This is a genomic window from Kribbella monticola (assembly GCF_003261635.1).
Lineage (GTDB): Bacteria > Actinomycetota > Actinomycetes > Propionibacteriales > Kribbellaceae > Kribbella > Kribbella monticola.
The window spans coordinates 54,770-112,440 of record NZ_QFXK01000010.1 but is presented as its reverse complement, the minus strand read 5'-3'; the positions used below and the strand labels follow the sequence as shown (position 1 = coordinate 112,440).

The following is a 57,671-nucleotide window of genomic DNA, read 5'->3' as shown; positions in this document are numbered from 1 at the left end:
GTGATCGCCGAGCTGGCACAGCGACAGGTCGGAACCTCGGTGCATTTCATCCCGGTCCACCAGCTCACCTATTTCGCCCGGATCGCGTCAGTTCCCCCGACCGGGATGGCAGGGGCCGACACGCTGTTCGGCCAGCTGCTGTCGCTACCGATCCACCCCCGGCTGACCGACGCCCAGATCGATGCCGTCTGCGCGGCGCTGGCAGACGCGACCCACCAACGGTTCACCAGAAAGGGAGCGTCATGAGTCAGCCTGTGCTGCAACGGCGGGACCAGACGAACCTGTTGCGGACGATCGTGGTCGGTGCCGGCGAGGCCGGCCTCGCCCTGGCCCGCGACCTGCACCGGGTCAGCTCGTTCGGCCTCGAGCCGGTGGGGTTCCTGGACGACGACGCGGCCAAGCAGGGCCGGCGCTTCGGCGGACGCCGGGTGCTGGGCACGCTGGCAGACCTCGAAGAGGTCCTGGACCGCAACCGCGTCGACGTCGTCGTGGTGGCCATCCCGTCGATGCCGACCCACGAGGTGAAGCAGCTCGGTCTGCGGGCCGCGGCGCAGGGCGTCACCGTGCTGCACCTGCCGCCGTTCCTGTCCGCATTGCAGCGCCAGATCGCGGGCACCGACATGCGCGCACTCCAGGTCGGGCCGTTGATCGGCAGGCCGGAGATGCATGTGGTCAGCCGCGGCGCGGCCGAGGCCATCGCCGGCAAGCGGGTCCTGGTGACCGGCGCGGGTGGCTCGATCGGCAGCGAACTGTGCCGTCAGGTCTACGGCTTCGGACCGGCCGAGCTGGTCATGCTCGACCACGACGAGTCGAACCTGCACCGCACCCAGCTCGACCTGTGGGGCGAGGCGCTGCTGGACACCGAAAGCACCGTGGTGGCCGACATCCGCGATGTCGAGCGGATCCATCAGCTGTTCCGCGACCATCGCCCGCAGATCGTCTTCCACGCGGCGGCACTGAAACACCTGCCCGTACTGGAGCGGCATCCGTGTGAGGGCGTGAAGTCGAACGTCCGCGGCACCGAGAACCTGGTCGAGGCGGCGATCGCCTACGACGTCGAGCGGTTCGTGCTGATCTCCACCGACAAGGCTGCCAACCCGGCTTCGGTGCTAGGGGCAACCAAACGGCTCGCCGAACTCGTGCTGGAGAGCCATCACGGCTCCGACACCGGGCTGACGGCCGTCCGTTTCGGCAACGTGCTCGGCAGCCGCGGCTCGCTCCTGCACGTGGTCCGCGACCAGCTCGCCAGCGGCAGCCCGGTCACGGTCACCCACCCAGACGTGAACAGGTTCTTCATGACCATCGAGGAGGCTGTCGGGCTGGTCCTCGAAGCGGCCAGGATGGCCGACTGCTCCTCGACGTACGTGCTCGACATGGGCGAACCGGTCCGGATCGTCGACCTGGTCCGCAACTTCGCGAACCTGCTGAACATCCGCGACGTGCAGTTCCGCTACACCGGCCTGCGGCCCGGCGAGAAGCTCACCGAGGAGCTGTTCGGCCGCGAGGAGGAAGCGCTGCCGACCGATCACCCGCGGATCTCGATGACCCGGCCGCCGCACGCGATCCAGGGCTTCCGGGCCGGCCTGCGCGAGCTGTACGACGCCGCCTCGCACAACCGTCCCGACGAGGTGTTCCGCCATCTCCGCACCCTCGTTCCGGAGTACACACCGGCCCCGGGCCTGGTGTCCGCGGTCACCGCCGGCGCGCCGTACCCCGATGACTTCTGAGCCCGAGCTCCCACCCGACGACAGCGAGTAGAGATGACCACTGAAGCCAGGCCACCACTGAACGTCCGCGTCCTCGATGCGACCGTCACCAGCCCCCCGACGGTCTTCGATGACCCCAGCCTCCTGCCGGCCGATCACTCCACCGTCGCAGCGCTGCGTCACCGGGTCGAGGGCGCGGACCTGGCCGCGCCGCCGGTCGTGCTGCCCGACTTCCACCACAAGTCCAAGATGGAGCTGCCGTCCAGTGTCGCGGTCGCCACCATCGGCACGATCCGGCCCGACCTGACCAGCTCGTCGGTGAACTGCGGGATGGCCCTGATCGCCGTCGACTCCGAGGTTCCGGACGACCGGGCCGTCGACGCCTTCATGCGAGCCGTCCGGAGCCGCTACCCCTATCCCACCCAGGGCACCCGTGAGCTGTCCCGCTCGGAAGTGGTCAGGGCGGTCAGGGACGGGTCGGAGTTCAGTGTCGAGCGCTGGGGCGCACCCGCCGAGGACCTCGAGCGGATCGAGGAAGGCGGCCGGCTCGAACTGCAACGCTACGGCGGCATCGAGCGGCTGGAGTCCGAGCTGCCCGGCGTCGCCTTCCAGCTGGCCCGGTACCGCTTCGGCACCGTCGGCCCGTCGAACCACTTCGTCGAACTCCAGCGAGTGGAGGAGATTCTGGACCCGGAGCGCGCGGCGAAGCTCGGCGTGACCGAGGGCCAGTTGACGATCCAGTACCACGGCGGCGGTGGCGTCTTCACCGGTGAGATCGGCCGGCTGTTCTTCCGGCGCAAGGACTACCCGCGCCAGCTCAAGGCGGTCAACGCGGCCCTGAAACCGTGGTTCCACCTGCGCTCGGCCAGATCCTTCGCCCAGCTGAAGGCCCGGCTGAGCCTCTACTTCACCGACGGATGCGCTCCGCTCGAGCTCGCCGGCGACGAGGGCCAGCGCCTGATGCTCGCCACCGCGGCCGCGATGAACTACGGGTTCGCCTTCCGTACCGCGACGTACGCCGCGCTGCGCAAGATCGCCGCGGAGTCGTTCGGCGGCGCGATCGGGCGGCTCGTGGTCGATTCACCGCACAACAGCATCTACGAGGAGCCCGTCGGCGGCGCGACGGCGGTCGTGCACCGCCACAACTCCTGCCGCGCCTTCCCGGCCAGCATGATGACGCCGGGCACCACGTTCGCCGACACCGGTCAGGCCGTTCTCCTGCCCGGTACGCATCGCACCTCCAGCTACCTCGCGGTCGCCGGTGACAACGCCGCGACCAGCCTGTACTCCGCGTGCCACGGCGCCGGCACGGTCGTCAAGGACCTCGTCACGCGGGGCGTCTCCGACAACGACCCGCTCGGGCGCAAGACGCGCCGCTACCGCTACGACGACGTCGCTCCGACCGACGCCTACCACTTCGACGACCGCGGCGTCGATGCCGCGCTCGACGTCCTCGTCCGGAACCGGCTGGTCAAGCCGGTCGCCCGGATGCGGCCGGTCGCTGTTCTCCACTAAGCACCGTCAGACCCAGGAGGGGATCATGAACCAACGGCTCAAGTACCTGGCGGCCGGAACCGCCACGATCCTCGCCACGTCCGGGCTGGCAGTGGTCACCAGCAGTACGGCAGCCGCGGCAGGCACGGGCTACTGGGTGAACAACACAGCGGCCAACTGCAGCGACACCCTGGCAACAGCGGGCACCCAGGCTCAGCCCTTCTGCACGATCTCGCAGGGAACCAAGAAGGCGATCGTGCCGGGCGACACGGTGCACGTCGCGCCCGGTACCTATCGCGAGCAGGTAACCGTCAACGCCTCCGGCACCGCCGCGGACCCGATCACCGTGACCGGCGACGGCCCGGGCGTCGTCATCCTCGGAACGCGCGCCCTGAGCGGCGCGGCCCTCTGGACCGCGACGAGCACGACGGCGTGGAGTACGCCGTACGCGCCGCCTTCGCCGCCACGGCAGGTGTTCCTGGACGGTCAGCGTCTCGCAGCTGCGGGCTCCGCGACCACCACCACCGCGAACAGCTGGTTCTACGACGCGGCTGCCAAGCTCCTGTACGTCGATGCCGGCGGCACCAATCCGGGCGACGGCCACGCGATCGAGGCGGGCGCCCAGTCCTTCGGGGTCACCGCGAGCAGCCGCTCGAACGTTGCCATCAGCAACCTCGAGGTGATCCGGCCGAACCTGGCCGGCGTCCGGTTGCTGTCCGCGACGGCGACGACGATCGATCACGTCACCGCCTCGCAGTCCGCGAGCAACGGCATCCTGATCGACACCTCGCCCGGTGGCGGGATCACTGTCCGGGCCGCAGCGGTCGACGGTTCGCTGTCGACCGGCATCCGGATCGCCGGCTCCAGCGGCGTCACCGTGACCGGGTCGACCAGCCATCACAACGGCCTGCACGGGATCGGCCTGTCCACCTCGCCGAACAACCTGATCGTCGGCAACACCGCCTACGCCAACACGTCCGTCAACCCGGCCGCCACCTCGGCCGGTATCGACGTGAACACCAGCTCGCCGGACAACACGGTCAGCAACAACGTCACGTACCAGAACCAGGACACCGGGATCCAGGTCTACAACGGCTCGCACCGTGCCTTGGTGGTCCGCAACATCTCCTACGCCAACGGCGACCATGGGTTCGACACCCTTGCCTCCACCGGAGTTCGCTACCTCAACAACACCTCCTACGCCAACCGCCGCGACGGTATCTCCGTCGAGGGCAATGCCACCGGCGCGACCCTGGCCAACAACCTCTTGATCGACAACGGCGTCAGCGCGACGGAGTACGACCTGTACGTCGATGCCGGGTCGGTGTCCGGTTTCACCGCCGACTACGACAGCGCCTTCAACCACACGGCAGCCCCGACCACGAAGGTCGGTGGCACGATCTATCCGAAGCTGTCCGGCTACGCCGCCGCCAGTGGCCAGGAGACGCACGGCTCGTCGACCGATCCGGGCCTGGTCGCCCCCGCCTCGGGTGACTTCCGGCTGAGCGCGGGATCGACGGCCGTCGACTCGGCCACCTCGGTGCCGGCCGGCTTCCAGCCAACCGATGCCGCAGGCAACCAACTCGCCGACGACCCGATCATCGCCGACACCGGCGCGGGCAGTCCGGCGTACGCCGATCGCGGCGCGCTGGAGTTCCAGCCGGTGGCGGGTGTGACCAACTACCCGCCGCACGCCGCGCTGGTGCTGAATCCCACCGCGATGAGCACTCCGCCTTCGGTCCCGGTGACGGCGGACGCGAGCGGCTCGAGCGACAACGACTCCAACGGCATCGCGTCGTACACCTTCGACTTCGGCGACGGCACCGTCGTCGGGCCGCAGCCTGCGCCGACCGCCACCCACACGTACGCCGGTGCCGGCAGCTACGCGGTCACCGTGACCGTCACGGATGCCGCCGGCCTCACCAACTCGGCGAGCGCGCAGGAAGTCGTCAGCTCTCGTCCGATCCAGACCTACTCGGTCGAACAGACCAACCCGGCCTGCACCGACACCGGCCCCGGCACCGTCGCCGCACCCTTCTGCAGCATCGGGGCGGCCACGAGGAAGCTTCTCGCCGGTGACACCGCTCTGGTCGGGCCAGGCCAGTACCGCGAGCAGGTGACGATCACGACCAGCGGAGATCAGGCCAACCCGATCACTCTGAAAGCGACCTCACCGAGCGCAGTCATCGTCGGAACCGACGACGTCTCGGACGCGGCGGGCTGGACCGCGACCGGGACCACCGCCTGGAAGCACACCTTCACCGCCGCACCCAGCCAGGTCTTCCTCGACGGCCAGGCGTTGCCCAAGGCAACCAGTGCCACCAGCACCACACCGAACAGCTGGTACTACGACGCCGCCACCACCAGCCTGTACGTCGACACGGGTGGCACCAACCCGGCGACGGGACACACCGTCGCCGCGGGCGCGCGCAGCTTCGGCATCCTGCTCCGCCAGGTCAGCGACATCGCCGTCTCCGGGTTCGCCCTGCGTCAGCAGAACTTCAACGCCGTCGACCTGGACCGGACCCAACGCGTCACCCTCGGCAACCTCGACATCGCCCAGGCCGGTGCGCCCGGTATCACCGTCGACGCCTCCAGCAACGCGAGCCTGACCGGCATCCAGTCGGCCTTCAACCTCTCGATCGGCGTCCGGTTCTTCAACTCCACCGACAGCGAACTCCGCAACTCGGTCACCCACCACAACCAGCACCACGGCGTCAGCGTCCAGGGCAGCACCCGGGTCACCGTGGCCGGCGTCAGCAGCTACAGCAACAAGCGGCTGTCCGCCCGGCTCGCCACCGGTATCGACGTCAGCTCCTCGTCCCAGCAGACCCTCGTCGAGGCAAACCTTGCCTACGGCAACGACGACTCCGGTGTCGAGGCCTACAGCGGCTCGACCGGGACCACGATCCGCCGCAACGTGGTCTACGACAACGGCGACCACGGCATCGACACCTCGTTCGCGCCGGCCACCACGGTGCTGTCGAACACGGTGGTCCGCAACGCGACCGCCGGGATCAACTTCGAAGGCGGCTCCACCAACTCCGTCAGCCGGAACAACGTGGCGATGGACAACGCCGTCGGCAGCACCCGGACGATCGGCGACATCCGGGTGGACGAGGCGTCCAGCCCTGGTACCACCCTCGATCGCGACCTGGTCTTCCAGACATCGGCCACCGGGAATCTGTTCGAGTGGGCGTCGACGGGCTACACGACGATCGCTGCCTACCGGACCGCGAGTGGCCAGGAGCCGGCCGGCACCGCCGCCGACCCGCGCTTCGCCGACCTCACCGGCCGCGACCTGCACCTCACCAGCCGGTCCCCCGCCATCGACGCGGCCGACACCGCTGTGACCGGCTGGACCGCGACCAACCGCGACGGTACGGCGCCCGTCGACCACCCGGCGATCGCGAACACCGGCGTCGGACCGATCCTCTTCGCCGACCGCGGTGCCTTCGAGTACGTCGGTCCGGCGGCCAGTGCGACCGTCACACCCGCGACCGGGTTCGCTCCTGTGGACGTGACCGTCAACGGGTCGGCCAGTGCGGCTCTCGGCGCGCCGATCACGACGTACCGGATCGTCTGTGGCAACGGGACGGTGCTGACCACCGCGAGCGGCATCTGCCAGTACGTCGCGGCCGGCACCTTCACTCCGACGCTCACGGTGACGGACTCGTCCGGTCTCAGCGACACCTGGACCAGCGCGCCGATCGTGGTCAAGCCCAACGGCCTGCCGACAGCGCGAATCACCGCGACGCCAAGCCAGGCCTACCGGCCGCAGGCGGTCGTCCTGAACGCCGGCGCCTCTTCCGACGCCGACGGCAGGCCATTGGTCAGCTACACGTTCGACTGCGGCAACGGCCAGACCTCGGCCGCCCTGACGACCTCGTCGTACACGTGCAGCTACCCGAACGCGGGCAGCTTCACCGCACGGGTGACGGTGCGCGACACGGCCGGCGCGACGAGTACGGCGACGACGGCGGTCAAGATCCTGGCCGACGTCGCACCGACCGCGGACCTCAGGCTGAACAAGTCCTCGGTCAAGTTGAAGCAGTCCGTCACCGCCGACGCGTCCGGCTCGACCAGCGTCGACAAGTCGCCCATCGCGACCTACCAGTTCAGCTGCGGCAACGGATCGGTCCTGCCGGTCCAGACCACGCCGACCGCCACCTGCAGCTACACCTCGATCGGGTTGTTCGTCGTCAAGGTGACGGTGACCGACACGGTCGGGTTGTCCAGCTCCGCCACCAAGACAGTGCTGGTGCTGCTGTGAGGCACACCAACGGACGAAGGGCACAACGATGACCATCGAAGAGATGTTCCGTCGGATCGTGCGGGCCCACCTGGGGATCATCCTGGTGTGTGTGCTGCTGCCGGTCGCCGCGGCATTCGCGCTCCAGTCGAGCAAGCCGCCCACCGCGCTGGCCTCGATCCGGCTCCAGGTCGTCTCGGGCGCACCGCGTTCGGCGACCGAGGCGGAAGGGATCAGCAGCCGGGTGCTCGCGCTGGCGACGACGCCCGGCCTGCTGGAGGCGTCGCTGAAGAAGGCCGGCGCGCAACGCGATCTCGCCGACTTCGCCGCCACCCACGTCGCGGCGCAGCGCCTCGGTGAGTCGTCGATCGTCGAACTGAGCGTCACCGACCGCGACCCGATCGCGGCCGGACAGATCGTCGCCGCGCTGGCCGAGCGGGTCGCGCTGTTCATGAACAGCGGCGACCGTTCCGCGTTCAACGCCGCGATGTCCAAGCTGGACAAGCAGGTCGACGACGCCACCGCGCACCGGAACAAGCTGACCCAGCAACTCGCCGGTATCGCCGACATCAACGCGCGGGCCAATCTGCAGACGCAGATCCAGTCGGCTGACCAGTTGCTGTCCCAGCTCACCACCCAACGCGCCTCGCTGACGATCGCCGACGCCACCCGCGACCTCGTCGTACCGGTCGGCGACAAGCCGGACATCACCCAGGTGCGGTCGTCGATGCTGCCCCAGGCGGCGCTGGCGTTGCTGCTCGGCCTGATCCTCGGCCTGACCGCGGCGGCGGTGCTGGAGACGATCCGGCCACGGGTAGCCAGCGTCCGCGCACTGGCTCATCTGCTCGAGGCACCTGTGCTCGGCAAGTCGTCCGAGGAGATCACCTCGCTGCGCAACACGATGGCTCTGGCCGCCCGCCGGCAAGGCGTCGACGCGGTCGTCCTGATGGGCGCGGACGACTCCGACGCCGACACGGTCAGCCACCTGCTGTTCGCACTGGCGAGCTTCGCCTCCGCTCCCCATCGGGCGAAGAGCACGACGCCCGGCGGAGCCGAGGACGCCGCGGAATCCACACTGCTCGGGCTCGATGCTCCGTTCGCCGATGTCCGGTTCACCGGATTGTCGGCAGTCACACCGCAGGACGAGATGACGGCCGGTGTGGTGGTCGTGTCCGGCGGCAGCCTGCTCCTGCGCCGGCTCGACGACCTCGACGACGTTCTCAAGGCCGTCCGCTGGCCGGTGCTAGGCATCGTCAACGGTCCCGCCAAGCGTCGCTTCGGCGGGCTGCTGTGACCGCCGAACCGATCACCCGCACGCTCCTGCACACCGCCGGCCAACGGGTCGCCGTCGAAGAGTCCGCGGTCGCCACGGTTCTCGCGGCAACGGGCGGCGCCGAGCGCGGCTGCGACGACGTGGCCAACCTCGTTCTCTCGCTGGAGCGATCCAAGCAGCGGTTCGCTACCTCGGGCTGTGAACCGGTCACCCGCGGCGTGTGGGCGACGGGCCGGCACGAGGCGATCATCGCGAGCGCGGGCGGTTCTGGATTCAGCCAGCTCTGGTCGATCGACGAGGACGGGCTCCGGGTCATCAGCCGCTGGACGCCGTCGGTCAAAGAGGCGGCCGCGGCACGGCTGCTTCCGGCCAGGCATCACGCGCTGACCGGGCAGGTGCTCGTGCACTACCCCGCGCTCTGGCTGGCCATGCAGCAAGGCCTCGCACCGCTGCACGTTTCGGTCGTCCGGATCGACGGGGTTGCTGTGCTGCTGGCCGGTCCGGGCGGTGTCGGCAAGTCCAGCCTGGTCGCCCGGGAACTGGCAGCAGGCGGCCGCGCCACCTGCGACAACCTCGCTGTCTCCGACGGCACCATCGCTTATGGGCTGGCCGAACCGATCCGGCTGCCGGCCGAGCTGACCGAGGCGGGCGGCCGCAAGACCTACCACGGCCGCCGCGAGCAGGGCTGGGAAACGCGGCTGCGATCGCTGCGGCCGGACCTGATCGTGGTCCTGCGCCGCGGGCTCCAACCGGATCCCCGGTTGCGGGTCGTCAGCGAGTCCCAGGCCGCCCGGGCCATCGTCGCGGGCACCTATGCCGCCGGTGAACTGCGCCGGTTCTGGCCGACCGCCGCAGCCCTCGCGATGGCGACCGGTTGCGGACCCGCCCACCCACCGGTCGAGCAGGTCGCCGCCACCCTCGCCTCCCGGCTGCCTTGTCTGGAACTCCAACTGGGTCAGCAGCCCGGAGCCCGCCTGGCCGAGCTCCTGCACCCGTACCTCGATGCTGTCCGCACCAAAAGCGTGTCCTGATGACGGCACGGATCGAGGTCGCCCAGATCGTCACCCGCTTCATCGCCGGAGCCGGTGGAGTCGCCCTGCGCGGCGTGCTGCCGCTGGACCCGGCCCGGTACGCCGTCACGATCGTCACCGGTCAGGGCGGTCCCTTGACCGAGCGGGCCCAGGCCGCCGGCTTCCACGTCGTGATCGAACCGTCCCTGGTCGCACCCCTTTCGCCGCGCGACGACCGGACCGCGCTGCGCCGTCTCACCAGGCTCTGCGAGACCGATGGGTACGACGTGGTGCACACCCACAGCGCCAAGGCCGGAGCACTGGGGCGCCTCGCGGCACACCGTGCCGGGGTTCCACTGATCGTCCACACCTACCACGGCTTTCCCTTCCATGAGTTCCAGAACCCGGTACGCAAGGCGGCGTACATCGCCATCGAGCGCAGGCTGGCCGCGATCACCGATGCGGTCCTCGCGATCGGCAGTGGTGTTGCGACGGAGGCGCTGCGCCGAGGGCTCGCCAAGCCGTCGACCCTGCGAACGATCGCGCCGGTCGTCGAGGCGATCACTGTGCCGAAGACCACCGAGACTCGTGCTGCCGCGCGGGCCGCACTGGGCCTTGATGACGTCACTCCGGTGGTCGGCACGGTCGGGCGGATCGACTACCAGAAGGCACCGGAGCACCTGATCGCGGCAATCGCCAAACTGCAGCATCGCGACGTGATGGCCGTCTGGATCGGCTCCGGGCCAGGTCTCGCGCGAGCGCGGGAACTTGTCGGCCAGCAAGGGCTCCTGGATCGTTTCGTGTTCGCCGGCGAGCGATCCGACGTCGCTGGTCTGCTGCCCGCCTTCGACGTGTTCGCGATGGCCAGCAGGTACGAAGGGCTTCCCTGTGCCGTGGTCGAAGCGATGCGCTGCGGAGTGCCCGTGGTGGCGACCGCCGTGAACTCCGTGCCCGACCTGGTCATCCCGGGTGAGAGCGGAGTACTCGTCCCGCCGGGCCGGCCGGAGCTGCTCGCCGACGCCATCGACGGCGTACTGGATGATCCGTGTACCGCGGAGCGGATGGTCCAGCAGGGCCGGCTGCTGGCGGGAGCGACGTTCGATGCCGAGCGGCTGGCCGCAGTACTCGACCAGGTCTACTCCGGCGGGCTGACAGCAGGTCTGGTGGCGCGGTGAGCCTCGCGAAGCCGGCCGGCCGGTCCCCGCTCGTCACGTCACCCTGGATGACGCTGTGCCCACTCGGCACCGTCGAGATCGACGTCCGGAGCGGCGACGTCGTCCTGGCCGCGCTCGAGCCGGACCGGCCGGTGGTGCTGGTCGACCAGCGCCCGTTCAGCCGCCGCCGGTTGCGCCGGCTGGCGCGGCGGCTGGCGCTGGAGATCGAGCACGAGTTCATCGTGCTGCCGACCCTGCGCCGGCCGATCGTCCTCGTCGACGACACCGAGCCGTCGGTCCGGCATTTCTGGACCACGATCGCCACCGTCCCGCCGGGACTGGCGTTCAGCGTTCTGCCGGCGTCGGCACTGATCGGTCTGGCCCGGCGGCTGCCGTGGAGCTGGACCGGGGCGGCCGCACCCGGCCGCGCTCTCTTGGGGAGACGACCATGACCGAAGCACCTCGCCCGATCAACCCCCGGCCACGGTCGGTGCACGAAGTCCTGTTCGCACCGGACACCCGGGGCATCCTGATCGCTGCCTCGCGCGATCCCGACGCCAAGCTGACCTTCATCGTCACCCCGGCACCGACCGCCTATCCCGGCCGGCCGGCCGGCGCGATCGCGGTCAAGATTCCGGCCACCGCGGCCGCCGCGGCGGCGATCCGGCACGAGACCGAGATGCTGTTCGACCTGCGCGATGCCGACCTCGGCGGTCTGGCCGGCATGGTTCCGCAGTACCTCGAGACGCTGGACAGCGACGGCCTGCCGGTGCTGGTGTCGACTGCCTTGCGGGGCAGGCCGATGAGCGTGACATATCACCACTGGCTGCACACCGCGCGGCCTCGCTCCGTCGCTGCGGACTTCGCCCTGGCCGGTGGCTGGCTGCGCCGGTTCCAGCGGGCGACCTCGGGTGAGGGGAGCCGGATCCACTGGGCCGAAGAGGTCGCCGACCAACTGCGCGACCGCTGGGCCGGCCATCAACAACTCGAAGCCGCTCTGCTCAGGCTGGCCTCGGCCGACCGCCTGTTGAGAGCCGAACGGGTGTTCCGCTCGATGGTTCACGGCGACTACTGGTTCGGCAATCTGCTGGTACGCGACGGCGTGATCACCGGTGTCGTGGATTGGGAGTGCGGTGCTCGCAGCGGCTGGCCCCTGCGAGACCTGGTCCGGTTCGCGGTCAGCTATTGCCTCTACCTGGACCGCCACACCCGCCCCGGACGCCGGGTCCTGCGGCACCGGGGACTGCGGCGTACCGGCTTCGGCGCGGGGATCAGCTACGGACTGCTCGGGGACGGCTGGCTGCCCGAGCTGGTCCGCTCCTACCTTCGCGAAGGACTCGCCACTCTCGGTCTGCCCACCGAGCTCTGGTACGCCGCGGCGCTGACCGGCCTCGGTGAAGTGGCCGCGCTGGCGAACGACGACGAGTTCGGCAGCAACCATCTCGAGCTGCTCGCTGGTCTGCCGTCGTCGGCGCCGGGCCAGCAGGAACCAGAGGTGAGTTAGATGACCGTCACCGCTTCGCCCCGAGCTTCCGGCCGGATCGGCCGCACCGGCCGGCCGCGCGGCGACGTACTCGCCACGATGATGGGCCTGACCGTCTGCCTGCTGCCGTTCCTGGTCCCGGCCGGACCTGGCAACAGCGCTCTGGCCGACGTCGGTATGACGTTGTGCATCGGGCTCGCCCTGCTCTGGTCGGTTCGCGAGCAGATGCCGGTCAAGGTGCCCTATCTGCTGGGGACAGCGGGGTTGCTGCTCGGCGGCGCATTCGCGGCCTACGTCGCGCAGGCGCCTGTCGGTGTCGGCCTCGTACTGGCCCAGGACGTGCTGCTGCTGGCCTGGGGTGCGGCACTGGCTTTGGGTCGCCACAACCCGGCGATCGTGTCGGCCGTGACGCGCGCCTGGTGCCGGACCGCGCCCGTGTACTCCGGCGTGATGGCCGTGGCCTACCTGCTCGGCATCAACGCGCTCAGCGGGGTCTCGGCCAAGGACGGCGTTCGCGCGTCCTACACCTTCGGCGATCCGAACCTGGCCGGCAACTACCTGGTCGTGTCCTTGTTCGTGATGGCGGCGTGCAAATGCCCGCGAGCCCGTGGCGTACGGCGAATCGCCTACGTCCTCGTCCTGGCAGCCATCGGCTTCACCGGATCGAACGGCGCCATGCTCACCCTGCTGGTCGGACTCGTGCTCGCAGGCACCGTGTCCAGATACCGGCGCAGTGGCGCAGTCGCCGGCCTCAGCGCACTCGCCGTGTCGATGCTGCTGGCCGGAGTGGTGTTCACGTTCGTCATGCCGCGGGTCGACCTGGGTCAGATCCGCGAGGCGGCAGCCGGCAGCGTCCCACTGCTCCGCGATTCCTTCGGCCGTAGTGCCAGCTCCACCGGTGAACGCGCCACGATCGTGCACGAGGGAACCCAGCTGTACTTGCACGGGGACGTCACCGGGTACGGCCCGTCCCGGACGAAGGCCGCGCTGGCCGCGCACCAGGCGCCCTACGTGAAGGAGGCGCACAACGACTACCTCGCGACACTGCTCGAACGTGGCCTGATCGGTGCGCTCGGGCTGCTGGCGCTCGGCCTGGCCATCGGTGTCCGGTGCTTCCGGCTGGTGGTCGGCACCTTGCCGGATTCCTATGCCGCGCTGGTGCCTAGACCCTGGCTGCTCGCCGTCATCGGGCCGATCATGGCGACAGCGGCGGGATTCTACGAGGTACTGCACTTCCGGCATCTATGGACCTGGCTCGGTCTGGTCGCCGCGCTGGTACTCGTCCTGCAGGACCAGCAGAAGAAGCGGGTCCCATGAGCCGCCCGCTGCGTTTGCCCCTCAGCGGCGAGGTGTTCCGGACCGTTGTGGCGAACACGTCTGCCCGGGCCCTGGCGATCACCGGGCTCACGCTGGCGACCGTGCTCGTCGCGCGCACCGGCGGCCCTTCGGCTGTTGGTGAATACGCGTTGCTGCGGATGTTGCCCGGTCTGGTCGGGGTGCTCTGTGTCCTGGGGCTTCCAGGAGCACTTGCCTACTTCCTCGCAGTACCCCGTCGGGACCTGCCGCGACTGTGGCCGACTCTGATTGCCATCGGCTTCGGCGGAGCCTTGCTGGGCACCGTGGCATGGCTGGCGGCTTCACCCGCGATCGCGCACGTGTTCTTCCCACAGGAGTCCACGCTGATGATCGCGGCGGCCGGCCTGACAGTGCCCACGCAACTGGTACTCACCGTGGGGAAGACGACCCTGCAAGGGCTCGAAGACCGCCGCGGCGGCGATGTGGTCATCGCAGCCGAAGAGCTGGCCTTCCTGCCCTGCTACCTGTTGCCGCTGGTGACCGGGATTCACGGTGTCGCGGCGATCGTGATCGGTCTCGGGCTCGCCGACCTGGTCGTCGCGGTCGAGGCGTGGCGCCGGGTGAGCCGTTTGCTCGGCTGGCGGCGGTTCGGACTGGCGGCCGGCGGCCAGGGCTGGTTCGGCCGGCCCGATCGCGCGCTCGGCGGCCGGATCGCGTCTTACGGCTTGCGGGGGCAGGTCGGCGGGCTCATCACGTTGCTCAATCTCCGGCTGGACTTCGCGATTCTCGGGGCGATGGCCGGCCCGGCCGTACTGGGCAGCTACGCCGTCGCCTCGAAGTACGCCGAACTGCTCAGGCTGCCCGGCAACGCGTTGACCTGGGTGTTCTATCCCCGTCTTGCGAAACTCGGGCAGCGCGAGGCGGCCGCGTCCGCGCGGCGGATGATCCGGCCCACCTTGATCGGGATCCTGCTGGCGGCGATCCCGGTCGCGCTGCTGACGTCGCCGGTGATGCGGCTCCTGTACGGCGCGTCCTTCGGGCCGGCCGTGACGCCGGCACGAGTCCTGCTCGCCGGCATGCTGCTCGCGGGAGCGTCCGGGGTCGCGAGCGCCTACCTGTACGGGCGGGGAACGCCCGGGCTCAACTCGCTCGTCCTCGGCTTCGGCCTTCTGGTCACCGTTGTCCTCGATGTGCTTCTGATTCCCTCGCACGGTGCGCTGGGCGCAGCCATCGCCTCCACGGCTGCCTACCTGTCCACCGACGCCCTCCTGATCGGCGTCCTGCTCCGGCTGAGCGCCGCGTCAAGGACAGGCCACGCCAGCGCAGTACAGGTGACCGAGGTGTCGGCATGAAACTCGCCGTCCTGGCACTGCCTGTGCTCATCTTCGTCGCCGGGTGCTCCGGCGGGCCACCGGACGCCCATCCCACCAGCGCATCGTCCGGCATGACCAGCACCGCCTTGCCGCCGCGGCCGACCGGCGGACCGACCGGCGTGTCCTTGCCGTCCACGGCACCCGGACCCAACTTCACTTCAGACCGCTACGTCGAGCTCGCGAACGCGCTGCACAAGCGTGGTGTCGACATCTGGTGGGAGACCGACCTGGTGGCCCGCTGGCTGGAGGGGCCGGCCTCGTTCGACCAGGCCATCGACCGGCTCGGCGCGCTGGGGAAGGTGCCGGGGGTGGTCGGGTTCAAGGTGTCCGACGAGATCGGGTACCACGACGGCCTGCAGACCGTGGCGGAGGCGGCACAGTTCCTGCGGACGGCCAAGACGCGGCTCGCACAGGTTGCCCCAGGCAAGCAGTTGCTGGTGGACGCGATCGTGCCGGAGCTCGGTTGCCTGCCGTGGCGCGGGGGCAACCAGCAGGGCTGCGCACAACGCGTCCGGCTGAAGTATCCGGCGGCCACCGCGGCGGCCGTCGAGGGCTACCTACGGGCGAAGCTGATCGACCGGCTCGACCTCAGCACCGGTCTGCTCGAGGACGCGACCTATGCCAAATGGGGCCTGACCAAGCGGGAGGCCCAGGTGGATGTGTGGAACCGGGTGAAAGCCCAAGGGTGGCCGCAGCTGACGATCCTCCAGGCCCGCAAGGCACTCGCCGAACCGGACGGCTACCAAGGCGACCCGGGACAGGCGAACGACGACGCGGTCACCTACATCGACGTACCGGTCGCGGCCGGAGCGCGTGCGGTCGACATCTGGACCTGGCGCCAGGTGTACCAGGGCAACGTCGTGAGCCTGCTCGGGCCGGGCCTGTCCGGGAACCCGCTGTGGACCGAACTGCTCCGCCGGCGCGCTGACGGCCGGCAACTCATCACCCATATGACGCCGTCCCAGATGCCGGCCGACAGCGCCGGCTTCGGTCGCGAGTGCGACCTGGCCGCGGCCGCCTTCAGTGCGGTCTTCGTTGCCGCCGGCACCGGTTGAGGAAGAGGAGTCCACCATGTCCCAGCTCGTTCGCACCCGCAACAAGTCGTCGGCCGGCCGATCGGAGTACGGCGTCGGCCGCACCCGCCGGGTAGTCGACGTCGTGGTCGTCGTCCTGCTGTCGGTCGTGGTCGTACCGATCGTCGCACTGGTTGCCGTTGGCATCCTTCTGACCGATGGCCGCCCGGTGTTCTTCCGACAGTCCAGGGTCGGTGAGAACGGAGTGCGCTTCACGCTCTACAAGCTGCGAACGATGCGAGTGGTTGCCTCGGGCCCCGAAGTGACCGCCGCGGCGGACGTCCGGATCACCCGGCTCGGCGCCGTACTGCGCCGTACCGCCATCGACGAACTCCCCCAACTGTGGCACGTACTCCGAGGCCAGATGACGCTGGTCGGACCGCGCCCGGAAAGCGATGCGCTCGCCAGCCGTTACCCTGAGTCCTGCCGGCCGATCCTGCTCGCGCGCCCCGGACTCACCGGCCCGGCCCAGCTCTACTACCGGGAGAAGTCCGCGGTGGCTCCGCCGAACTGGTCCGACGTCGAGGCCTACTACCTGCAGGTGCTGGTCCCGCTCAGAGTCACCGCGGACCAGGAGTATCTGCGCCGCCCGACGCTCGGGCGAACGCTGCACTACCTCCTGCTGACGGCGTTGTTCGTGACCGGCCTGGCCGACGTCCAGCGATCGGTCGGGAGTCAGACCGCTTCGGAGTAGGGCTCGTCGCGCTTGATGTGCAGCGAGTCCGCGCGGGCGTTCAGGCAGTCGCCGGTGCGGAGATCGAACTCGAAATTGTGGCCGAGACAGCGCAGTACGCCGTTGACGACGACACCTGTCTCGGCCAGATCCTCCCCGGCGTGCGGGCAGAACCGGCTGACCTGGATCGTCTCGCCGTTCACGGTCAGCTCGATCGTCTCCTCGGGATCGCGCGCCGCCTCGAATTCTTCCACCGCCCGCAACGCGGCCCGATCGGCGTGCTTGAGCAGCCCGACCAGGTAGTCGTTGTACTGGTCGGGCTGACGGCGTGCGGTGAAGCGGAGCGACAGCAACAGCTCCTCCCACCGCGTGCGCCCCGACACGACACCGTCGAGCCAGCGCCCGTCCAGGATCAGCCGGTAGTCCGCATGGCAATCGCCACCGTCCAGATCGACCCGTACCCGGTCCGGCCCGATGTGGGCGTCCCACACGCCACCGTTGGGCCCCTCGACCTCGAAGCGGACGGTCATGCCGATCCGGGCCAGGAAGTACTCCGACAAGGTGCCCAGCGACTCGAAGTGGGCCTTGAACCTCTCGGCCAGGCCGGGCGCCGGCGGCGGGTTGGCCGCCCAGACAGCATCGATCGCCGCGCGCCGGCGTACGGCGTACTCGGCGAGGTAGTGCCGCCTCGCCTCCGGGCCGGCGTCGAGCGAGAAACCCTGCCACTGTGGGTCTCTGGTGACCGCGAGACTGCCGAGGTCCACCTGGTCGCCGGGGAGAAGGCAGACGCCCGGTTGCTCGGGCAGCCGGTCCGCGAGCCAGGCGAGCGCCTCGCCCTGGTCGGGGAAGATCCCGCCGGGCCGGAGTCCACTGTTGAGGTCGAACAGGTCGTCGTCGAGAAAGCAGGGCGGGCCGGCGTACGGCATGACGAGTCGTGGCTGGACCTGACGGACCAGTCGGGTGACGGCCTTGAACTTGCCGACCCTTTTGATCGTGGCGATCCGCTCGCGCTCGACCTCGTCGTACTCGTACCGCACCGGGTGCCAGCTCGCGCCCGACATCTGCGCGCCCATCAGGTCGAACTGGCCGCCGACCTCGGTCATCGCCCGTCGCGTCTGGGCGAGTGAGATCCGGGCGTCGTTGGTGTGCAGCACACTCCGGCCGGCGAGCTTGATCAGTACCGCGGAGTCGTGGCTCATCGGGCACTGCTCGGGGATCACCGTCAGCCAGTCGTCCGGGCCCAGCGGATGTCGCTGCCAGGCATCCAGTACGACGACGCGGGTGCGGCCGATCGCCCGGAGCCGGCGTTGCATGATCGTCGACGGGTAGCGCGGAATCACCACCGGAATCTCTGCCGGAAGCCCGGCGATCAGGTCCAGGTCGAGGTGGTCGAGGTGCTCGTGCGAGACGACGACCAGGTCCACGTCGAGCAGGTCGGGGGTGAGCAGGTGCGAGTTGTCCGGGAATGGGAACCACGCGCCGAGGAACGCGCCGCTCATCGACAGCCAGGGATCGGCCAGGAGACGGATGCCGGGTGCGTCGAGGCGCAGACCGGCATGACCCAGCGCGGTGACCGTCGGCTCACTCATGTTCCCAAGGCTCCCGGGCGAACCGGGGCGGATCATCACCCGCCCGGACGAGAACCCCTACGCCGTCTGGCCCAGGCCCTGCCGCGGCTACTGTCGGGGAATGAGCGAACTTGTGCTGGATGCGCCGATCGTCGCTGTCGTCGTCTATCCCGATCGGGCCCGGGTGACCCGCAGGGGCCGGATCACCGTGCCGACGGGCGATCAGACCGTGTACGTCGAACCGCTGCCGCTCGCCTTGCAGGAAGACTCGGTGCGGGTCGCCGGTCGCGGGCCGGCCACCGTGGTCGGGGTCGACGTGGCGATGCGGCATCACTCGCAGGCGCCGGACGAGACGGTGGCCGACCTGGAACGCCGACGCCGCGAGGCCGAGGCCGAGGTCGCCGAACTGGTCGATGCGGATGACGTCCAGGCCCAGCTCGACACCTTCCTCGCACAGCTCGGGCGGCGCGCCGGTGGCAGCTTCGCGCGGACGCTGGCCGCCGGCGAGGCAGGCTCGCAGCTCGGCGAGTTCACCGAGTCACTGGCTGCCCGCCTGTCCGCCGTCCGGTCGAAGCGTCGCGAACTGGCCGGCCGGCGGCAGGAAGCCGAGGAACGCCTCGCCGCCGCCGATCGCCGGCTGGCCGAGGTCGCGCAGCAACGCGTGCCCGATCGCCGCTCGGCTGCAGTCGCGTTGGCGCTGGAATCCGAAGCAGACGTGGAGATCGAGCTCTCGTACGTCGTACCGGGCGCCGGCTGGACCAGTTCGTACGACGTCCGTCTCACCGGCGACGATCTGACCCTGAACTGGTACGGACTGATCACCCAGCACACCGGCGAGGACTGGCCCGAGTGCGACCTGACGCTTTCGACGGCCCGGCCGATGGTGACCGCGAAGGTGCCCGAGCTCGACCCCTGGTACCTCGACCGCTATCACCCACCGGTACCGGTCTCGGCCCCGCCCGCGCCGGGTGGACGCCGGATGAGTCGCGACGCCATGCCGACCGCGTTCGCCGCCGCCGAGAGCGTTCAGGCCGCGGCACCTGCCTTCGCCGACCTCACGGCAACTGTCGAACAGGGCGTCACCGCAGCGACCTACACTCCCCCGCGACCGGTCGCCGTGCCAGCGGACGGTGCTTCCCACCGAGCGACGATCGCCTCCGTCGACCTCGACGCCGAGCTGGACTACATCACCGCACCGGTCCGGTCCACCGACGTCCATCTGCGGGCCACGGTGGTGAACTCGTCGGCGCACACGTTGCCCGCCGGGAAGGCGGCGGTCTTCCACGAAGCGGACTTCGTCGGCTCGGCGGCCCTGCCCCTGTGGGCTCCTGGCGAAGAAGTCGAACTCGCGCTCGGCCTGGACGACCGGATCCGCGTCGAGCGAAAGCTGGTACGCCGTACGGCGAGCAAGGCGACGCTCGGCTCGACCCGCCGCCGCGAGGTCGAGTACGAGACCAAGATCGAGAACCACACCCCGCGCACGGCCCGGATCACGGTGCTGGACCAACTACCGGTCGCGCGCGACCACGAGATCGCCGTCAAGCCGATCAGCACCGAACCCGAGCCGGCCGAAGTGACCGATCTCGGCGTCGTCACCTGGAAGCTGGACCTCGCCGCCGAGGGCGAGGTCCGCATCAAACTCGGCTTCCGCGTCGACACCGCCAAGTCCGTCGACCTGACCGGCTGGCGTGAATGAGGGTTATGCGGCGGGAGGAGTATCGAAGGGAGCGCTCCAGGTCTGGTTGGGTTGGTGGGTGCCGCAGGCGTAGGTGGCGACAGTCGAGTTGGGGTTGGTGAAGTCGCTGCCTGCGATGTCGACGCAGACGCCGCTCGCCTGGCGTAGCTGGCCCGAGCGGCTGTAGGTCCACTTCTGCGAGCTGTCGCCTGCGTTGCAGGTCGCCAGCCGCAGGCCGGTCGAGTCACCGGAGATGCAGAGCGTGCTGTTCTGCAGGGACGAGATCACGCCGGTCGGCTGGCGCTGCCATTGCTGGTTGCTGTTGCCGGTGCAGGAGTACAAGGCGACCTTGTGACCGGCCGCTGCGCCCGTGTAGGCGTCCAGGCACAGGGCGGAGGCCTGGAACGCGCTCTGCGGAGCCTGGATCTGGCCGACGGCGATAGGCGCTCCACAGCTTCCCGGATCAACGGTGAACATCGCGGTGTCGTGGCTCGCGATGGTCGTGCTGATCGTCGATTGGACCGAGAGATTCGTGTGCGTCCAGAGATTCCGCGCCGTCCGGGTGCAGCTCGTGTTGCCGAAGCCGAGACGGGCAAGGTCCAGGCTGTAGTTGATCGAGGCCGCGTTCTTGTTCAGTACTGCGACGGCGCGGCGGCCCCCGGCGAGCGGCTTGACCACGACGTCGACGCCGGCGCTCACCGAGGAGTTGTCGCGGGAGGCGAGATAGCCGCCCGCGCCGAGCGAATCCTGGTCGACGGCGATGATGTCGCTGTTCTTCAGGATGGCCAGCTGAGCGGCGTACGTCGTGGGGTCGGCGGCCAGCTTGCGGATGTCGGAGCTGATCATCAACGGGGAACCCATCGCCGACCAGAGCGCGAACTGGCTGCGCTGCTCGGCCAGGGTCAGTTGGTTGTTGTCACCGATCAGCAGCATGTCCGCGTCGTTGTGGTTCCCCGGACCGTCGTACCGGGCCAAAGCCACGGTGTCGTTCAGGTTCTGTAGCACGCCGCCCTCGTAGTAGTCGCCGCCGTGCGGCCAGTTCCAGGCGGAGGCGTTGTCGCCGTGCCAGACGGCGATGTCCGGGCTGACCCGCCACATCTGGCCGAGTGTGCGCACCCAGTCCAGCGAGTTGTACTTCTCGGAACTGGTCGGGCCGTAGCCGGCCGGAGCGGACTCGTTGAAGAGGATCTTCCTGCTGGTGTTGGCCGTAGCCGTCTTCAGCGCGTTGGCCATCGTGGTGAAGATCTGCTGCCGGTTGCTGGTCGTCGTCCCGCAGTTGTCCAGCTTGAGGGAGTCGATTCCCCAATAGGCAAGGGAGTTCGCATCGGCTTGTTCGTGTCCCAGCACTCCGCCCGGCACGCCCTGACAGGTGTTGACGCCCGACGTGCTGTAGAGACCGGTCTCCATCCCCTGGCTGTGCACGTAGTTGGAGTAGTCGGTCAGCTCCCAGTCGAAGCCCGGCTGACTGCTACCACCCCAGGTGGCCGCTCCGTGCAGGTAGCCGGCGCTGGTGCGCTGCATCCAGCAGTCGTCGACGGTGAGGTTGGTGTAGCCGGCGGCCACCAGCCCGGTGTCCTTCATGGCCTTGGCCTGGTCCTGCATGAACTGCTGGAACGAATAGCCGGTACGGGTGCCGTCGAGGCGGGCCTGTGCGGCGCAGGTGAACCGCGCCCAGTTGTTGAAGCCCATCATCGGTTTCACGCCGATCGGCGTACTGGTGTTCGCGGCCACGCTGTCGGCAGCGGCGGGCCCCGCGGCGGCCACGCCGAGCCCAGTTCCGGCCAGTACGACGGCGGCGGCCAGTGCAGCCAATCTGTGGCGGTGGACAGCGATCATGCTCATCTCCTGGGGTGGGGGCGGCCTACGGGCTTGAGCAGCTTGCGCACACTGTCTGCACATTGTTGAATGAAGACTGCAGTTATGCGCAGTTATCAGCACCAAGTGCAAGCATCATGGAACCGCCCCTGATCACTGTCAAGGCGCCGGACCCACGTTTTCGCCAAACGGCGGTGCCCCCGTTAAGGTCTCCCGCGTGTCCCTTCTTGATGTCGCCGCACCAGACCAGGAATCGCCGGAACCAGTGGAGCGCGACGTCGCCGATGTCGGCGTTGCGACCGCGCGGATCGAGTGGGCGGCCGCGGCGCGGGAGTTGCTGCTCGCCGCGGCGAAGAAGTACCACGGGCTCGTGCAGCACAAGGACCTCGCCAACGGCGTACAGGACCTGACCGGTATCCGCACCAAGCAGGCGACCCGGTTCTGGATCGGTGGCGTGCTCGCAGAGGTGTCGGCCGAAAGCCTGCGGCGCGGGGAGCCGATGTTGTCGGCGCTGTGCGTCAACCCCGACGAGAGCGTCTTCGACGGGTACGCCGCGATCGTCGGCGCGGCCACCGGCACCACTCCCCCGGACCCCGATACCCACGCCTCCCACGAGCGGCTCGCGATCTACCGCCACTTCAAGGCAGCGGGTCTGCCGGCCGATGGCGGCAGCGCGATGATCCCGCCGAAGCTCGGCGCCGCCCGGGCGCGCGCCCGCAAGGCCGCGATCGCCGAGCGCCCGATCAACAAGTGTCCCCAGTGCAACCTGCAGACCCCGGCCACTGGGGTCTGCGACACCTGCGACTGAGTCGGGCATCTCGAACTCTGGCTGTGACCGGAGTTTGGGCTTAGCCTCGGCTGCAGGCAGGCACCGTGGGGGTGCCGGCCGGTACGCCGGAACCCGGGGGGGTTCGGTCACGGGACCGATGGGCTGACAGCGGCGACCTGGGGGGTCACCTTGACGTTCGACGTGGCCTCCTGCGGTGACGGCGTCATTCGCCTTCACGGGAGGCCCGCGCATGCGATCCACGCTCCACCGAGCAAGTCCCCGACGTACCGTCATGGCCGGTTTGTCCGCCGGTCTGCTGCTCGCCGCCACGCTGCCTACGACGGGGGCGGTCGCGGCAGACCCGTCGCCCCCGGGCGGCCGGAAGTTCACGGCGACGCCACTCAGCCTGGCCAGTGTCGTCAACGGCGCCAAGTCGCCCAGTGGTCAGCTCGCCAAGAGCGATCCCGCACTGATCAACAGCACGTCGGCCAACCAGGTCCGCGTGGTCGTCAAGCTCGACTACGACTCGCTCGCGGCCTACCGCGGCGGCCTCAAAGGCCTGCCCGGCACCAGCCCGTCCGTCACCGGCAAACGCCTGGATCCCAAGGGCACGAACGCCACCAAGTACTTGAAGCACGTGACCGCGATGGAGAACGACTTCCTCGCCGCGTTGCGGACCAGAGTCCCGAGTGCCCGGGCCGGACAGACCCTGCGCACCGTGTACGGCGGTGTCGCACTGAGCGTCCCGGCGAACAAGGCCCGCGATCTGCTGAAGTTGCCGGGTGTCGCGGCGGTGCAGCAGGACAACCCACAGCAGTTGCTGACCGACTCCAGCGGCGACTTCATCGGCGCCCCGACGATCTACAACCAGCTCGGGGGCCCGGCGTCCGCGGGGAAGGGCGTGATCGTCGGCATCCTCGACAGCGGCGCGTGGCCCGAGCATCCGTCGTACGCCGATCCGGGCACGCTGCCGGCGCCACCGGCTACCGCTGACGGCGCGCCCCGCGTGTGCGACTTCGGCGACAACCCGCTGACACCGGCGAGCGACCCGTTCGTGTGCAACCACAAGCTGATCGGCGGACGGCCGTTCCTCGACACCTACAACGCGGTGATCGGTGGCGAGGTCTACCCCGACTCCGCCCGTGACTCCAATGGTCACGGCACGCATACCTCGACGACGTCGGCCGGTGGTCCGGTCGCGGACGCGAACCCGCTGGGCATCAGCCGCGGGCCGATCCGTGGCATCGCCCCCGCGGCGGCGGTCTCGGTGTACAAGGTCTGCGGCGCGGGCGGCTGCTTCCCGTCCGACTCGGCGGCGGCGGTCGCCCGGGCCATCCTCGACGGAGTCCGGGTGATCAACTTCTCGATCTCCGGCGGCAGCGACCCGTACAGCGATCCGGTCGAACTCGCCTTCCTGGACGCGTACGCCGCGGGCGTGTTCGTCTCCACCTCGGCCGGCAACTCCGGTCCGGGTGCGAACACGACCGATCACCGCAGCCCGTGGGTCACCACGGTCGCGGCCTCCACCCAGAGCCGGACCTTCCGTTCGACGGTCACCCTGTCCGGTGACGGCGCGACCGCCACCGTCTCCGGTGCGTCGATCACCGCGGGCATCAGCACGCCGGCGCCCGTCGTACTGGCTGGTTCCACACCGGGTTACAGCGACGCGACCTGCAACACGCCTGCTCCTCCAGGCGTCTTCGCCGGCAAGATCGTCGCCTGTCAGTTCACGTCGGGCCGAGTGATGAAGGGCTTCAACGTCAGGCAGGGCGGCGCGATCGGCATGCTGATGTACAACTCCGCGCCGTTCGACGTCTTCACCGACAACCACTGGCTGCCGGCCGTCCAGCTCGAGAAGCCCGACGCCGACATCCTGCTGTCCTTCCTCGCGGCGCACCCGGGCACCACCGCGTCGTTCACGCAGGGCTCGAAGACCACCTGGCAGGGCGACGTGATGACGTACTTCTCCTCACGCGGCCCAGGCGGCGACTTCCTCAAGCCGGACGTCACCGCTCCCGGTCTGCACATCCTGGCCGGCCAGACGCCGACACCCGAGTCGCCGGCCGAAGGCCCGCCCGGCAACCTCTACCAGGTGATCGCCGGTACGTCGATGTCCTCACCACACGTGGCCGGCGCGGCGGCACTGATCTTCGCGCTGCATCCCTCCTGGACGCCTGGCCAGGTCAAGTCCGCATTGGAGACCACCGCCAAGACCACGGTTACCAAGCCCGACCGGGTCACCAAGGCCGACCCCTTCGACGACGGTGGCGGCCGGATCGACCTGACCAAGGCCGGCGACCCAGGGCTGACCATGGACGAGACCGCCGCGAACTATGCGGCCTCGGCCACCGACGCGCTGAACCGGATCGATCTGAACCTGCCGTCGGTGAACGCGCCGACCATGCCGGGCCTGATCACGGCGACCAGGACCGTCAAGAACGTCACCAACCAGACGCTCACCTTCACCGGTTCCGGCACGACGGTCGCCGGAGCGAACATCACCGTGCTGCCGCCGGTGTTCTCCGTGAAGCCCGGTAAGACGCAGAAGCTGACGATCGCGATCACAGCCCCCGCGCTGGCCGACGGTCAGTACTTCGGCCAGGTCGACCTCAAGCAGGCCGGCGGAAGTAGGGCACTGCACCTACCGGTCGCCTTCTTCCGCCAAGAGGGCATCGTGCCGATCGACCAGACCTGTACGCCGTCGAGCATCGCGCGGAACACCGGGCAGTCGACCTGCACCGTGACCGTGCAGAACAACAGCTTGCAGACCACCGACGTCACGGCGGCCAGCACGCTGAGCTCGCAGCTCCAACTCACCAGCGTCACGGGCGCCACCAAGGTCGGCACCCAACTGGCGACCAAGACCGCCACGCTGGCCGGCCGGCAGCCTGACCGGCCGGTCATCGCGCCGGGTACGAGCCCCGCGGGGTATCTCCCGCTGGATCTCTTCGGCATCACGCCGACACCGATCGGCGACGAGCAGGCGCTGAACTTCAACGTCGCGCCCTTCGTCTTCGCCGGGCAGACGTACACCAAGCTCGGTGTCGTCTCCGACGGCTACTCGGTCGTCGGTGGTACCTCCGCGGCCGAAGACGTTCAGTTCGCGCCGCAGAACCTGCCCGATCCCGCGCGACCGAACAACGTGCTCGCCTCGTACTGGACCGACCTCGACGGCACCGGAGCTCCGGGCGTGCTGGCCGGCAACCTGACCGACGGTGTCAACAACTGGCTGGTCATCGAATGGCGGGTGCATCTGTTCGGAACCACCAACCTGAAGGTGTTCCAGCAATGGATCGGCACCAACGGGGCCGAGGACATCTCCTACACCTACGACCCCGGCAACCTGCCGGGTGACCCGGGACCGGCGTACGGCCTCACGGTCGGCGCCGAGAACTTCGAGGGAACCGGCGGCAGCCAGATCACCGGTCCGCCGGTCGAGGACTACCGGGTGCAGAGCACACCGGGTGCCCCGGGCGGATCGATGACGTACTCGATGAACATCAAGGGTGTGCAGAAGGGCACCGGCACGGTCACCACCGGCACCTCAACGCCACTCGTCAAGGGCGTCACCATCGAGGTCGACAAGATCACCGTCAACTAACCCCACCCGTTCACCTGCTTGACCAGTTCGGGCCGGATCCTCCAGGATCCGGCCCGAACTGCTGCCTGCGACTGTTGCGCGAGCCGCGTGCCGCTCGGTACAGTCAGTCATCTGTTAAGAAGGTTTACAAATAGCTCTGCTTCCCCTGACCCCGCCCCGTTAGGCCGAAGGAGCACGACGTGTCCTTGTTCCGCCGTACCGCCTCGTCCGCCGCAGTTGTGGCGTTGTTGCTCTCATCCGTGACGATTGCTCCGGCCCGGGCTGCTGAGATCGTGCCCTCGCAGCAAAAACCTCTCACGACGTCGAGCTGGCCCGGTGGCGGCGCGGTGACCGTTGCCGATGGCACCGATGTGTTCGGCGACAACCTCAGCGGGCTCTCCTTCGAGAGTCCGGGCGTCTTGTGGGCGGTGAAGAACGGACCCGGCACCTTGTACCGGCTCGTCCGTGACGGCGCGCTCTGGCGGCCGGACGCGATCGGCGGGCGAGCGGTGAACTACCGCGACGGCAGCGGCGATCCGGACGCCGAGGGCGTGGTCCGTACGCCGGACGGGTTGCTCGTGGCAACCGAACGCGACGGCGACGACAGCGGCACCAGCCTGGCCAAGATCCTCCGGTTCGATCCGTTGTCCACGGCGAAGTCGGTCAACGCGACGGCGGAGTGGGATCTCACCGACGACCTGCCGGCGGTGGACGACAACAGTGGTCCCGAGGCGATCTCATGGATCCCGGACTCGTTCCTCACCGCGCGCGGCTTCCGCGACCAGCGCACGAGCACCGCCTACACCCCAGGTTCGTATCCCAACCACGGCACCGGCCTGTACTTCGTCGGCCTCGAGGACAACGGCATGGTCTACGCGTACGCGCTGAACCAGTCCGGCGGGACCTTCACCCGCGTCGCCTCCTTCGCAGGCGGCTTCGCGACGATCATGGACCTGGAGTTCGAGCCGGAAACCGGTCTGCTCTGGTCGATCTGCGACGACACCTGCCATGGACGCAGTGCGACGCTGTCGATCACCAGCGGCAAGTTCACCGTCTCGCACACCTACGCTCGGCCGGCGCAGTTGCCCGACTACAACAACGAGGGATTCGCGATCGCGCCGCAATCCACCTGTACTGCGGGGCGCAAACAGGTCCTGTGGGCCGACGACGGCAACGACGGCGGCCACGCGCTCCGCGCCGGGACACTGCCTTGCAACACCCCGGCGCTGCCGAACTGAGCCTAGGATGCGCTCATGGAGCGACTCGAAGTCGATGGTGGCCGGGTGGTCGAATACGTGGTCGAGGGACCGGCCGGCGGCCGGCCCTTGGTGATGCATCACGGCACGCCAGGCGTTGCGATGACGCTGGCGCCGATCGCCGAAGCGGCCGCCCGGCACGGTCTGCGCTTCGTGACGCACAGTCGGCCGGGCTACCGCGACAGCACCCCGCAGCCGGGGCGCCGGGTAGCCGACGTGGCCGGCGACGTCGCCGTACTGCTCGATGCTCTCGGTGCCGACGAGTTCGTCACCCTCGGCTGGTCGGGTGGCGGCCCTCATGCGCTCGCCTGCGCAGCTCTACTGCCGGAGAGGTGTCGCGCCGCGGCGACCGTCGCGGGCGTAGCGCCGTACGACGCCGACGGGCTCGACTGGCTGGCCGGTATGGGCGAAGACAACGTCGTGGAGTTCGGAGCAGCGGCCAACGGCAAGGACGCGCTGGAGGCCTTCCTCGCCGAAGCGGGTGCCGGACTGAAGGATGTCCAGGCCGACGATATCGTCGCGGCCTTCGGAGACCTGTTGTCCGAAGTCGATCAGGCCGCCCTGCGCGGTGGGCTCGCCGATTTCCTGGCCGCCTCCTGTCGGGCCGCGGTGTCCCGCGGGTACGACGGCTGGCGCGACGACGATCTCGCGTTCCTCAGCCCGTGGGGTATCGACCTGGCCGGCATCGGTGTGCCGGTGTCCATCTGGCAGGGCGACCAGGACCGAATGGTCCCGGGCGGCCACGGGCGCTGGCTCGGCGACCACGTCGCGGGCGCGACCATCCAGCTGGTGCCCGGCGAAGGCCATCTGTCCTTGATACACAACGTCGACGACATCGTGGCGCGGCTCGCTGGAGCCTGACCTGAGCAACGGCGTACGGAACGTCGGTGGACTGCGGGCAGGCTTAGCATGGCGAGGTGCTGATGCTCCTGCCGTCGATCCTCATCACCTTGCTGTCCGCACGCTGGGTCTGGCGGAGCGCCCGTGAGACGCTGCGCCTGCGCGCACTCCGGCGTACCGGCATCCGGGTCACCGGCGAAGTGATCGACAACGACGCCCAGAGCAGGCCGTACTACGGCGGCGCTCTGCTCTACCCGGTCGTCCGCTACCAGCTCAACGGCACCATGCACCAGGGCACCATCCGGAACTGGATCGGCAAACTGGAACTCGGCAGCGGCGTCCCCCTGCTGATCGACCCGGCCGACCCCTACTCCCCCGCCGCAGCCGACCGAGACACCGTCACCCGCGGCCTGATCGCCGCCACCATCACCCTCCTCCTCTGTGCCCTCCTGACCTGGTGGGCCTACACCATCCGCTTCCACTGATCATCGTCAGTTGAGGGCAGCCGGCGACTCGGCGTGGGGAATCAGGAGTCGCGGGCTCCCCGTGCCGTTGGCCGGGACGCTCCAGACGTCGGAGTCGCTGCTACCTCGTGGAACGGCGTAGCCGATGGTGTCCTCGTCCAGCCACGATGGCTGGTCGTCAACGCTGCGCGTCTCGGCCAGCGGAGTCCGTACGCCGGTGGCCAACTCGAGGACGGACAGGCGCCAGCCCTTTGGCGGCTCGCCGTCGATGGCCGACTTGAACGCGATGCGCTTGCCGTCGGGCGACAGTGACGGGCATTCCACATTCCGTGCGATGGTGCGGACCGTCTTGGCGGCGATGTCACCTTGCACCAGATACCGATGGCCCGCGGTGGACATGGTGGCGTAGAAGTGATCGTCGTCGGCAGTGAACGTGATGCCCCAGAAGTTGAGGTCGGCGGCCCGATAGGGATGGTCGTCGAGGGTCACCGAGAGGAACTCGAGCGAGTCGATCATGTCCTCGCTGCCGAGATCGATCAGTCCGGCTCGGGTGGAGAAGCGTCCATGGTTGTACGAATCGCCGGCCACGAACACGGTCCAGGCGACCAGCCGCCCGTCTGCGGAGACCCTGGTGCGATTGGGCACGCCGACCAGCGGGATCGCCTTCCGTACTGCGAGGTTCTTGTCCAGGATCGCGATTTGGAAGGTGCTGAGCGCGCCGTCCTGCCGCAGACAGGTTCCGGTGCCACCCGCGGCGTACACCCGCAGACAGGTCAGCGATGACACCGAGCGTGGTCCATCAGGGCGGTCCTTGGCGACCTGCGCCAGGTGTCCCCTGCTGTCGGCCGCCGTACTGCGGAACAGGATCCGCGGGCTGCTGCCCGCCAAGCTCAGCTCCTCGGTCTCCGCGGCCACCGGCCTGTGCTCACGCCTCATTGCGAATGCGCCGTAGCCGACACCGATCACCGTCAGCAAGAGGGCCCCGAGGAGAGCGACCAGAACCCGGCGCGTCACTGCTGGTCCCCCTTGCCTGCGTTCGTGGCTGGAAGACCGCGGAGCAGCAGCGCCACGACGAGCACTGCCAAGACGACCAGGGCCGCCGCGATGCGGGTCGCTCCGGCCGGCCCCCACACGGTCCAGGCCAGCCCGAACAGTATCGACGAGATCAGGTAGGACAGCGCCTGTGCAGTCTGGATCAGCGCGATTCCCGTAGTACGCACCGCGGTCGGCAACACGGGACCAGCGAGTGCGATCAGTACGCCGTCCGTCGCTGCGTAGAAGAGACCGTAGAGCACGAGGACCACCGCGAGCAGCGAAATTCCGTCGAGCGGGCCGAACAGTAGAAGGTAGACCAGCACAAGAGTGGTGTAGCCGCCGAGGACGACCTTGAGTCGGCCGATCTTGTCGGCCAGCACGCCCAACGGCACGGCGAACACCAGGTAGGACAAATTGGTGCCTACGGCAAGTAAAGGGAACCAGCCGATGCTCAGCTGTTCGCGTCGCTGCAGCAGCAGATAGACGAAGCCGTCGCCGATGGTCGCTAGGCCGGCCAGGGCCGCCGCCAGCACCAGCCGGCGTACCGGCGCCGCGCGCAGCAGGGCACTCGCCGCGGACAACGTGACGACACCCTTGGACGGCTGCGCGCCACGCCGGTCCCGGACGAACAGGACCAGCACCAGTACGCCGAACGCGGCGATGCAGAAGCTCGCGACGAACACCGCGTCGTACGCCTGCGCGGTGGCGGCCAGGATGCCCAGCGCCACCAGCGGCCCGGCGAACGCGCCGATCGTGTCCATCATCCGGTGGACTCCGAACGCCCGGCCGTAAAGGCGAGGCGGGGTGGACAAGGTGATCAGCGCGTCCCGTGGCGCTGTCCGCAGACCCTTCCCGGTCCTGTCGACGGCGATCACCGCACCGATCGCGCCGACACTGTTGCCTACAGCAAGCAACCCGAGTTTTGCCAGCGCGGACAGCGCGTAGCCGAATCCTGCGACGGACTTGCGGCGGCTGGTCCGATCGGCGAGATAGCCACCGACCAGCCGCAGTACGGCGGTCGCACCGGTGTACATGCCATCGATCACGCCGTACGCCGCTGGGCTCAGATGCAGACCGAGCACCAGGTAGACCGGCAGTACGGCGGTCACCATCTCGGAGGAGATGTCAGTGACCAGGCTGACCGTGCCGAGTGCGAAGACGTTACCGCTCAGCATCAGCAGTGCACGCCTGCGGAGCGGCTTCGAGGTTTCGTCGCCGGCGTGCGGCTGGTCGATCGTGGACAGGTACACGGTGCGACCTCCGATGGGCGAGGGCGGTCAGTTCCAGACGTTGGTGACGGCCGGCGCCGAGTTCAGTTGCGAGAGCCCGTAGGCGCTTTCGATCGTGCTCAGGACGTTGTAGTGGTTGATCTGGTTCGAGAAGGAACCGACCTGCGTGTGCGCACCGACGAACGTGGTGAAGATGTGGTTCGACGAACTGCCGTTGTCCTCGTCGAAGGTGACGATGAGCAGACTGTTGTGCGTCTTGGCCCATTGCGCGTACGCGTCCAGGTTGTTCTTCAGCCAGGTGTCACCGGTGCCGATCGAGCAGTCGTGCATGTCGTTGCACATGTTCGGGCTGACGAACGCCACGGTGGGCAGGCTCGCGTAGTTGCCGGAGCCCGGGAAGTCGCCGTACGTGAGGTTGCTGGTCGAGGGCACGGTGGTGAAGTTCACCCAGCCGTTGTGCTTGCGCCGGTACTCGCCACTCGAGCAGCCGGTGTAACCGTCGGAGGGCAGACCTTCGGAGTACCCCTTGAAGGTCCGGCCCGCGCTGATCAACTGGCTGCCGAGGTTGCTGCCGCTGTAGGTGTGCGGACAGCTGTCGTCGGTGAGGCCCTGGGTCTTCCCGGAGAAGATCGCCAGGTAGTTGGGCTCGCTGGGATGGGTGACACCGTAGGACTGGGTGAACTTCGCCCCCTGGCCGGCCAGGCTGTTGAAGTACGGGGCGCTGGAGCTGCCGTTGAGCTGCGAGTACGCGTGGTTCTCGAACATCACCAGCACGATGTGGTCGAAGACCGGCACGCTGGTCGCTGCTTGCGCGGTGGGCGGGGTGGCGGCGACGGCCGTCGCCGAACCGACCAGAGCCGCCACCGTCACGATCGCGGTCGCAATGCGCTGTCGAATCACGGATCCTCCTCCTCCGATGAGCTGACCCCGACCGCACGGTCAGGGCAGCGACCAATCCTCGGAGCCGACGGCCGCCCCGGACGGAATGCCGCAAGCACCGCAGATGTGCGGGAGATGAACACTGCGCGATCGCTCATCCGAGTCGGGCAATCGCACCGTGTGACACCAACCGGGTGGCGGCATTGCTGAGCCGTATTCGCCGATCGATGCCTTGGCCAACAGCCACTGGCCGAAGGTCGTCGGGATGGTTACCCTCGGGCTTGGGGGGAAGACCAGATGAGCAAACCCACCATCCTGACCGTCGACGACGATCCCATGGTGTCCGCCGCGATCTCGCGGGATCTGCGGAACCGCTACGGCGACGACTATCTGATCGTCCGGGCGAGCTCGGGCGCGCAAGCCCTTGCAGTGCTGGCGAAACTCGCGCTGCGCAACCAGCCGGTCGCGCTGATCGCCGCCGACCAGCGGATGCCGGAGATGACCGGGATCGAGCTGCTCGAGCAGGCGCGCGTGCACGCACCCGGCGCGAAGTACCTGTTACTCACCGCGTACGCCGACACCGACGTGGCGATCAAGGCGATCAACGACATCGGCCTGGACTACTACCTGCTGAAGCCCTGGGATCCGCCCGAGGAGCGGCTGTTCCCGGTGGTCGAGGACCTGCTCGACGACTGGCGCCAGGCCAATCCGGACCACACTTCCGACGTACGGGTGATCGGCAATCGGTGGTCCGATCGCAGCCACGAACTGAAGACGTTCCTCGCCCGCAACTACGTCCCCTACCGCTGGTACGACGTGGAGCGGGATCCCGAGGCTCAGCGGCTCGCACAGTTGGCCGAAGCGGTTCCGGCGGAGTTGCCGCTGGTGTTGATCCCCGACGGCGACACCCTTCGCTCGCCGTCGACCCTCGATCTCGCCGGTGCACTGGGCCTGCGAACCACTGCGCAGCAGCCCTTGTACGACGTGTGCATCGTCGGCGGTGGACCCGCGGGTCTGGCCGCCGCGGTGTATGCGGCATCCGAGGGCTTGAGCACGGTCATCGTCGAGCGCGAGGCGCCGGGTGGGCAGGCCGGGCAGAGCGCGGCGATCGAGAACTATCTCGGATTCCCCAAAGGCCTGACCGGCTCGGATCTGGCTCAGCGCGCGGTCGCGCAGGTCTCGCGGTTCGGCGCCGAGATGGTGCTCGCCCGCCCGGTCACCGGGTTCGAGACCAGAGGGCCGGTGCACGCCGTACAGGTCGAGGGCGCGGGCGAGATCGAGGCCCGCGCGGTGATCGTGGCCACCGGGGTCTCCTACCGCCGGCTGGACGCGGCCGGGCTCGCCGAGCTCACCGGCCGCGGCGTGTACTACGGCGTGAGTGCGAGCGATGCGAGCCAGTGCCAGGGCGACGACGTGTACCTCGTCGGCGGCGCCAACTCGGCAGGTCAGGCCGCGCTCAACCTGGCGCGCTACGCGAAGAACGTCGTACTGATCGTGCGGGGCGATTCGCTCGAGGCCACGATGTCGCGGTATCTCATCGACAAGATCGCCGCCACTCCCAACGTGCACGTGCGATGCCGCAGCGAGGTGGCGTCCTGCCGCGGGAACGGGCACCTCGAAGCGATCACCATCGCCAACCGCGACACCGGCCGCGTCGAAGAGGTGCCGGCGAGCTGGTTGTTCGTCTTCGTCGGCGCCTCGCCGCGGACCGAGTGGCTCGGTCCTGACGTACTGCGCGACGCCAAGGGATTCGTGGTGACCGGCCAGGAACTGCTGGCCCACGACAAGGTCTGGCGGTTGCCCAGGGCCCCCTTCGCGCTCGAGTCGAGTGTGCCCGGCGTCTTCGCGGCCGGCGACGTACGACTCGACTCGATGAAGCGAGTCGCCTCGGCGGTCGGCGAGGGCGCCATGTCGGTCTATCTCGTACACCGCTATCTGGCGACGGTGTAGGCCATGCGAGTCGACGATCTTCGCGGGCTCGGGCTCTTCGCCGGGCTGACCGACGAGCAACTGCAGGAGCTGATCGACGGAGGTTCCGAAGTACTGATCGAGCCCGGGGCGAAGCTGTTCACCGAAGGCGACCACGCCGATCACTGGTGGGTGCTGATCGACGGCGCGATCGAGTTGTCGCGACACGTCGGCCGCGAGGACTCGGTGGTCGGGCGGCTCGACGTACCGGGTCGCTGGGCCGGTGGCTTCAGGGCGTGGGACGAGCGTGGCGTCTATCTCGCGTCCGGGCGGGGCGTGCAGGAAGGCCGCGTACTACGGGTGCCGGCTCCGGTACTGCGTACGCTCACCGACGCCTGGTTTCCCTTGGGGAGTCACCTGATCAACGGGGTTTACGGAACCGCCCGTTCCATCGAGGCGACTGCGCGGCAACGCCAATCGCTGGTCACGCTGGGAACTCTCGCCGCGGGCCTTGCGCACGAGCTCAACAATCCCGCGGCCGCCGCGACGCGTGCCGCCGACGCGCTCGAAGCGGTCTGCCAGACACTGATCACCTCGCTCGATCGCCTGGCCCAAGGAGAGATCTCCGCGCCGCAACTGACAGCGCTCGACAAGCTGCGCCGCGAAATTCAGCCGGCCGCGGTCGGCCTGGATCCGCTCGACATCGCCGATCAGGAGAACGCCCTGGCCACCTGGCTCGGGCGGCACGGCGTGGAACGCGACTGGGTGATCGCACAGCCACTGGCCGCGGCCGGGGTCGACGTCGCCTGGTGCGAGCGCGCGGCCGCCGTACTGGATGCGGACAACCTCGAACCAGGGTTGGAGTGGGTGGCGAGCACCTTCGCCGCGACGACGTTGCTGTCCGAGGTGAGGATGTCGACCCGGCGCATCTCCGACCTGGTCGCGGCCGTCCGGTCGTACTCGCAGATGGACCGCGCTTCGTTGCAGCCCACCGACGTGACACAAGGCCTCGAGAACACCCTGGTGATCCTCGGACACAAACTCCGCGACGGGATCGAGGTGGTCCGCGAGTACGGCGACCTGCCCCGGATCGACGCCTATACCGGCGAGCTCAACCAGGTCTGGACCAACCTGATCGACAACGCCGTCGACGCGATGAACGGCAGTGGCACGTTGCGCCTCCACACGCATGCCGAGGGCAACGAGATCGTCGTCGAGATCACCGACACCGGCGAGGGCATGTCACCCGAGGTCGCAGCCCGCGCCTTCGAACCCTTCTACACCACCAAGGACGTCGGCAAAGGAACCGGCCTCGGCCTCGACATCGCCCAACGCATCATCACCGAACACCACAACGGCTCCATCACCGTCACCTCCACCCCCGGCAACACCACCCTCCACGTCCACCTCCCCACCCACCAAAAACCCACCCCCTGACGCGCTCAGGTTGATGGGTGGGATTTGTTCATTATTTAGGATATAAAACTGGCACCGAGTGCGACAGGAACCGAATCCCGGAGGTAGTGATGGCGCAGGACGGTAAGCCCACGATCGTGTTGGTGCATGGGGCGTTTGCGGAGTCGGGTGGGTGGGGGCCGGTTGTCGACCGGCTGCAGGGTGCGGGGCACCGGGTGGTCGCGGCTGCGAATCCGTTGCGGTCGGTGGCGTACGACGCGGCGCAGGTGCGGGCGCTGGTCGACACGATCGACGGGCCCGTCGTGCTGGTCGGGCACTCCTACGGTGGAATGGTGATCAGTAAGGCCGGCGCGGCTGCGGAGAACGTCAAGGCGCTGGTGTTCGTCGCCGCGTTCGCACCCGAGGCCGGCGAATCCGCGGCCGCACTGTCGAGCCAGTTCCCGGGCAGCACACTCGCCGAGACGTTGCGGCCGGTGCCGCTCCCGGACGGCAATCAGGACATGTACGTCGCGCAGGAGCTGTACCGCCAGCAGTTCGCGGCCGACGTACCGGAGGAGACCACCCGGCTGATGGCCGCTACTCAGCGGCCGATCACCGTCGCCGCGCTCAACGATCCGGCCGAGGGACCGCAGGCCTGGGCGTCGGTCCCGAGCTTCTTCCTGATCGCCGAGGCGGACAAGAACATCCCGCTCGCCGCGCATCGCTTCATGGCCGAGCGCGCCAAGGGCGAGGTCGTCAGCATCGAGGGCGCATCGCACGCGGTGTTCGCCTCTCAGCCGGCCGAGGTTGCGGACCTGATCCTCCGCGCGGCCCGGACCGGCGTGCAGTAGGGCGCAACGGGGTACCACTGGCCTCGACAGGAGTTGACTGGCTGGTCGGGAGGGCGAATGACCGGGATGCGGGTGCTGACCTACAACATCTTGTCCCGGGATCACGCGGACGGGCCTGGGCGGGAGAAGGTGCTTCGAGCCGAACTCTCGGAGTTGCGGCCGGATGTCGTTGCGCTGCAGGAGGTCACCCGGACCGAGGAGCTCGACCAGGCCCGTGAGCTTCTGGGTCCGGACTTCACGATCATCGATCACCCGTCGGAGCCGTCCGACCCGGTCGGGGCATGCTTGGCAACTCGGTGGCCTGTGGGCGACGTCCACAGCCTCGATCTGCAGGTCGCACCCGGCTCGGTCGGCTTGCCGTGGGCGGGTGCGATCGCGGTCGAAGTACGAGCTCCCGAGCCGCTCGGAACCCTGGTGGTCGTTCACCACAAACCGAACTGGCAGCTGACCGGCGAGTATGTGCGGGAGCGTCAGGCCGTCACCGCCGCACGCTGGATCGAGGACCTGGTCGGCGGCCGGGACGATCTGCCGGTCGTGCTGCTCGGCGATTTCGACGCGGACACCCAAGCCGCCAGTATCCGGTTCTGGACGGGTCGCCAGTCGCTCGACGAGCTGAGTGTGCGCTACGAGGACGCGTGGGAAAGTCTGCACGGCGACGAACCGGGCCATACCTTCAGTCCGAGGAATCCACTCGTACTGGAAGGGGAAATGAAACGCGAGCGCGGGCGCCGGATCGACTACATCATGGTCCGCTCCGGCATCCACGGACCGCTGCTCGACGTTCGCGCCTGCCGCATCGTGTTCGACGAACCCGTGGACGGTGTCTGGGTCAGCGACCACTTCGGGCTGTTCGCCGAGCTGGTGCGTCCGGCCCGTCAGGTCGGCGCCTGGGACCGACCCTGAGGAAGTCGTACTTCGCGTCAGGCCGCTTTGGCAGCGGTTTGGGTGACGATGGCGGCGGCGACCTCGCGGAGTTTGACGTTCTCGGTCTGGGAAGAGCGCACCAGGAACGCGAACGCGCGGTGCTGATCGAGCCGGTACCGCTCCATCAGGATCCCGACCGCCGTCCCGATCTGGCCTCTGCTCTCGAGAGCGCGGGACAAACTGACGCCCTGCCTGTTCCAGCCGAGCAGCACCGCCACGCAGTTGGCGAACATCGCGCCGATGTAGCGGTCCTCCGGTCCGAAGGCGGCCGGCTCGTCGGCGTACAGGTTCAGCGCGCCGCGGACATTCGGCTCGGCGCGGAACTGGAACGACAGCTGGGACCGCAGCCCGAGTTCGGCGGCCCTCGGCCCGTACTGCGGCCACCGCGAGTCGCTCCCCAGCTCGTCGACCTGCACGAGCTCGGCGTTCAGCGCGGCCTCGACACACGGGCCTTCATGTAGTTCGTACTGCGTCTGGTCGGCGAGGTGAGCCACCTCGTCCGTGGGAGCCAGGGTCTGGATCGTGCCGTTCTTGCTCGTCACCGAGATGCTGGCGTGGGTCACCCCGGCGATGGTCTCCACCACGCTGGCGGTGATCAGCGCAAGAGTGCCGTCGAGGTCGTCCGACTGACGCAACGACTCGGCGACCGTCGTCATCAGATCAGCAAACTCAGGTAGTTCCATCTCGCTGCTCCCCTCGGGAGGACCAGCGGTGATGCGGCGGCTCGCGCGTTGAGGTGTCCTAGGAAGGACGAGCGGCGCACGGAGGTGGTGGTCGCCGCTGTTCGAGGGTGTGTCCAGCGAGCGGCCGCATCACCTGGTCAAAGGCATCGAAGTTGTCGGATCTCCTCACCTCCTCCGATTCGGTCAATCCAGGTGCGCGCGCGGAGGACCGCGCTGCCGGCCCTGCGGCGGACGCGTCGGGGACGTGCCCGCCGGCCGGAAACCGTCATGCTCCGAGCGGGTGCCCGGTGGTGGCGCACCCCAGCCGCCGGCCGGAGGACAGAGCTTGCGCCGGGGCGGCTGGCACGGTGTCTCCCAGCTGGCGGTGATCAAGGCGTCGAACTCGGCGCGCAGCAGGTCGCTGTCGTCGAGCACGAGGTCGAGGAAGACCTCGTCGACGGGCGTCCGCCGCTGCACTGCCGTCATCGATCTCACCCACCAACAAGATGGCTCTGTCCCGCGGCCGGGGACGGCTCGTCAGGCGTTGATCTGCTTGCGGTCACCGCTGTCGTTCGCGGTGATCGAGATCTTGCGCGGTTTGGCCTGCTCGGCGACCGGGATCTTCAAGGTCAGCACGCCGGCCTCGTAGTTGGCCTGGATGTTGTCGGCGTCGAGGGAGTCACCGAGGAACAGTTGCCGCGAGAACGCCCCCAGCGGCCGTTCGGCGACCTGGACCTCGACTTCGTCGCCGAGTTCGAGCGGCCGGCGTTCGGCCTTCACCGTGAGGACGTTGCGTTCGACATCGAGCTCGATGGCATCCGGCGAGATACCGGGCAGATCGAAGGAGACGACGTATTCGTCGCCCTGACGGTAGGCGTCCATCGGCATCGGGGTCGGCCTCGACCACGTGCCCGTAGCCTGACCGCCGAGGAACTGCTGGGCCAGCCGGTCGAACTCACGGAACGGGTCAGTGCGCATCAACATCGTCCTTACACCTCCTGAAGTCGATTCCACGGTGGTGTCAACACGCACTTCCCTTATAGCAAGTCATCCGAACGATGACAAGTATCTCCGTCATCCAATCGCTGACAACTGTGCTTGCCGCCGTTCAGCCGCGGGCGACCATCAGCCAGCTGACCTGGATGTCCGGTGAGCGGGTCGGGGCGATCGTGACGGTGATCTTGCCGTCTGCGCCGACCGGTACGTTGCTGTAGGCCGCAGCGTCGTTGCTCCCGGTGAAGAGGCGTTGCTGGTCGACGACCGAGCCGTCGATCGTCACCTGGGCAGCACGGTTCGCCCACGGCCACGGATCGAAATAGCCGGCGTGCACGGTGTAGGTCCCCGGCTCGAGTCCTTCGAAGGTGTAGACGAGTGGCTCGTGGTTCTTGGCGTACCGCAGCGTGCTGTAGAGATCGCCGTTCGCCGGACCGGCAGGCGCACTCGCGCCGGTGTAGCCCCAGGTCTTCCCAGTGGCCGGATCCAGCCCGAGCGGCTGCTCAGGGTTCGAGTTCAACAGCGGCCCGGCCGCCTTGGTCAAGGTCTGCCAGTCGGTGGTCGCCACGCCACCGGCATTGACGGCGTACCGCAACCCCTGCGGTACTACGACGATCGGGCGGGTGAACGTCCGTCCGTCCGCCAGCGTCCCGCGGACGTTCGCCGGTCCTGGACGGGCAACGGTCGAAGCGTCCCAGGTCACGGCCAACTGCTTCGACAGCGAGCCCGTCTTCACGCTCACGCTGGTCGGCAGCGTGCTCGTGTCGCCGAGCGCCACGTGGTCCGGGAGGTGCGTGTCGACCGTCCACCGCCGGTACGCCGGGAGGTCGCCGAGCCGCCACTCCTGGTCGGGACCGATCGACAGACTGCCGCCCTCGCCGAACTTCATCGGCATCCAGACGTACGGCGCGGTCGCCAGCGAGTCCGGCGTCCACCGGTCCCCCATGAACACGAACTTGTTCTGCTGCTGGTCGTAGGGAATCACGGCCGTGCTCTGCGAGCTGAACGTGTTCGCCGCGCCGGGTCCGCTGATCGGACTGCCCTGATCGGTGAACTGGCCGAGGATGTTGTCGGATGTCGCGTACTTCGCCGGGTTCGCGTCCCAGCCGGTAGCGCCCGAGGTGATCAGGTAGTAGCGGCCCTCGGACTTGAACATCGCCGGCGCCTCCCGCTGGTTGCAGGCCAGCGTTCGGACGAAGTCCTTGCCCTGCACGGCATTCTCGGGCCGCGCGGACAGATAGGTGTAGTCGTGGTTGAGCTTGGAGATGTACATCGTCCGGTTCTCTTCGGACGCGTAGATGATGTACGCCGTACCGTCGTCGTCCACGAACAGGTTCATGTCCCGGGCCATCCCGCCGGCCGGGTCGAACGAGGAGCCGGTGCCGCACCAGGGCACGGAGTCTGTGGGCACATGGTTCAGCCGATACGAGTCGACCCAGCGGAACGGGCCTTTCGGCGAGTTCGCGATCGCCACGCCCGCCTCGCCTCGCGCGTACGTCGACGCGCTGGTCGGCGACGAGGGTCCGTCGGAGTGCACCCACATGATCCACTTGCCGGTCGCCTTGTTGTAGATCACCTTCGGCCGCTCGAGGATCGACGGTTTCGCCCAGCCGTCGGTCCGGACGCTGTTGGTCGACAGGTCCCGCCAGACGACCTCCTTCTGCGCGGCGGTGTAGTTCTTGTAGAGCTTGCCGAAGTACTTGTCGTCGAACTGTTCCGGCGAGCTCATCGTGCGCAGCGCGAGCCCGTCGTTCTTCCAGTTGTAGAGGTCGTACGAGGAGTAGACGTGCACCCCCGGGCTGTCGTAGTACCCGTTGCTGCGGTCCTCGCCGTACCAGTACCAGATCCGCCGGCCGTTCTCGTCGGTCGCCGGTACGACCTGTCCGCCATGGGCCTGGATGATCTGGCCGTCGGTGTCGCGCCATTCGAGGCCAGGGCGGAACGAACTGTATTTCTCCGAAGCGGAACTGGCCGGCGCCGTGACCAGGCCGAGCACTGCGAGGGCAGCGCTCACCAAGGCCACGCCGCGAAGCGATCTGGACAGATTCATCGTTCTCCTAACTGGGCGGTGCGGAGATGTGGCGAAGCTGAAAAGAACTGTTCGTGGCGACGACCCACAAGGCGCAACCAGGCACGACAGCGAGGCCGGCCAACGGGACCTGACTGACGATGACGAGGGCCAGTGCCAGGACGCCGAGCGACAATAGACTGAGGGGCCAGCCCCGTACGCCGGTGTAGACGGCGAGGCGCAGCAGTGCGCCGAGCCTCAGGTCTGGCCTGGCGGCCACAAGCACCAACGCAGTAAGGGAAGTGGTGAGGACAAGCACCAGCAGTACCACCAGCAGCGGTACTACGGCTGCACCTGGCAGGCGGCCGTTCAGCATCTTCAGATCCGAAAGCAACACGCCCGTCAGACCCGCCGTGATGGAGGTGACGGCGAGCGCGCGCCGGCTGAACGACAAGACGAGGCGGAGCAGCGCACTCACAGGAGGACGCGGGTCGTCGAGGGCGAAGTACGCGAAGGCCCCTGCCGCGGCCGGGCCGAGCGGAAGGGCGAGCAGACCGAAGAACAAGGGGTATCGCAACGGTGCGTCGACAGCACCGAGCGCCAGCATCAACGGCAACCCGGCCACGGCCAGCACGAGATTGACTGCCAGCACCCGATGCGCGAACGACCAGAGCAACTCCCACGCGTCCGCGCGGACGTTCACCCGCGACAACGGCGAGGCCATCACTTCATCCCGCTCGTCGCGATGCCCTGCACGAAGTACTTTTGGCCGAGCAGGAAGATCACCAGGATCGGCAGCACGGACAGCACCGAGCCGGTCATGATCATCGCGTACTCCGCGTCGTACAGCCCGACGAACGAGCGCAGTCCCAGCTGGATCGTCCACAGGTTGTTGTCGGTCAGGTAGATGAACGGTCCCATGTAGTCGTTCCACGTGTTGACGAACGTGAGCAGCGCGAGGCTCGCCAGCGCCGGCTTCGACAACGGCAGGATGATCCGGGCCCAGATGCCGTACTCGCTCAGCCCGTCCAGCCGCGCCGCCTCGCTCAGCTCGTCGGGAATGGTCAGGTAGTACTGCCGCATCAGGAACACACCGAAGGCGCTGAACGCCTGCAGCAGGATCAACGACAGGTGCGTGTTCACCAGCCCGGCCTTCTGCATGATCACGTACTGCGGAACCATGTACGCCTGCCACGGCACCGCGATCGTCGCGATGTAGGCGAGGAACAACGCGTCCCGGCCGGGGAACCGCACCTTCGCGAACCCGTACGCCGCGAAGCTGCCCGTCAGTACCTGCAACGCGGTGATCGTGAGACTGAGGAACACCGAGTTACGCAGATACGTGAGCAGCGGGATCCGCGACCAGATCGAGGTGAAGTTCTGCCAGTGGAACTCGGTGGGGATCCACCGGACCGGCACGCTGAAGACGTCCGCGTCGAGCTTCAGCGACGACGAGACCATCCAGGCGAACGGCACCAGGACCGCCACCGAGAGCAGCCCGAGCAGCAGGTAGGCGAGCGTACGGCGTACCGAGAACCCCTGCCGGCGAAGGGGGCGCGGTGGCTCGGTGACCGGAGTCTCCGGCCTCGCCGGGGGTGAGATCGTCAAGGTCATCGCTCGCTCCTTCGCTGCAACCGGAACTGGATCACGGTGATCGTCAGCACGATGACGAACAGCACCATCGACACCGCCGACGAGTAGCCGAACCGGCCCTGGACGATGCCCTCGCGGTAGATCACCTGCGAGAGCACCAGCGTCGCGCGGCCGGGGCCGCCCTCGGTCATCACCTGAATCAGATCGAACACCTTGAAACTGGAGATGGTCAGCATGATCAGCACGAAGAAGGTGGTCGGCCGCAGCGACGGCACAGTGATGTACCGGAACCGCTGCCAGCCGCTCGCCCCGTCCACCTCGGCCGCCTCGTACAGCTCGGCCGGGATCGTCTGCAGCCCGGCGAGGTACAGGATCATGTAGTAGCCGAGGTCCCGCCACACGCTGGCCACGATCACCGCGGGCATCGCCCAGGTGGTCGAGGTGGTCCAGCCCGGCGGGTGGTCGATGCCGACCGCCCGCAGGAACTGGTTCACCGGGCCCTGGTCCGGGCTGAGCAACATGTTCCACACCACCGCCACCGCGACCAGCGAAGTGATGTAGGGAAAGAACAACGCGGTCCGGAAGAACCGCACCGCCTTCAGCTTCTGATTGAGCAGTACTGCGAAGCCGAGGGCGGCGCACAACGTCAGGGGCACGTGCCCGACGGCGTAGTACGCGGTGTTCTTCAGTGCGGTCCAGAAAGTGTCGTTGTGGATCATCCGCTGGAAGTTGGCCAGCCCGACCCAGCGGGGCGTGCTGTAGGAATCCCAGTCCAGGAAGGACAACGCAAGCGAGGCGATCACCGGCACCAGCGTCAGTGCGGCGAAGCCGATGAAGTTCGGCAGGATGAAGCTCCAGCCGACCCAGGTCCGGCTGCGGCGCCGGGGCCGCCGCGGCGCGGACACGGCGGCCGCTACCGGCCCGGACGCAGGGGCGGACACGGGGGTGGTCATTGCTCAGCCGACCTCGTTCTTGACCCGCTTGGACATCTCGCCCAGGCCGTCGTCCAGCGACTTCTGCCCGGTCATGATCAGTTCGTGCTCCTCGGTCAGGATCTGGTCGACGTCGGAGGACTTGTCACCGACCGGCATCTCCAGCACCACGGTGTCGGGCTTGAACGCCTTCTTGGCCAGCGCGTCGCCGGGCACGCCCGGCAGGCCGAAGTAGGTGTCCAGGATCGCCTGGGTCTGCAGCGACGGCGTCACGCCCGCCTTCGCGACCGCGGTCGCGCCGGCCTCGCCGGAGGCCCATTCGACGAACTTCTTCGCGGCGTCGGCGTGCTTGGAGTTCTTGTTCACCGCGAACGCGGTCGGCGAACCGAAGGTGGTCGTCTTGCCGTCCGCGGCCCGCTGCGGCAGCGGCGCCATCCCCCAGTCGACCTTGGTCTTGCCCGCCTTCGTGTCGGCCAGCAGCGTCGCGGCATACCAGGTCCCCATCGGCATCAGGGCGGCTTTGCCGGTGGAGAACATCGTGTTGTAGCTGACCTTCTGGCTCTTGGCAGTTGCCCACGGCAACAGCGCGCCGCTCTTCTGCAGGTCCAGTGTCATCGCGTACTGGTCCTTGAAGAAGCCGTAGTTCCCGCCGAGCAGATCACCGCCGCTCTGAGCTGCCGCGGTGGCCTGGACGACCGAGCGCCAGGTGTGCTGGTACGTGCCGTACACCTTGGCCTGGCCGTCGCCCTTGGTGAGACTCTTCGCCAACGTGGCATAGTCGGCCCAGGTCAGATTCTGCAGCTTGGACTCCGGTACGCCGGCCTGCTTGAGCAGGGTCTTGTTGTAGTAGAGCACCCAGAAGTCCTGGCGATAGGGCAGCGCGAAGTACTTGCCCTCGAGCTCGTAGGACTTCAGTCCGGAGTACTTCGCCGGGTCCAGCGCCTTGGCCTGATCCGTCATCGGCAGCAGCTGACCGCGGGTACCGTAACGGGCGTAGTCGATGACGTTCTTCATCGTCAGTACGTCGGTGGTGTCGCCACCGGCCAGCATCGTGGTCACCTTCTGCTGGTAGTCGTCGGCCAGGATGTCGACCGGCTCGACCTTGATCTGCGGGTTGGCCTGCTGGAAGCCGTCGATGATCGCCTTGAACTCCGGGGTGGTGGCGTAGTTCCAGAGCGCGACCTTGATGGTCTGCGGCCCGTCGGCGGCGGCCTGCCCGGAGGAGCCACCTCCGCAGGCGGTGAGCAGGGCCAGCGCGGCGGCGCCGGCGATGGTGGTGACGAGGTGTCGCTTCACGACGTTCTCCTTGGACTTCGGTACGGCGTAGGTGGCGGTCAGGCGGTTCGAACGGTTCAAGCAGTGAGGGGGAAGATGTCGGCGGTGATCCGGCTCCGGAGCGGTTCGCCGGCCAGCCAGCGGGTGAGCTCGGCGAGCACGTGGTCGGTCAGCCGATGGATCTCGGTGCCGAGGGAGCCGGCGATGTGCGGGGTCACCATGACGTTGTGGACCGAGCGCAGCGGCGAGTCGGCCGGCAGCGGTTCGGGATCGGTGACGTCGAGGATCGCGAACAGCCGCCCAGTCCGGCACTCGGCTGCCAGGGCGGCTGAGTCGATCAGGCTCCCCCGCGCCGTGTTGATCACCGTGGCGTGGTCGGGCAGCTGAGCAAGCTCGGCCGCGCCGATCATGTGGTGCGTGCTCGGCAGAGCGGGCGCGTGCAGGGACAGCACGTCGACCCGGGGTAGCAGCTCGTCGAGCTCGACCAGCTCGGCACCAGCCGCTTGCACCTCGACCGGATCGGCGTACGGATCGGCGACCAGCACGGTGGAGCCGTCGAGGGTCCGGAGCAGGTCGACGACCCGGCGGCCGATCCGGGAGAAGCCGACGACACCGATCGTGCGACGGAAGTTCGACAGGTCCCCGAAGCCTTGCAGCTGGCTCCAGCCCCGGTACGCCGTACCGGCATCGGCTGCCAGGAACGGTGCCTTCTTGCCGGCGAAGATGATCGCCGCCAGCGTGTACTCCGCGACCGGGACGGCGTTGGCGTCGGCGCCGCTGGTCACGACGATGTCGCGCGACCAGAGCACGCTGTCCGCGAGGGAACGGACGCTGCCCGCCGCGTGGAAGACGGCCTTGAGCCGCGGCGCCGAGGCGAGCCGGTCCGCCGTCAGCCGGGGTACGCCCCACGAGGTGACGAGCAGGTCGGCCGTCTCGAGCCGGGCGCGCGCTGCCGCCGAGTCGAGCTCGTCCGTCCAGATCGGTTCGGGCAGCGCTACCAGCGACGCGAGCTGGTCGAGCCTGGCCTGGTCGAAGTGGGCGTCGAACGCCTCGCGGTTCATCACCAGCAGCGCTTCACTGCGGCAAGCGGTTACCGTTGCGGTCATGTGAACATGAGATGACCACAGCGATCACATCATCTACGGCTCGTCCGTGATCGTTCGCAAACGTACAGACTCGAACATCGGAGGTTGGTGCCCGTGTCGGACGACCGGCTGTTCGGCCTGCAGCGCCATGAACGGGTGATGGACGAGCTCCGGCGCGCGGGGGCCGTCCGGGTCAAGGAGCTGGCCGACCTGCTCGGCGTCAGCGAGCTGACGATCCGGCGCGACATCGCCGCGCTGGCCGCCCAGAACCTGCTCACCAAGGTTCACGGCGGCGCGACGCTGCCGACCGATCTGGCACCACCCGCGCGCCGCCGGGGCCCGGCCTCCCCCCGGTTCACCATCGGGATGGTGGTCCCCTCGCTGGACTACTACTGGCCGCCGATCGTCGGCGGGGCGCGATCAGCTGCGGCCGCGCTGGGCGTGGCGATCCAGCTCCGCGGATCGACGTACGACTGGGCCGAGGACCGTCGCCAGATCACCCGGCTGATCGAAGCCCAACAGGTGCAGGGGCTGTTGCTGGCGCCCAGCCTGGAGGGTGACGTCGCCGAGATGATCGACTGGATCGGTCAGCTGCCGGTGCCGGTGATCCTGGTGGAGCGGCAGCCGCCGCGCTGGACGCGGACGAAGTACCAGGTCGAGTGGGTCCGCAGCGATCATGCGCTCGGTGTCGAGGTCGCCGTGCGGCACCTGTACGACCAGGGGCACCGCAATCTCGGCCTGCTGCTGTCGAAGGGCAGCCCGACCTCGGCCCACCTGGCAGCCGGCTGGGACGTGGTCTGCACGGACCTCGGCATCCCCGCCGATCTGGTCATCCGCGAGTCCGTGAACATGGACCAGCCGGGCCATCGCGACATCATCGCCCAGCTGTTCGACCGCTGCCGTACGGCGGGTATCACGGCCCTGGTGATCCATTCGGACCCGGACGCGATGGCAGTCGCCCAGTACTGCGCGGAGCAGGGCATCCGGATCCCCGAAGAGCTGGCGATCGTTGCCTATGACGACGAGATCGCGCATCTCGCGGAGCCGGCGATGACCGCGATCCGGCCGCCGAAACCGATGGTCGGCCGGACCGCGGTGGAACAGATGGTCGCCCGGCTCACCGAGGGCCGGCGCCGGCCGGCCCAGCGGATCCTGATCATCCCGGAGTTGATCATCCGGGACTCGACGATGCCTCGGACGGGCTAGAAAACGTCCAGGGACAAGGATTCCGAGCCGCCGTCTGACCAGGTGACCTCGATCTGCCGGCCGTCGATGCGGAGCCGTGGAAGAGGTTCGGACCCACCGCCCGAAAAGGTGATGAGGGCAACAAAAACCTTTCCGGCTGTGGCCGGCCCACACAACAGGGGAACAGCAGTGTGGTTGCCCAGGGCACTCGACTTCTCCGCCCGCCGCAGATCTGCGACCTCGAAACCGGACCGTCCTTCGACGGACGAGACCAGCTCGCCAGCCCGCACCTCGGCGCGATGGTCGAGCGACTCCCCCGTCGGCGGGTCGTCGGCGGACAACGGCCAGCCTGACAGCTCGAGGACATGATCCGGCCCCACCTCGGCCTCGGTTTCGATCAGTGCGGCGCGGACCTCGTGGCTTCCGCGCAGCAGCGACCCCATCGCGACCCGCGGCCCTGCGACCACTCCTCCCCCGCGACCCGAACCGTGTTCCGGCCCTTGGTCCTCGTCCGTCCGCACCCAATGCGTGGACGCCATCGAGACGTTCGGGCTCACACCCACGAACCCGTTGCGATGCGACAGCCCGAGCTCAGGGTGAATCAGGCCGATGCTGTTCTCGAGTGGCTGTGCCCAGAACGGCTTCGCCATCGGCGGCATCGTGTGGGTCGAGTAGCCGAGCCGGGCATACAGCGGCGAGTCGGCCCGTTCGTCCCTGGCCACCGAGTGGTCGGTGCCATGATTGACGACTCTCACGATCCCGTCGGCGCGCGTCCCGCTGACGATCCAGCCGGGCTCGGGGAGACCGAGGGTGAAGTCGGAACGCTCGACCGGCAACGGTTCCTCGGGTGCTGTCCAGACCGGGTGGTCCGCCGGCAACATCAGGCCCAGCATGCCTTTCACGGCCCAGTACGGCGAGCCGAAGCCGGAGTACGACTGCGCGATGGCCGGCCATTCGGCGTACCAGCCGAGGTTGAGTAGGCCCCGCTGGTCCGGGACGCCGCGGTTGAGGAAGTGGCTGAGTATGCCGGAAGTGGCCCGACGCAGTACGCCGGGTGTGAGGTCGGTGGCGCCGGTGATCGCGCCCATCCAGAACGGCGCGGCCGCGGCGAAGCGGTAAGTCAGACTCCGGCCTTGGACCAGCGGCGATCCGTTACCGCCGACCAGGTGCGCCGCGGTCGACAGGAACGCGGAAAGCCTGTCCCGCCAGGCCTTCTCCAACGCCGGGTCGCACAGGTCCGGGTCCATCGATGCCCAGAGCAACGGATAGACGTGGAGCGCCCAGCCGTTGTAGTGGTCGAACGCGCGCTCCGGCCCGTCGGCGTACCAGCCGTCGCCGCGGTACAGCGACTCGTGCACGGCGAGTCCGCTCGCGATGTCCGCCGACGACCACGGGCCGCCGACCGATTTGAGGAACGTCTCGACCACGATCTGGAACCAGACCCAGTTGATCGGCGGGTACTGCGAACCGACCACGGTCCCCAACCAGGCGACGATCTTCTCCCGGTCGGTGTCATCCAGCCGGTCCCACAACCAGGGCCGGCACAGGTGCAGCCCGAGCGCGATCGAGCAGGCCTCCACCTTGGCCTGCCCGAGCTGGTCCGGGCGCGGCCAGGCGTGCGGCGACGCGGGATCCGTGCCGGCCCGTAGACCGTCGGCGTACCACGCGGCCAGGTGGTGCGGATCGTTGCCGTCGTCACCTTTCAACCGGATCGCCATCAGCAGGAAGGATCGGGCGAACGCCTCCAGCGAATCGCTGTCCGGCCCGTAGGCACTGTTCGGTCCGGGCAGGTCGATCCGGGCGTGATCAGCTGAGGCAAAGGTGCGCATCGAGAGCAGCAGCCGGTCGGCGATCCCGCCCCAGGCCTCGCGGGTCAGGCCGGTGTCAGTCACGGGTACTCCTCGTCAGGGTCAGTTCGAAGGTCCGCCGGTCTGCGCCGACGTCGATGATCAAGCGATGAACAGCCGGGCCCCAGACGTCCGTCAGCAGGTCGTCGTCGACCGCCTGCGTCTCCAGCAGCCCGGTCCCGAGACCAGCTTCCCATCCCAGCTCGGCCAGACCACCGCTCAGCGTCTCGATCACCAACCGGCCGGCCTCGTGGCTCACGGGTCGCCCGGCGATCACGAAGTGCTCGGTGAGCTCGGTTTCGGCTGCCCAGGAATCCACGATCCGAACGGATCCTTCGCCGCGGTCGAGCGTCGCCACCCTGCGGAGCTGTCCGGTCGGATAGGCGTCCGAGAGGTCCACCTCGGCACCGGCGTCCCCGCGTACGGCGAAGTCGGTGGCGCGCCATTGCCGGCCCGGCTCCTGTTGCTTGCCGTCGACAACGGGCACGTTGTGCCACTCGCTGCGGACCACCCACTGCTCGTAGCGACGGTCGGAGAACGAGATCGCCGTGTAGGTCGGCTGACCGAGGTCTATCAGCACCGGCGTCGCGTCGAGCGCCGCAATGACCGTGCCCACGTCGTTGTGGTTGTGGTTCTCGTCGTTGTGACCGCCCTTGACCGCAAGCGCCCAGCCTTCGGCGGAGCCGTCGTACTGCCGGGTGACCAGCAACTGCACGTCGGGGAGCCAACTCCATCGCGGCAACGGCAGCGGTCCGGGTTCCGCCTGCCACCATTCGTCGTCGGCGAGGGCGAGTAGTGCGCGGCCGAGACCGAACGCCGGCAGGCGCTTGCCATGGGCAACTGCTTGGGCCACGACGGCAGCATCCCCGCTTCTGCGGCCCCAGCGGTGCAGGACGTCCCAAGGTTGCTGCGGGCTCGGTCTTGCCGGACCGTCCCCTACGTTCACGTACCAGTCATCGCCCAGCGCCATCCGCTGGGGATACCGGGCAACCTCCGGGAGCGGGTCACAGTGCCACGGATCGAAGCCGCCCTGCGTCACGCGATCGAGCAACTCCAGCGCGCTCGCCAGGCGGGCGGGCCCGTTCCACCAATAGGCATAGCCTTCGTCGCAGCCGCCGTCCGCCGGGAGGGCGCGAAGGTAGCGATCGAGGCCGTCGACAACCAGATCCACCACCTGCGCGCGAGCGACCGGGTCGGTCTCGAGGAAGAGGGCGGCCGCGAGGATGTGCCCGTGGATCCACGGATTCCAGTTGTGCAGGTGACCGTCGAGGCCGAGCCAGTGCCAGCGGCGGTCATCGACGAAGGGCCGGAGTACGCGACGGCGTGCCTCCTCGCGTAACCGCCGCCGCAGGCCCGGGACGCGCTCGTCCAGTGCCGGTCCGAGGACGAGGTCGGCCCAGGCGAGGATCTCCACGGTCTCGGCCGCGCCTAGATCCAGATACGGCTGCGCCGGGTCTGCGACCACCTCTTGCCGTCCCGTCGCGAACGACTCGTGCGCGGCCCAGCACCAGGTCGTCTGCTCGCACAGCAACAACAATCCGTCCGCCGCTTCGTCGACGTACTGCTCATCCGCAGTCAGCACCGCGGCGAGGACAGCTGTGCTCGTCCGCTGCCGCAACTCCCCCGCCGGCCCCTCGTACGCCGTACGCACTCCGTCACGCCAGTAGCGGGCGAAGTCGGAGAGCAACGTGTGCGGCCACGGCTTGCCGCGATCCGCGTCCGCCCGGGCCAGAATCTCAGCCCGGGCGGACGCGGTCCGCGAATCCCAAACGGCACGATCCCTCAGCTCCGGTACACCGACGCGGTCCCTCGCCGAGTCCAGCGCCGCCGACCGGATCGCAGGAGTCAGGGCGTGCCAGCGGTGCGCGATCGACATTCGACCACCTTCGCGCGTACCGGCGCCTGGCGGCCAGTTGCCGAACAGAATCGATCACAGTCGTTCAGAGTCGAAGCCGGCTGGCGTGCCCCGGGATCAGCCCCAGGGTGAGCTGACGAGCCAGCTCACGTCATCGGCGTACGCGTTGGTGCTGTCGAAGGCGTTGGAGCCTCCGTTGGCCGCGATGTAGACGATGTTGTTGTAGTGCCGGACGTACCGGTCGGAGAAGTTGAGCGATCTGAGCGAGACGCCTTGACCATTGCGGCCGCTCTCAGGGCAGAACGTCGCATCCTGAGCGAACTGCGACGTACCGTCGTTGGCCTGCAGATGGAGCTGGTAGTTGTAGTGCCGCAGGTATTGCCCGGATGTGTTCCTGGACTCGAAGGACACGCAGGAGCTGTTGCCGAGGCCGGCCCGCACGGTCCAGGACGCGTTGCCCTTCTCGGTCGTGGAGCTGCCGCTCCCGATGACGGTGGTGTCGACGGTCGAACCGGTGTGGTGGATGTAGCGGTCAGTACAGCAGGCGGTGGTGGCGCGCAGGGAGACGGCCGAGCCGGGAGTCAGGCCGGTCCCACTGGAGTTCGTGGTGTAGCCGGCCGCGGTGATGTTGGCCTGCACGGCATTCTCGGTCGAGTCCGACGGATAGCCCGACGTCATCACACCCTCGTAGAAGGTGCCGCGAGCACCGACACTGTTGTCGCCACCGATGCCCAGGATGATGGCGCCTTCCTTCTTCATCGGGTTGTAGCCCGCAGCATTGGGACGAACCCCGTCGTAGAAGGTCGATACGCCACCGGACTGTGCGTTGCCGCCGCGGATCGCCCAGCGGTTCTGGCCGCCCTTGACGATGGCGGTCAGGAAGCGGTGGCTGATGGTCGGATCGTTGGCGTTGTTCCCGGTGTTCACCCCGGAGAAGAGACCGTTCTCGAGGTCGGCCATGATCCACGGGCCGTTGCCGGCGCCCGAACCCCAGGACCTGCTGTTGCCGAAGTAGATGGCCTCCATCGTGCCGTTGCCGTTGTCGTGGCTGTTGGTCTCGGCATTGCCGTAGTCGAAGCAGCAACCGCCGTTGTAGTGGGTGCCGTCGAACACGGCGTACATGCCCTCCGACTGGTCGCCGGTGGCGACGCCGTTGGTGTTGTTGTTGCGGTAACCGGTGCCCGGGGCAACATAAACGCCGTACGCCTTGTGGCCGCCGACGGTGATCGGCGCCGCGGAGGCGTTGGCGAGGTTGTCGTACCCGCCCGCGGCCGGCCCGCTGAAGCCGCCGGGAGGCGCCTGCGTCAGGCGGTTGTTGCGGCCCGACTGGTCGTAGATGATCGTGATCAGACAGGTGGTTCCCGAGCAGAACGAATCCTGCGTCCCGGCGTTCGCGACGCCGCCGGCGGTCAGCGGGGCGATGTCCCGGATGGCGTTGTCCGACGCGCGCCGGACCTGGTAGAGCGGGCCGGTGTAGGACCCGTACAACGCCCGGGTGGTGCTGTGCGCGGCGACGCACGGCGTACCACCGGCCGCGTACAGGTCACACGGTCCCTGGGTGGCCGCCTGGGACGTGCCGCCGCCGACCACCAGGCTCGCGACGAGCGCGCCGGCGACGGCAAGCGCCGCCTGCGGGAGCAAGAATCTCGACCTTCGTGCCATCTGCTGATCCTTCCGTTGCATCCGAGCACCACTGCCGGATCCCCCGACCGGGACATGACTCAGCAGCACGCCGGGTCGCATCACCACGACGTGCTTCGGCCAGGTCCAGCCGATCGGAGAAAACGGGGCGGAGCGAGTGTTAGCGCTAACATAGCGCCACCTCCCACCGAGGGCAATGGCCAAGTTTCGGTCCGTAGCCGCAGGCCGCCCTCAAGAGGCCGGCGCTTCGGCGCGCGTCCGCTCGACCGCGTCGGCGGTGCGGGGTGCGAACGGGAGGTCGAAGAGGGGGCTGGGGAGGTGGCGGTGGAGGAAGAGGCAGAGGTAGGTCAGGAGGGCGGTGAGTAGGACCGGCTCGGCGATTGCGGCGGTCCATTGGATGGCTGGGCCTGCCGACGACAGAGGTTTGATCAGGGCCGCGTGGATCAACGCCAGCAGGGGCAGGTGGATGACGTAGATCGGGAGGGTCCGGCGGCCGATGCTGGTGAGTGCTGCAGTGAGGCGCTCCCAGCGGGACACCAGGCCGGCGGCTGTGACGCCGAGGACGATCGCCACCCCGCTCACCAGCGGCCACAGACCGAACCAGGTCTTCGCGTCGAAGATGGCGATCACGGCCAGCAGGACGACGTACGGCGTACCGACCAGGAACAGTCGTCGCCACCTTGCCCGCGCGGCCAAATCTTCGATCAAACCCTTGCCGTAAAGGCCGGCGAGGAAGAAGACCAGGTTCTGGTAGACGCCGCCACGGTCACCTGGGACGTCGAGCCATCCGGCCGAAGCCATTGCCGACAAGGCGAAGGCGAGACCGAGCACCAGCCACGACGGCACCCGGCGGGCCACTTTGGCGATCACGAAGTAGAGCGCGAGGGCGTACAGGTACCACAGGTTCGACGGCGTGATCGTCAATTGTGCAAGGAACTTCAGCGGGCCGTCCGCACGCTCGGTGGCGAAGTCGGGCACCAGGGCGAGTACGGCGGTGTGGACGATCAGCCAGAGGACGTAGAGGTAGTAGAACTTCGCCACCTTGGTGCGGACCACTGCCGACCAAGGACGTTGCACCGCACGAACGGCGAAGAAGCCGGAAACCGCGAAGAACAAGGGCATCCGCAGCGGCAGCAACTGCTCGCCGAGCGTTCCCCACAGGCCGCGCACCCGGCCACCGATGTGCCAGTCGACCTGCAGGTAGTGCTTCATGATCACATGCCACAGCACGACCAGCAGAATGCAGATGCCCTTGGCAACATCCGCCCACGAGATCCGGTTCGCCTTCACCATGCTCGAGAATTTAGGCGGATCCGGGCACGTTGCCATCGGCCCCAAGTCGGGACGCCGCCTCATCCCTTGGTCTGATGAGACCGCGGCCGTCTCCGCCGATGGCACGATCTTTCCGGCCGGCGGCGGACGAACCTCAGTGCTTGCCCCGGTTGGTTGCTAAGAGCATCGTCGCGGCGAAGACCGAAGATGCGACGTCAGTCGGCGACGGCGATGTCGGCCACCACCGCGTAGTGGTCCGACGGTGGCAGGCCGTCGTCCTCGTTGAGGCCGGCAAGCCACGACCGGTACCGACTGGGTTCGGTTGCGGAGAGGATGTAGTCGATCCGGTGGTCCGCCAGCCATTCGCCGTGTCCGAGATACGGGTTGCGTGAGCTATAGGTGTCGCCCTCCGGTGAGCAGTCGTACAAGACGGACAGCAGTCGGCCGATCTCCGGCCGATCGGGTGGCGCGTTCAGATCACCTGCCACGAACACCTTGTCGCCGGCTGCCGACAGTTTCTCCACCAACTCGACCAGTGCGCCGGCCTGCTCGGCTCGCTGTGTGTCGTGGTCTTCCTCCCAGTCCAGGCAGGTGGTGAGGAAATGCAGACTCCGTTCACCGAGCCGTATCTCTGCTCGCAAGGCGATGGTCTCGCCCGCCAACGCGTGTCGCTCGATTCCGAGGAAGGGGTAGCGGCTGAGAACCGCAAGACCGAGCTGTACGCCGGGGTCCGGGTCGCGCGGCATCCGGGACGGGGCGAACGTCGACGACAGCCTCAGCTCGGCGCCGAGCATGCTCGCCTGACTGGTACCGTCCGCGGACCAGGTCTCCTGGAGCGCGACGAAGTCGACACTCTGCGCATGGATGGTGTCCACGATCGCGCGGTGCCGCCGCGGCCAGTTGTCGTCGAACCGCCCCCACACGTTCCAGGTCATGAAACGCATGACCTGCCAGTACCCCCAAACCAGGACGCAAATCAGTCAAAAAACACGGGCGATCGTGTCGAGGACGGCTGCTGGGTTCCGACGTACTGTCTGACGGATGGTTGCTTAACCAGTGCTGGGAGTGCACGGATGGGCCTACAGGAACAGGTACAGAGCGAGATCGACAGGCTGGTCGAGGCTGGAGCCGAGACCGGGGTGCAGGTCGCTGTGTTTCGCGAAGGCGAACTGGTCATCGACGCGGTGGCCGGTACGGCGGACGCGGGGCGGCCGCTGACCTCCCGTACGCCGATCTTCAGCTTCTCCACGGGCAAGAACGTGTCGGCCACTCTCGCGCACCTGCTGGTCGCGCGGGGTCATCTCGACTACGACACCCCGGTGACCGACGTCTGGCCCGAGTTCGGCGTAAGGGGAAAGGCCGCCGCGACGCTGCGGCACGTGCTCACCCACACCGTGGGTCTACCGGCCATGCCGCGCGAGATCACGCCGCGCGAGCTTCCCGACTGGTCCAGGGTCTGTGAGTCGCTGGCCGCCGCCGAACCGCGCTGGCGACCGGGTGCGGCCACGGGCTATCACTCGTACACCTTCGGCTACCTCGTCGGCGAGCTCGCCCGCCGCGCAACCGGGCGGCCTATGCACGAACTCCTTCGTGAGTGGATCACCGAGCCGCTCGGCATCCAGGGACAGCTGTACTTCGCCGTACCGCGTGAAGTACTGCCGGACCTGGCGCGGGTGGACCAGCAACCACAGCGAGCGCCCGCCGAAGCCGACGCCGATGCCGTTCTCGCGCCCTGGGAGAGCGGGCCAAGCGCCGATTTCGGCAACGACGCCGAGCTGCTCGGTGCCGACATACCGTCGGTGGGCACCGCCACGGCGTACGGGCTCGCGGCCATGTTCGACGCGGTCCTCCAGGGCAAGCTGGTCGATCCCACACGCCTGACGGAGGTCGCGTTCGAAGGCACCGACGAGGTCTTCGGTACGCCGGCGCGCCTGACGCTCGGCTACCCGATCGGCAGAATCGGCGCCCCCGCCGAGGAGAACTCGAGAGCCTTCGGATGGCCCGGTGGCGGGGGAAGCTATGCCTACGCCGACCCTGACCGAGGTGTCGCCTTTGCCCTCACCAAGACGCGCCTGAGTCCGGACTTCGACACCGCTGTCTCAGTCACCTCAATCCTCGCCGCCGATCTCTGAGATTCCCGGCGCGAGGCCGACAACAGAAGGAGAATTCCCGTGGACAAGACCGCGACACCGCCGCAAACGACCCTTGGTCCGTTCTCCGTGCCCGGCGCGGACGTGACGCCTTGGGAGGACACCGAGTTGGCCTTGCGCCGGATCCACAAGTTCCAGCTCTGCACGGTACGCCGGGACGGCCGTCCCCACGTCACACCGCTGCTGGCGATCTGGGCGTTCGGCGCGATGTGGTTCACCACCGGCGCCGAGGAGCAGAAGGCCAAGAATCTCGCCGCCAACCAGCACTGCGTCCTCACCGCGGGAACGGAAACCCTGACCGGGACCGACTACGTCATCGAGGGCACCGCGACCCTGGTCACCGACCAGTCGACAAGAGAAGCGGCGGCCGACGCCTTTGAAGAGTCCTACGGCTGGCAGATCACCCGTAAAGAGGGCACCTGGCATCATCTGTCCAAAGCCGTCCGCAGCGGGGACGCTCAGCTGTACCGCGTCCAGCCGACCAAAGCCTTCGCCTTCACCACCACCAGCAGGTCCGCCGAGACCCGATACACCTGGACCTGACCTTTCTGAGTGGCAGAGAGGACACAAAAGTTCAGCACCAAGTGATCAGGTGACGAGCGGCCCACCGCGTGTCGGGCGGGAGGAAATGGGGTATCGGGGGGCTGGGTTCAGCAGGAAGCCTCAGGCCGGAGCGCGTGGAGCGCACGGAGGAGGCTTTCATGACCGAGATCAGGTCCGTTCGTCCGCCAGAGTCACGAGCCGTCCACCCTGTCTTGGGTGCCGCCGGTGTCGACGAGCTGCCGCCGAGAGCTACGCCCGATACGGGGCCGTCGATCGCTGAGCCGGTGGACGCCGAGCTGCTCAGGTCGCTGTTCGCGAGCACCGTCGGGGGAACCGTCGGCTTCGAGGAGGAGCTTCTGCTCGTACGTCGGGACAGCTGGCTCCCCGCGGATGCCGCTGGGCTGGTCAACAGCATCGGCGACGCGCGGATCAAACCTGAGCTCCCGGCGTGCCAACTCGAGATCGCGACCTCTATCCACACCGAGGTCACTGGCGCTGTCGAGGAGCTCCGCGCCTGTCGTGCCCTGATCGCCGCCGCGTGCGATCCAGAGCTGGCCCCGATCGCCACGGCCGTCCATCCGCTGCTCGACGGATCCGCCGCGCTGTCCCGCACGGATCGGGCCGCTGCGCTGAGAGTTCGCTATCCCGAGGTCATCGGCCGCCAACTGGTTTCGTCCCTGCAGGTGCACCTGGCCTTCGGCGATGCCGATTGCACGCTCGGTGTCTACCACGCGCTGCGCGACCTCCTTCCGGAGCTGGCCGCGCTGGCGGCGTCCGCTCCCTTCGCCGCCGGACGGGACACCGGTCTGTGCTCCATCCGCCCGGTCATCGCCTCGCAACTCCCCCGCCAGGGCGTGCCTCCGATCATCGACTCCTGGGAGCAGTACGCCGACAACCTGACGTGGCTGGCCCAGGGCGGAGCGGTGGCGGACGCCGCCGAATGGTGGTGGGAACTCAGGCCGCATCTTCGGTACGGCACGCTCGAACTCCGGGTCCTCGACGTCCAGGCGACCACCGATCAGACCAGCGCGATCGCCCGGTTCGTCCATGCCCTCGCGGCTCAATTGACCGACCAGTACCACCTCGGCGAGCTCCGGCCGCCGAGTCCGTCGTGGAAGATCACCGAGAACCGCTGGGCGGCTCTCCGAGACGGAGTCTGTGGCGAGTTGCTCGACCTTCGAAGCGGGGAAGCCCGGCCCACCAGTCGCTGTCTGCACGATCTCATCGACGGTGCCGAGCCCTACGCGGCCGGCGACCTGGACGGCGTCCGGGCGATGGTCGAGGAACCCCCGGTGAAGCAGTTGCGAGCACTCGGTCCGCAACGGGTCGTTCCCTGGCTGGCGGAGGTGTTCTCGGTATGAAGCTGCTGACCTTGCCCGGGGTGTTCGCCCCGATCTCGGACTCCTGGATGCTGGCCGACGCCATTCGCCAGGAGGACATCGGTCCGCACTCGCTCGCGCTCGATGTCTGTACCGGCAGCGGAGTCCTTGCCCTCACCGCCGCGGCGTGCGGTGCGACGACGACCGCGGTCGATGTGTCCCGCCGAGCGCTCCTCACCGTGCAGCTCAACGCGAGACGATCGGGCGTGCGCGTCCGGACGCGCCGCGGACGGACCTTCGCACCCGTGGCGGGCGAGCGGTTCGACCTGATCGTGA

The 57,671-nt window shown here is 68.3% G+C and carries 47 protein-coding genes (2 of these 47 running past the window's edge); 28 read left to right on the top strand and 19 right to left on the bottom strand.

Features of this window, described 5'->3' with window-relative positions:
- The 13 genes in view from DIZ26_RS06575 to DIZ26_RS06515 are tightly spaced (at most 33 nt apart) and all read left to right on the top strand, a layout consistent with a single transcriptional unit that may run on beyond the window.
- Positions 1-246 carry the 3' portion of a DegT/DnrJ/EryC1/StrS family aminotransferase gene (locus tag DIZ26_RS06575; RefSeq protein ID WP_112238792.1) on the top strand. The gene continues 972 nt to the left of window position 1, outside the view, so only the last 246 of its 1,218 coding nucleotides appear in the window; the start codon falls outside the window, past its left edge; the stop codon is at positions 244-246.
- On the top strand, positions 243-1,727 hold the full coding sequence (locus tag DIZ26_RS06570) for a polysaccharide biosynthesis protein (RefSeq protein ID WP_232828169.1): 1,485 nt from the start codon (positions 243-245) through the stop codon (positions 1,725-1,727). The genes DIZ26_RS06575 and DIZ26_RS06570 overlap by 4 nt, the downstream gene beginning before the upstream one ends.
- Positions 1,728-1,760: 33 nt before the next feature.
- Positions 1,761-3,221 carry an RtcB family protein gene (locus DIZ26_RS06565; protein WP_112238790.1) on the top strand — a complete coding sequence of 487 codons (1,461 nt, stop codon included), beginning with the start codon at positions 1,761-1,763 and terminating at the stop codon, positions 3,219-3,221.
- Positions 3,222-3,246: 25 nt separating this feature from the next.
- A complete protein-coding gene (locus DIZ26_RS06560; RefSeq protein WP_198675946.1) occupies positions 3,247-7,473 on the top strand; it encodes a right-handed parallel beta-helix repeat-containing protein in 4,227 nt (1,408 codons plus the stop codon).
- 28 nt (positions 7,474-7,501) lie between these two features.
- Complete coding sequence (locus DIZ26_RS06555) at positions 7,502-8,746, top strand: GumC domain-containing protein (protein ID WP_112238788.1); 1,245 nt, start codon at positions 7,502-7,504, stop codon at positions 8,744-8,746.
- Positions 8,743-9,756 (top strand): hypothetical protein, encoded by a 1,014-nt coding sequence (locus tag DIZ26_RS06550; protein ID WP_112238787.1) that lies wholly within the window; start codon positions 8,743-8,745, stop codon positions 9,754-9,756. Before DIZ26_RS06555 ends, DIZ26_RS06550 begins: the two co-directional genes overlap by 4 nt.
- The gene (locus DIZ26_RS06545) at positions 9,756-10,910 is read left to right on the top strand and encodes a glycosyltransferase (protein WP_112238786.1); all 1,155 of its coding nucleotides are present in this window, start codon (positions 9,756-9,758) and stop codon (positions 10,908-10,910) included. The genes DIZ26_RS06550 and DIZ26_RS06545 overlap by 1 nt, the downstream gene beginning before the upstream one ends.
- A complete protein-coding gene (locus tag DIZ26_RS06540) occupies positions 10,907-11,341 on the top strand; it encodes a hypothetical protein (RefSeq protein WP_112238785.1) in 435 nt (144 codons plus the stop codon). Before DIZ26_RS06545 ends, DIZ26_RS06540 begins: the two co-directional genes overlap by 4 nt.
- On the top strand, positions 11,338-12,393 hold the full coding sequence (locus DIZ26_RS06535) for an aminoglycoside phosphotransferase family protein (RefSeq protein WP_112238784.1): 1,056 nt from the start codon (positions 11,338-11,340) through the stop codon (positions 12,391-12,393). Before DIZ26_RS06540 ends, DIZ26_RS06535 begins: the two co-directional genes overlap by 4 nt.
- A complete protein-coding gene (locus DIZ26_RS06530; protein WP_112238783.1) occupies positions 12,394-13,689 on the top strand; it encodes an O-antigen ligase family protein in 1,296 nt (431 codons plus the stop codon). It begins immediately after the preceding gene.
- Positions 13,686-15,020 carry an oligosaccharide flippase family protein gene (locus tag DIZ26_RS06525; protein ID WP_198675945.1) on the top strand — a complete coding sequence of 445 codons (1,335 nt, stop codon included), beginning with the start codon at positions 13,686-13,688 and terminating at the stop codon, positions 15,018-15,020. Before DIZ26_RS06530 ends, DIZ26_RS06525 begins: the two co-directional genes overlap by 4 nt.
- Positions 15,017-16,096 carry a hypothetical protein gene (locus DIZ26_RS06520; RefSeq protein ID WP_112238781.1) on the top strand — a complete coding sequence of 360 codons (1,080 nt, stop codon included), beginning with the start codon at positions 15,017-15,019 and terminating at the stop codon, positions 16,094-16,096. The genes DIZ26_RS06525 and DIZ26_RS06520 overlap by 4 nt, the downstream gene beginning before the upstream one ends.
- 16 nt (positions 16,097-16,112) lie before the next feature.
- The gene (locus DIZ26_RS06515; protein WP_112238780.1) at positions 16,113-16,808 is read left to right on the top strand and encodes a sugar transferase; all 696 of its coding nucleotides are present in this window, start codon (positions 16,113-16,115) and stop codon (positions 16,806-16,808) included.
- On the opposite strand, the gene DIZ26_RS06510 is transcribed toward DIZ26_RS06515, so the two are convergent.
- On the bottom strand, positions 16,790-18,376 hold the full coding sequence (locus DIZ26_RS06510; protein ID WP_112238779.1) for an MBL fold metallo-hydrolase: 1,587 nt from the start codon (positions 18,374-18,376) through the stop codon (positions 16,790-16,792). The two genes, DIZ26_RS06515 and DIZ26_RS06510, sit on opposite strands and share 19 nt — an antisense overlap.
- Before the next feature lie 100 nt (positions 18,377-18,476).
- On the opposite strand from DIZ26_RS06510, the gene DIZ26_RS06505 reads away from it, so the two are divergent.
- Positions 18,477-20,051, top strand: a complete 1,575-nt coding sequence (locus DIZ26_RS06505) for a DUF4139 domain-containing protein (RefSeq protein ID WP_112238778.1) — start codon at positions 18,477-18,479, stop codon at positions 20,049-20,051.
- 3 nt (positions 20,052-20,054) lie between these two features.
- On the opposite strand, the gene DIZ26_RS06500 is transcribed toward DIZ26_RS06505, so the two are convergent.
- Positions 20,055-21,866, bottom strand: coding sequence for a ricin-type beta-trefoil lectin domain protein (locus DIZ26_RS06500; RefSeq protein ID WP_198675944.1), 1,812 nt, complete (start codon positions 21,864-21,866; stop codon positions 20,055-20,057).
- 196 nt (positions 21,867-22,062) lie between these two features.
- Between DIZ26_RS06500 and DIZ26_RS06495 the strand changes: the two genes are divergently transcribed.
- The 5 genes from DIZ26_RS06495 (at position 22,063) to DIZ26_RS06475 (ending at position 28,775) form a co-directional block, all read left to right on the top strand.
- A complete protein-coding gene (locus DIZ26_RS06495) occupies positions 22,063-22,653 on the top strand; it encodes a hypothetical protein (RefSeq protein ID WP_157979607.1) in 591 nt (196 codons plus the stop codon).
- A gap of 253 nt (positions 22,654-22,906) precedes the next feature.
- Positions 22,907-26,215 carry a S8 family serine peptidase gene (locus DIZ26_RS38555; RefSeq protein WP_112238775.1) on the top strand — a complete coding sequence of 1,103 codons (3,309 nt, stop codon included), beginning with the start codon at positions 22,907-22,909 and terminating at the stop codon, positions 26,213-26,215.
- Positions 26,216-26,394: 179 nt separating this feature from the next.
- Positions 26,395-27,432, top strand: a complete 1,038-nt coding sequence (locus DIZ26_RS06485; protein ID WP_198675943.1) for an SdiA-regulated/phytase-like domain-containing protein — start codon at positions 26,395-26,397, stop codon at positions 27,430-27,432.
- Positions 27,433-27,447: 15 nt separating this feature from the next.
- The gene (locus DIZ26_RS06480; RefSeq protein WP_112238774.1) at positions 27,448-28,311 is read left to right on the top strand and encodes an alpha/beta fold hydrolase; all 864 of its coding nucleotides are present in this window, start codon (positions 27,448-27,450) and stop codon (positions 28,309-28,311) included.
- A 56-nt stretch (positions 28,312-28,367) separates the two neighbouring features.
- Complete coding sequence (locus DIZ26_RS06475; protein WP_112238773.1) at positions 28,368-28,775, top strand: DUF3592 domain-containing protein; 408 nt, start codon at positions 28,368-28,370, stop codon at positions 28,773-28,775.
- 6 nt (positions 28,776-28,781) lie between these two features.
- On the opposite strand, the gene DIZ26_RS06470 is transcribed toward DIZ26_RS06475, so the two are convergent.
- Genes DIZ26_RS06470 through DIZ26_RS06460 form a run of 3 tightly spaced genes read right to left on the bottom strand, consistent with a single transcriptional unit; the run spans position 28,782 to position 31,918 of the window.
- Positions 28,782-29,768, bottom strand: a complete 987-nt coding sequence (locus DIZ26_RS06470) for a TolB family protein (RefSeq protein WP_198675942.1) — start codon at positions 29,766-29,768, stop codon at positions 28,782-28,784.
- Positions 29,765-31,039: an MFS transporter gene (locus DIZ26_RS06465; RefSeq protein ID WP_232828168.1), complete on the bottom strand. Its 1,275-nt coding sequence runs from the start codon at positions 31,037-31,039 to the stop codon at positions 29,765-29,767. Before DIZ26_RS06465 ends, DIZ26_RS06470 begins: the two co-directional genes overlap by 4 nt.
- A 27-nt stretch (positions 31,040-31,066) precedes the next feature.
- Entirely contained in the window at positions 31,067-31,918 is an 852-nt protein-coding gene (locus DIZ26_RS06460) for an alkaline phosphatase family protein (RefSeq protein WP_198675941.1), read from the bottom strand.
- 276 nt (positions 31,919-32,194) lie between these two features.
- Here DIZ26_RS06460 and DIZ26_RS06455 point away from each other — a divergent pair, with 276 nt between their 5' ends.
- From DIZ26_RS06455 to DIZ26_RS06440, 4 genes are all read left to right on the top strand, one after another.
- Positions 32,195-33,847, top strand: a complete 1,653-nt coding sequence (locus DIZ26_RS06455; protein ID WP_112238772.1) for an FAD-dependent oxidoreductase — start codon at positions 32,195-32,197, stop codon at positions 33,845-33,847.
- Positions 33,848-33,850: 3 nt separating this feature from the next.
- Entirely contained in the window at positions 33,851-35,242 is a 1,392-nt protein-coding gene (locus DIZ26_RS06450) for a sensor histidine kinase (protein WP_112238771.1), read from the top strand.
- A gap of 89 nt (positions 35,243-35,331) precedes the next feature.
- Positions 35,332-36,051 carry an alpha/beta fold hydrolase gene (locus DIZ26_RS06445; RefSeq protein WP_112238770.1) on the top strand — a complete coding sequence of 240 codons (720 nt, stop codon included), beginning with the start codon at positions 35,332-35,334 and terminating at the stop codon, positions 36,049-36,051.
- A gap of 57 nt (positions 36,052-36,108) precedes the next feature.
- Positions 36,109-36,954: an endonuclease/exonuclease/phosphatase family protein gene (locus tag DIZ26_RS06440; protein ID WP_112238769.1), complete on the top strand. Its 846-nt coding sequence runs from the start codon at positions 36,109-36,111 to the stop codon at positions 36,952-36,954.
- A 17-nt stretch (positions 36,955-36,971) separates the two neighbouring features.
- On the opposite strand, the gene DIZ26_RS06435 is transcribed toward DIZ26_RS06440, so the two are convergent.
- The 9 genes from DIZ26_RS06435 to DIZ26_RS06395 form a co-directional block, all read right to left on the bottom strand.
- A complete protein-coding gene (locus tag DIZ26_RS06435; protein WP_112238768.1) occupies positions 36,972-37,658 on the bottom strand; it encodes a GAF and ANTAR domain-containing protein in 687 nt (228 codons plus the stop codon).
- 183 nt (positions 37,659-37,841) lie between these two features.
- The gene (locus tag DIZ26_RS06430) at positions 37,842-38,123 is read right to left on the bottom strand and encodes a hypothetical protein (protein WP_112238767.1); all 282 of its coding nucleotides are present in this window, start codon (positions 38,121-38,123) and stop codon (positions 37,842-37,844) included.
- Between the two features lie 51 nt (positions 38,124-38,174).
- A complete protein-coding gene (locus tag DIZ26_RS06425; protein WP_112238766.1) occupies positions 38,175-38,621 on the bottom strand; it encodes an Hsp20/alpha crystallin family protein in 447 nt (148 codons plus the stop codon).
- A gap of 124 nt (positions 38,622-38,745) precedes the next feature.
- Positions 38,746-40,680, bottom strand: a complete 1,935-nt coding sequence (locus DIZ26_RS06420; RefSeq protein WP_112238765.1) for a glycoside hydrolase family 43 protein — start codon at positions 40,678-40,680, stop codon at positions 38,746-38,748.
- Positions 40,681-40,687: 7 nt separating this feature from the next.
- A complete protein-coding gene (locus DIZ26_RS06415; protein ID WP_112238764.1) occupies positions 40,688-41,362 on the bottom strand; it encodes a hypothetical protein in 675 nt (224 codons plus the stop codon).
- The gene (locus tag DIZ26_RS06410; RefSeq protein ID WP_112238763.1) at positions 41,362-42,252 is read right to left on the bottom strand and encodes a carbohydrate ABC transporter permease; all 891 of its coding nucleotides are present in this window, start codon (positions 42,250-42,252) and stop codon (positions 41,362-41,364) included. Before DIZ26_RS06410 ends, DIZ26_RS06415 begins: the two co-directional genes overlap by 1 nt.
- Positions 42,249-43,184: a carbohydrate ABC transporter permease gene (locus DIZ26_RS06405; protein ID WP_112238762.1), complete on the bottom strand. Its 936-nt coding sequence runs from the start codon at positions 43,182-43,184 to the stop codon at positions 42,249-42,251. Before DIZ26_RS06405 ends, DIZ26_RS06410 begins: the two co-directional genes overlap by 4 nt.
- A 3-nt stretch (positions 43,185-43,187) precedes the next feature.
- Entirely contained in the window at positions 43,188-44,519 is a 1,332-nt protein-coding gene (locus DIZ26_RS06400; protein WP_232828167.1) for an ABC transporter substrate-binding protein, read from the bottom strand.
- Positions 44,516-45,544, bottom strand: a complete 1,029-nt coding sequence (locus DIZ26_RS06395) for a hydroxyacid dehydrogenase (protein WP_112238761.1) — start codon at positions 45,542-45,544, stop codon at positions 44,516-44,518. Before DIZ26_RS06395 ends, DIZ26_RS06400 begins: the two co-directional genes overlap by 4 nt.
- Before the next feature lie 93 nt (positions 45,545-45,637).
- Between DIZ26_RS06395 and DIZ26_RS06390 the strand changes: the two genes are divergently transcribed.
- Positions 45,638-46,729, top strand: a complete 1,092-nt coding sequence (locus DIZ26_RS06390) for a LacI family DNA-binding transcriptional regulator (RefSeq protein ID WP_198675940.1) — start codon at positions 45,638-45,640, stop codon at positions 46,727-46,729.
- Here DIZ26_RS06390 and DIZ26_RS06385 read toward each other — a convergent pair.
- The 5 genes from DIZ26_RS06385 to DIZ26_RS06365 form a co-directional block, all read right to left on the bottom strand.
- Complete coding sequence (locus DIZ26_RS06385) at positions 46,726-48,600, bottom strand: DUF2264 domain-containing protein (protein ID WP_112238760.1); 1,875 nt, start codon at positions 48,598-48,600, stop codon at positions 46,726-46,728. The two genes, DIZ26_RS06390 and DIZ26_RS06385, sit on opposite strands and share 4 nt — an antisense overlap.
- Complete coding sequence (locus DIZ26_RS06380) at positions 48,593-50,431, bottom strand: heparinase II/III family protein (RefSeq protein ID WP_112238759.1); 1,839 nt, start codon at positions 50,429-50,431, stop codon at positions 48,593-48,595. Before DIZ26_RS06380 ends, DIZ26_RS06385 begins: the two co-directional genes overlap by 8 nt.
- A 96-nt stretch (positions 50,432-50,527) precedes the next feature.
- Positions 50,528-52,072 carry an alpha-L-arabinofuranosidase B gene (locus tag DIZ26_RS06375; RefSeq protein ID WP_112239102.1) on the bottom strand — a complete coding sequence of 515 codons (1,545 nt, stop codon included), beginning with the start codon at positions 52,070-52,072 and terminating at the stop codon, positions 50,528-50,530.
- 210 nt (positions 52,073-52,282) lie between these two features.
- Positions 52,283-53,344 (bottom strand): acyltransferase family protein, encoded by a 1,062-nt coding sequence (locus tag DIZ26_RS06370; protein WP_157979606.1) that lies wholly within the window; start codon positions 53,342-53,344, stop codon positions 52,283-52,285.
- 194 nt (positions 53,345-53,538) lie between these two features.
- The gene (locus DIZ26_RS06365; RefSeq protein WP_112238757.1) at positions 53,539-54,267 is read right to left on the bottom strand and encodes an endonuclease/exonuclease/phosphatase family protein; all 729 of its coding nucleotides are present in this window, start codon (positions 54,265-54,267) and stop codon (positions 53,539-53,541) included.
- A 129-nt stretch (positions 54,268-54,396) separates the two neighbouring features.
- On the opposite strand from DIZ26_RS06365, the gene DIZ26_RS06360 reads away from it, so the two are divergent.
- From DIZ26_RS06360 to DIZ26_RS06345, 4 genes are all read left to right on the top strand, one after another.
- Positions 54,397-55,455 (top strand): serine hydrolase domain-containing protein, encoded by a 1,059-nt coding sequence (locus DIZ26_RS06360; protein ID WP_112238756.1) that lies wholly within the window; start codon positions 54,397-54,399, stop codon positions 55,453-55,455.
- Between the two features lie 39 nt (positions 55,456-55,494).
- The gene (locus DIZ26_RS06355) at positions 55,495-56,016 is read left to right on the top strand and encodes a pyridoxamine 5'-phosphate oxidase family protein (protein ID WP_112238755.1); all 522 of its coding nucleotides are present in this window, start codon (positions 55,495-55,497) and stop codon (positions 56,014-56,016) included.
- A gap of 158 nt (positions 56,017-56,174) precedes the next feature.
- A complete protein-coding gene (locus tag DIZ26_RS06350) occupies positions 56,175-57,377 on the top strand; it encodes a carboxylate-amine ligase (RefSeq protein WP_112238754.1) in 1,203 nt (400 codons plus the stop codon).
- Positions 57,374-57,671, top strand: partial view of a HemK2/MTQ2 family protein methyltransferase gene (locus tag DIZ26_RS06345; protein WP_112238753.1) — the 5' end (the start) only. It continues 350 nt past the right edge of the window; 298 of the gene's 648 nt are visible here — the first part of the coding sequence; the start codon lies at positions 57,374-57,376; its stop codon lies off the right edge, out of view. The genes DIZ26_RS06350 and DIZ26_RS06345 overlap by 4 nt, the downstream gene beginning before the upstream one ends.

Excerpts from the sequence above, each read along its gene's own strand:
- DIZ26_RS06570 (WP_232828169.1), top strand. The coding sequence starts at position 243 with ATGAGTCAGCCTGTGCTGCAACGGCGGGACCAGACGAACCTGTTGCGG.
- DIZ26_RS06565 (WP_112238790.1), top strand. The coding sequence starts at position 1,761 with ATGACCACTGAAGCCAGGCCACCACTGAACGTCCGCGTCCTCGATGCG.
- DIZ26_RS06560 (WP_198675946.1), top strand. The coding sequence starts at position 3,247 with ATGAACCAACGGCTCAAGTACCTGGCGGCCGGAACCGCCACGATCCTC.
- DIZ26_RS06555 (WP_112238788.1), top strand. The coding sequence starts at position 7,502 with ATGACCATCGAAGAGATGTTCCGTCGGATCGTGCGGGCCCACCTGGGG.
- DIZ26_RS06545 (WP_112238786.1), top strand. The coding sequence starts at position 9,756 with ATGACGGCACGGATCGAGGTCGCCCAGATCGTCACCCGCTTCATCGCC.
- DIZ26_RS06535 (WP_112238784.1), top strand. The coding sequence starts at position 11,338 with ATGACCGAAGCACCTCGCCCGATCAACCCCCGGCCACGGTCGGTGCAC.
- DIZ26_RS06530 (WP_112238783.1), top strand. The coding sequence starts at position 12,394 with ATGACCGTCACCGCTTCGCCCCGAGCTTCCGGCCGGATCGGCCGCACC.
- DIZ26_RS06525 (WP_198675945.1), top strand. The coding sequence starts at position 13,686 with ATGAGCCGCCCGCTGCGTTTGCCCCTCAGCGGCGAGGTGTTCCGGACC.
- DIZ26_RS06520 (WP_112238781.1), top strand. The coding sequence starts at position 15,017 with ATGAAACTCGCCGTCCTGGCACTGCCTGTGCTCATCTTCGTCGCCGGG.
- DIZ26_RS06515 (WP_112238780.1), top strand. The coding sequence starts at position 16,113 with ATGTCCCAGCTCGTTCGCACCCGCAACAAGTCGTCGGCCGGCCGATCG.
- DIZ26_RS06510 (WP_112238779.1), bottom strand. The coding sequence starts at position 18,376 with ATGAGTGAGCCGACGGTCACCGCGCTGGGTCATGCCGGTCTGCGCCTC.
- DIZ26_RS06505 (WP_112238778.1), top strand. The coding sequence starts at position 18,477 with ATGAGCGAACTTGTGCTGGATGCGCCGATCGTCGCTGTCGTCGTCTAT.
- DIZ26_RS06500 (WP_198675944.1), bottom strand. The coding sequence starts at position 21,866 with ATGATCGCTGTCCACCGCCACAGATTGGCTGCACTGGCCGCCGCCGTC.
- DIZ26_RS38555 (WP_112238775.1), top strand. The coding sequence starts at position 22,907 with ATGGCCGGTTTGTCCGCCGGTCTGCTGCTCGCCGCCACGCTGCCTACG.
- DIZ26_RS06480 (WP_112238774.1), top strand. The coding sequence starts at position 27,448 with ATGGAGCGACTCGAAGTCGATGGTGGCCGGGTGGTCGAATACGTGGTC.
- DIZ26_RS06455 (WP_112238772.1), top strand. The coding sequence starts at position 32,195 with ATGAGCAAACCCACCATCCTGACCGTCGACGACGATCCCATGGTGTCC.
- DIZ26_RS06450 (WP_112238771.1), top strand. The coding sequence starts at position 33,851 with ATGCGAGTCGACGATCTTCGCGGGCTCGGGCTCTTCGCCGGGCTGACC.
- DIZ26_RS06445 (WP_112238770.1), top strand. The coding sequence starts at position 35,332 with ATGGCGCAGGACGGTAAGCCCACGATCGTGTTGGTGCATGGGGCGTTT.
- DIZ26_RS06440 (WP_112238769.1), top strand. The coding sequence starts at position 36,109 with ATGACCGGGATGCGGGTGCTGACCTACAACATCTTGTCCCGGGATCAC.
- DIZ26_RS06435 (WP_112238768.1), bottom strand. The coding sequence starts at position 37,658 with ATGGAACTACCTGAGTTTGCTGATCTGATGACGACGGTCGCCGAGTCG.
- DIZ26_RS06430 (WP_112238767.1), bottom strand. The coding sequence starts at position 38,123 with ATGACGGCAGTGCAGCGGCGGACGCCCGTCGACGAGGTCTTCCTCGAC.
- DIZ26_RS06425 (WP_112238766.1), bottom strand. The coding sequence starts at position 38,621 with ATGTTGATGCGCACTGACCCGTTCCGTGAGTTCGACCGGCTGGCCCAG.
- DIZ26_RS06420 (WP_112238765.1), bottom strand. The coding sequence starts at position 40,680 with ATGAATCTGTCCAGATCGCTTCGCGGCGTGGCCTTGGTGAGCGCTGCC.
- DIZ26_RS06415 (WP_112238764.1), bottom strand. The coding sequence starts at position 41,362 with ATGGCCTCGCCGTTGTCGCGGGTGAACGTCCGCGCGGACGCGTGGGAG.
- DIZ26_RS06410 (WP_112238763.1), bottom strand. The coding sequence starts at position 42,252 with ATGACCTTGACGATCTCACCCCCGGCGAGGCCGGAGACTCCGGTCACC.
- DIZ26_RS06405 (WP_112238762.1), bottom strand. The coding sequence starts at position 43,184 with ATGACCACCCCCGTGTCCGCCCCTGCGTCCGGGCCGGTAGCGGCCGCC.
- DIZ26_RS06395 (WP_112238761.1), bottom strand. The coding sequence starts at position 45,544 with ATGACCGCAACGGTAACCGCTTGCCGCAGTGAAGCGCTGCTGGTGATG.
- DIZ26_RS06380 (WP_112238759.1), bottom strand. The coding sequence starts at position 50,431 with ATGTCGATCGCGCACCGCTGGCACGCCCTGACTCCTGCGATCCGGTCG.
- DIZ26_RS06375 (WP_112239102.1), bottom strand. The coding sequence starts at position 52,072 with ATGGCACGAAGGTCGAGATTCTTGCTCCCGCAGGCGGCGCTTGCCGTC.
- DIZ26_RS06370 (WP_157979606.1), bottom strand. The coding sequence starts at position 53,344 with ATGGTGAAGGCGAACCGGATCTCGTGGGCGGATGTTGCCAAGGGCATC.
- DIZ26_RS06365 (WP_112238757.1), bottom strand. The coding sequence starts at position 54,267 with ATGCGTTTCATGACCTGGAACGTGTGGGGGCGGTTCGACGACAACTGG.
- DIZ26_RS06360 (WP_112238756.1), top strand. The coding sequence starts at position 54,397 with ATGGGCCTACAGGAACAGGTACAGAGCGAGATCGACAGGCTGGTCGAG.
- DIZ26_RS06350 (WP_112238754.1), top strand. The coding sequence starts at position 56,175 with ATGACCGAGATCAGGTCCGTTCGTCCGCCAGAGTCACGAGCCGTCCAC.